The sequence below is a fragment of the Marinobacter fuscus genome (genome assembly GCF_003007675.1).
In the GTDB taxonomy this organism is placed as follows: domain Bacteria; phylum Pseudomonadota; class Gammaproteobacteria; order Pseudomonadales; family Oleiphilaceae; genus Marinobacter; species Marinobacter fuscus.
Window position 1 is genome coordinate 1 of sequence record NZ_PXNP01000083.1, and the last position, 56069, is coordinate 56069.

The window sequence follows — 56069 nt, forward strand, 5'->3', positions numbered from 1 at the left end:
ATAACAGCCAGCATTTCAGCGGTGGAGAGACCGCTGAAATCGGGTGTTTTGGAGGTGTTATCAGGCGTTGTTTTCATGTTGAAATTATAGCAAAAACAACGCCCTGACACACTAAAAAACACCACAAAAACCGCTATCCAACACTCTCATAATACAGGGTTTTATGGCCATGAAGCAGGGTGATGTCGTAGCCGTCCAGCAACCAATTGATCTGCTCGCCGTTCAGCGACATCAGCTCATCCTCTGGGCCCGGCCATTTGAATTTTTCTTCAGCCAAAGACTTGTAGTAGAGCACGAAGCCGTTGTCTTCCCACATCAGGCATTTGATCTTGTTGCGCTGCCGGTTGGTGAAGGCGAAAAGCGCGCCGGAGAACGGGTTATGGCCTAACTCCTGCTCGACAATCAGCGCCAGTCCGTTGGCCTGCTTGCGAAAATCGATGGGTTGTCGATACAGGTAAATCTCCGGCAGATCCCAGGAGGGGCGAAGGTATCGGTGGCGCATTACAGCTGCCTCAGCACGGCACCGAGTATCTCCACATTACCGGCGTGCAGCCCGGTGATCGAGACGCCTCCGGGTAATGACACCGTTAATCCATCTGACAATGCCGTGCCTGGCATCGCTGCCACCTTGGCAAAGCCAGAGAGCCCAGCCGGGCGCTCCGCAATCACGGTCTCCGGCTCAGCCAGCTTTTTGCGCCAGTAAACAAAGCGACAATAGGTCAGTGACTGCTGCTGACAGTAGGCCATGCCGGACAAACCGGACGCCTGCCAGTCTTCGATATGTTGCTGCCAGAGACGCTTGCGTTCGGCGTGTGTCATGCTGATTCCTCCTGATGTTGATGAGGAAATCAGTGTGGGCAATCTTGATAACCGAATGTAGGTGCTGATTAATGGGCGCTTACGGTGCTGATTTATGGGCGCTTACAGTAAAGTTCAGCAAAAAGGCTGAAAAAGCGTATAACAAGCTGCCAAATGAAGTTCGTCGCAGAATCGATGTAAAACTTGATTACTTGAGCCTTACTCCGAGAGGAAGCGATACTAAAAAGCTGCAAGGTTATTCAAGTGCTTATCGCACTAGGGTGGGCACTTATCGCATCGTATTTGAGATCGAAGATGATGAGCTAATAGTTTGGATTCTGGACGTGGGACACCGGGGGCGAATATACAGCTAAAGCATAACAAACAAAGCCCAATGACAGGTGAAGTCACTGATTCAGGTATTAATTTTGAGGTCTTTTTTCGCAAAATACATATAACTCTCAAAAGTCTTACCTGCAGAATCAAACCTCTCAACGTGAACGATACTCACACCATTTTCTCTCAAAATATTAATAACTTTTGATTTTGGAAACGCATGTAACTCCATCACCCCAGATGAGCCATGCTTTAATTTCCTGAACAAATTCAAAACTCCATTTCCCAAAAAAACGTAAGCCCACCCCCGCCAAGACTTTAAATTTAATTTGGATGGAGTCTGAAAGGCAACCACACCATTTTCTGACAAAACTCTACAGAACTCTTTTATGAATCTCTCTTGGAAATTAACTTTCATATGCTGAAGCACAATATTACTATAGATAAAATCTATGCTATTTGAATCTATAAATCCTAAATTATCTTCGCTATTTTTTCTAAACTCAACATTTCCAATATCAGAATTTGCACGCCTTGCCTCTTCCAACATTGAACCAGATATATCAAGCGCCAACACTTTATGAAACCTTTTTGCTAGAGCTCTGGAAAGCCTGCCAACGCCGCAGCCAAAGTCCAACGCCAAATTATTAGACGGCATCATTTCCAGCGAGTTTAATTTTTTGAAAATATTTTCAATCTCAACATATCCTGTTTGAAAAAACTCATCTTTCTTCCACTTCCCACCTTTCATTTTCGGATCTGTTAATACAGCCCAGTAAGGATCCTTGGAGCCTAACTTTTCCCATTGTTTTTCATGCTTCGACTTCATAGTTCATCTCAAAATAAAAAATAAATATAATAAAAATATCCGAAAAATCTGCAAAATAGACCAGAAAAGCGAAAAACATCAAAGTAAAACAAAAATACAATAGCGCACCCCGCCAAGCAATTATCACCATGCGGCAACACGATTTCTTTAATGCGATATCTATTACTCACGTGCATACAAAAATAAACTATTGACTATTCGATTAATCTTAAAACTCCAAGACTATAAAATCGGCGACCGCACGACTATACGAGTACATCCAAATTACTCCATGGAGTCAGCTGCCCCAACTCTGCCACCGAACGCTCCAGAATCTGCTTCACACCCGACATCCCTTCAGCAATCGCGGCTTCAATCTCGGCCATGGTGATCACCCGCTCCGTTTTACCGGCAGCCCAGTTCACCACCAGGCCGAGGCTGGCATAACGCATACCCAGCTCAGCCGCCAGAACGGCTTCGGGCATGCCGGTCATGCCGACAATGTCGCAGCCATCACGCTCCATGCGGGCAATTTCGGCCGCTGTTTCCAACCGGGGCCCCTGGGTTGCGCCGTACACACCGAAATCCGAAAAAGGCACTCCGGCATTGCGAGCCCCGGAGATCAGCACGTCACGGGCAGATGAGTCGTAGGGCCAGGTGAAATCAATGTGGGTGACCTCCTCAAGTTCATCCTCGAAGAAGGTACTGGCACGGCCCCAGGTGTAGTCAATCAGCTGATCCGGAATCACAATATGGGCAGGCCCCATATCAGCGTGAATGCCCCCAACAGCGTTCACGCCCACCACCACCCGAACCCCGGCATCGTACAATGCCTGCAGGTTCGCCCGATAATTCACCTGGTGCGGAGGTATCCGGTGGGGGTTTCCATGGCGGGCAATGAACACCACCGGCTGGCTGCCCAGCCGCCCCTCGACAAGGCTGGACGAGGGCTCTCCCCAACGGGTGGTCACAGACCGCTCACCGGTAATCTCCAAAGTACCGAGACTGGCCAGGCCGGTACCCCCAATAATGCCAACTGGCGCTGCAGGCACTGACATAGTCATTCTCCCTCGCCAGCGGATTCGCCTTCATCACCGGCCCGGGTGTCACGACCCGGCCGCACGGGCACCTTGCGGCCTTTGCTGTCGGCAGCCGGCACCAAGGATTGCTCCGGCGCCTCTTCCACCGCTTCGCTGCTGCTGACACGAACTCCATCCGGCAGGTGCACCGTGTGGGTCGGGAAGGCCACTTCCGCACCGTGGCTTTCGATGATATCACTGATTTTCAACAATACATCTTCCTTGATGCCGTGGTACTTCACCCACTGAGTGGTTTTGGTGAAGGTGTACACCATGATGTCCAGAGTAGATGCATTGAATTTCAGGAAGTTAACGATCAGCGTCTGGTCGGTATCGATTTCGTCGTGCTGCTCCAGCATGGCCCGGACGTCGTCAACAATCCGGCGCATGGAGTGAACATCGGCGTAGCGAATGCCAATGTTTTCGTAGATCCGGCGGTTGCTCATGCGCGACGGATTTTCCACCGCAATCGTGGTAAAGGTCGCGTTCGGCACATACAGAGGGCGCTTGTCGAAAGTCCGGATGGTGGTCAGCCGCCAGCCAATGTGCTCTACCGTGCCCTCGATATCCCGATCCGGTGACCGAATCCAGTCACCCACCTTGAACGGGCGATCCAGGTGGATGATAAAGCCGCCGAAAAAATTGGCCAGCAAGTCTTTCGCAGCAAAACCCACGGCGATGCCGCCAACGCCACCGAAGGCCAGAACACCGGAAATACTGAACCCGAGAGTCTGCAATACCGTCAGTACCGCCGTAATAATAATAGCAGCGCGAAGCAGCTTGCTGATGGCATTAACCGTGGTGTAGTCCATCGGTTTGGCCATCTTGATCGGCGAAGTCAGGTTTTTCTCGACCTCCTTGATCATCCCAAGCAAAGCCCAGACGATCACCCAGATAAAGCCTATCTGGAGCAGGATACCGTTGCCCTGGAAAATCTCGGCATCCGAGAAATGATTGGCGACTTCGGCTGCCCAGTAAACACCGTGCAGCCAGATAAACGCCACCAGAGGCCTGCGGGCAGCATGCAACAAGGCGTCATCCCAGAGGTTCCTGGTGTCTGCAAACTTGCGTTCCAGCATCGCAATAATGTGGCTGGCGATGTACGCAATGACACCGGTCACCATCGCTGTCAGAAAAATCAGAATGGCTGCCCGCCAGCCTTCCGACAGCAGCCCGAAATGCTCAATCCAATCATTCATCACTTGCAAGATCTGACCAATCATCCTTTCCCTCTGAGATATGGGGGTTAAGTAATCTGAACTCTGGTACCGGCCGCTACCCGGTCGAAAAGCTCGATAATGTCTGCATTGCGCATTCGTATGCAGCCGTGCGAACGGGCGACACCCATGGGTTCGGAGTCGGGCGTACCGTGAATGTATACGTAGCGATGAAAAGTATCGACACCCCGGCCCCGGTTTCGACCGGGCTCCAGGCCACACAGCCAGAGAATACGGGAAAGAATCCAGTCGCGCCCGGGATTTTGCGCTGCAAGGGCCTCGCTGTAGATTTCTCCTGTGGGGCGGCGGCCGCGAAAAACCGTATTTTCAGGCTCACCCGAGCCAATTCTGGCCCGAATATAGTGAGCGCCCCGCGGCGTGCAACCGCTGCCGTTCTGCTCCCCCACCCCGTTCAGGCCGGTCGATACCGGATAACGCGCCAACAGAGCGCCGTGGGCGTCCGTCAACGTGAGGGTCTGGCGGGCAGTGTCAATCAGGATCGCCGCATTCTGCGGCAGGAAATCAGACATCAGGAGCAGACTCCTCCGGCGGTTTAACCAGAGGCAAGCCTACCCGAGGGGGGGGAGATCAGGCAACCGAGGCGCCCGAAACTGACGGAAGTGTAAGCATTTTTTCCGGCGCCTCCATACCGGCGGCCAGGAAGGGCACCAACCGCGCGGCAATCTCCTGAACGGTGGTTTCTACGCCAAGTTTATTCTCGAGAATATCGATCAGCGCATCGCTGCTGGACATGGTAAAAGCCGTTGCACCCAACATGAACTGGATACGCCAGTACCGGTCTACCGACGAGAGTTCCGGAGTCGCCTCTTTCAACAGATTCATGAAGCGACCAAACGGTTGACTGTATTCCTGCTCCAGAAACTTGCGCAGGTGCCCCTGGGACTGTGTGTAGGCCAGGCCCAGCAAGCGCATGAATATCGAGATCCCTTTTTCGGTGCGCTGGGGCATACGTACCGCACTCACAGTGAGTGCCCACAGCGTTTGCTCAAGGGTGGCCGGCTGCTTGCCCGTGCGCTCATCCAGTTCATCAAACGCCAGTTCCAGTGTCGCGGAAAAGGGTGTCAGAAAACGTGCAAACACAGCGTGAATCAGCGAATTCTTGGAACCAAAGTGGTAATTGACAGCCGCCAGATTTACTTTAGCCTTGCTGGTGATCATACGAAGCGAGGTTTCCGAGAACCCGCGTTCAGCGAACAACTCCTCGGCGGCATCAAGTATGCGGTCAACGGTATCAGACTGCGCCATTTTTCCTGTCCGGTTTCAAAACATCTGTTTGAAACATACGTTTGAAGGTGGCGCGTGTCAAGCTCGCGAGCCAGGCTCAGCCGCAGCCGCCTGCCAGCCTTGATCTATAGCCCTCTGATTCCCGTCAAAAAACGCCTGCTGAACCTTGCCGTACGCCTTTTCTGCCTCAAGCAGATAGATCAGGTACAAACGCACGTGCTCCCGCCGCACAAGATAACGGGGCAATACCCGCTGCTCGGACAATTGCAGAATGTCGGTGAAACGCGGGTGACGCAAGCCCGGGTTGTAGTCGGCCATCCGTGCGCACTGCCAGATCAAACCTTCCTTACCCTCCAGATGCTCCGCGTGTTTTCGCGCATCTCTGAGCATTCGCTGGCGACGGAGCAGAAGATCCAGGTATGACGGTGCAGAGGCGTAGACCTTGCGGATAGCAGGCACGCCAAGCAGCAGAATAATCACAAACGCACCGAAGCCACCACCGGCAATCCAGGCGGGCACAAACCCGGTCAGCCCGCTGAGGAACATGGTGGCGGCAATCAGCGCGCTAAGAATCCAGAGATCACGGCTTCGGCGCGCAGCGGCCATCTGATAGTTGTCGGGCCAGTCCGACATGGCCAACAAGTCAAAGTCCATCAGTAGTACCCGGTCGCACTGGCGCAGAATCAGCCGGAGTTTCCTCTGGCTCTTTTTGGCTTCAAGCTCTTCGGCAGTATCCGCCTCGCGGCCATCCGTCACATCGTCGGCAGCAATCTCCTCCGCTGGCTCACCGGCCTCTGGTTCCTGCGCCTGTACCAACGCTGCGGTACGCTGCTCCGCATTCAGCGCCAGCTCCGGAGCCGCGGGCACCGGATCTGCCGCTCGGCCCGGGCGCAGCACAGCGCTGGCGGCTTCAGTGTCGGCTTGTCGGGTTGCACTACTCTGAGCCATTGGCTTCTCACGATTTCGTGTCACGATAAAAAGGATAACGGCACTCAACGTTATTTCTTGAGTATACCCCCGGCACACTGGCTTTTCTTGGCAAGATGGAGAGGCACCGGTATGCTTTCGCAGATCATCAGGTTACAGGAGAGCGAGGCATGTTTACCGGTATTGTCCAGGGTATCGCACGGGTTGAGGAAGTGATTTCTGTCCCCGGCCTGAGTACTTTTATTATAGCGCTGCCCGAAGACCAGGTTGACGGCGTCAACATCGGCGCTTCGGTCGCCATTAATGGCACCTGCCTGACCGTCACCCGCCAGGACGGTAACCGGCTATATTTTGATGCCATGCAGGAAACCCTGAGGCTAACAACACTTGGCAACCTGAAACCCGGCAGCGAGGTAAACTTCGAGCGGGCAGCCCGTATCGGCGATGAAATCGGCGGCCACCTGCTTAGCGGTCATATCCACGCCACTGCCAGCATCTGCGATATCGTTCGAACAGAAAACAACGTGACCGTCTGGTTTGAGTTACCGGCGGCCTGGGCAAAGTATGTCTTCCCGAAAGGCTACATCGCCATCAATGGTGCCAGCCTGACTATCGGCGAGGTGCGGGACAACCGGTTCAACATTCACCTGATTCCTGAAACCTTGCGGGCAACCACGTTTGGCACCGCAACGGAGGGACAGAGCGTCAACATCGAGATTGACAGTCAGACCCAGACCATCGTCGACACACTGGCCCGGCTCGGCTACGACCGCCCCACGCTCTGACTTTTCCGCCTGGGCTCTGACGCCTCGAAAACAACGAATTTCGGGGCCGCGCCCTTCTGCTCAACGTGGCCGAAATACCGTTTTAACGTTTGGTGATAGCCCAAATGGCGATTGCCGACCAACAGCAGGCGACCTTCAGGTGTCAGGTGATCTGCGACAGCACGAAATAACCGCACGGCAATGTGGTCGCCAACCACACCCCCCTCGTGAAAGGGCGGGTTGAGCAGAATCAGGTCAAACGCCGGAGCCTCATCGGCAATGCCATCCTGATGCCAGAGCCGCGCTGCCATACCCGAACGCTTCAGGTTGCGGGCCACACTGACCATCGCCTGACTGGACACATCACTGAAGTGCAGGTCCACCCGGGATTGGCAAGATAACGCCAGCAGCCCCAGTATCCCGTTCCCGCAGGCAAGATCCATTACCCGGGCGCCCTCTGGCAACCTGGCCATCGCTGGCGCGATAAACGGCAACAACTCGCGGGTACCAATATCCAGTTTCTCCCGCGCAAACACAGCAGGTAAAGCCTCTATTGTATGGCCAAGCCCGGGCACCGAATAACCTTTCCAGGCCTCTTGCCAGCCATCTGGCATTGCCTCACCCCGGCGACAAACGACCACCCGGGCCTTTTTTTTGGCAGGCAACACCGCTTCGGTAACCACTGCCCCGGAAAACACGTCTACGCTACGCTCCGGCAAATGCTTGATCATGCCTCCAGCCAGAATGCGACCATTCTCAGCCAGTACGGTGTTCAGCCAGCGCAACAGCCAGGCCAGATAGCTGGCCTGGCGCGGGATTCGTAGCACCACCAGGTCAAAGGGACCCGCGGGTGGACATTGCCAGTTATGGAGCCCGGACAACGCTGGTAAACCCGGGTTCAGCCCGGCGTTATGGGATAGCGCACCGGACAGAGCTGCACTGTCAGCGACCAGCACAGGAGCAAAGCCAGCCAACCCCAGGCTCAGGGCACCAAATTGATCATCTACCACCAGTGTTCGGGGCTTGCCCGAAATCCCTGCCTCCTCCAGGCAGGGCTCAACGCTGGCCAGCAACAACTCATCAGCAGCATCCCAGGCCTGCAGGCCCGCCCCACCTCCCGGGCGCTCCAGGCGCAGTTCACCGGCTGGCATCTGCAGCTTGGTCGCGGTCATAACAGGTACTCTCTCACAAGGTTTACACCAATCACGGCTTTTAGGGTGTTTATTCTAGAAAATCGATTTAGATTAAGGACATTCGCTTCAACAAGAAGCCTCTTTGCCCCTTACCCCAGGGGCTTTTTTATGCCCTGCGGTCAGCCACGGCGAGCCTTGAAAGCCTGATACACGGTAAATCTCCGATCCTCCGCCAGCCGGGCTACCGGCCCCAGATAACGGGCGATCAGCGCTTCGTAAGGCAGGAAACTGTTGGCAACCAGGCGCAACTCGCCGCCCGGCTCAAGGTGCGCCGCCACCTGCAGCAGAAATTGCTCGGTCATTGAGGTGTCGGTTTTCACGCCCGTGTGGAACGGCGGATTAGTCACGATGGCAGGCCAGCGGCCTTTAGCAGCTGCCAGACCATCGCTGGCAAAAATCTCTCCGGCAACACCGGCAGCCTGATAGGTTTTCCGTGCACAGAAGATCGCCTGGGCCTGCACATCCACACCATCGATTACAGGGGATCGGTTATGCCTTTTTCCGTCGCCATGCAACCAGGCGCCAATCACTCCGGCACCGCAGGCAAAGTCAAGCAGACGCTGGGCCCGCAGCGGCTGATCCGACAGCGTCTGCAGGAGCATTCGAGTACCATCGTCGAGCTTTGCCTGGCTGAAGATACCCGGCAACCCGGCGACGTCAAGATCGGTTCCCGCACAGGACACTCGATTCCATGACACCCAGTCATCCAGCTTGAAGCTGGTGAGCGGTTGCTCGTTCATGCCCGTCCACAACTGGCAGTGACGCGCGCTGTCAATTTTCACAGCTTCACCGGAAACGCTGGCAAACTGTCTGGCCGCACTGGCGACACCTTCCTTCTTCTCCCCTACCAGGATCAGAGCACCCCCCGGTTTCGCCAGGTACCGGGCCACAGCCAGGCGCAACTCCAACTCTGCGCGAACTTTGGGAACAAACACCACGGCTGAATCCACCTGCCCGGCACCCTGTTCCGGCTCAAGCTGATAACCAAAACAGGCTTGCCAGCCAGCCAGGTTTGTCAGGGTCGTATAGACACCGGCATGCTCGGTGATCGCCACGCCCCCTCCGGAACACTTCGCCAGCAGCCCGGCGTCGGAGACACCGACCAGGGCGAGCCGGCCCGCAAGAAGGTGGGAGTTTCGCAGCAGAACTTCGTGAGTGTTGGGTAGTGCAGACATGAAAGTAAACGCCGTGGTCAGAATCGTAAACGACGTATGCTAACTGGAAAAAAGCCCCGAGTCTGCTTTCATTCAGACCCGGGGCTCTCGATAATCCTGGATAATCTGCGCCAATCGAGGGCGACTATTTATAACGCGCTACCGTACCAATCCTGAGCGCATCTTCGGGAGACATCCCCCAGTCTTCCGGCTGCCGCGCTTCGGCGGGCTTTCCCTCTTCCGTAGCTCTTGCCTGAGCATCCACAGCCTGATCTTTTTTCTGCACCTTCAGTACTTGAAGGGCTTTATCCATGAGCCTTTTCACAGCCAACCTCTATCACCCCATTTGCCACAGACTATACCAGACAAAAATGGTCACTGTAATGAGCCCCACCCTGCCAAAACGTGAGCCACATCAAGAAAATTTGACACAAATTGACAATATAGCGCGACAACTTGTTGGCGGAGCGGGGATGCACTGCCGCCAGGAGTCAAAAACTGACTATTTTTTTAGAACCGGAAAACGGTGCCACCCCGGATTGCTTCGAAGTGGCACTGCCCAGCAGGCCACTAACCTTCAGTACCTCCTTCAGGACTCTGGTGCATCGTGCTCTGTGCAAGATCGAGCAACTCCCTCAAAGCCACAGAGAACATCGCGTATTCCGGCTCCCGGGCACTCTTGAGCTCCGACAGCATCGTATTCCAACGATAGATCATGTGCTGGTGCCGCTCTTCCCAAAGCTCCACACTGCGTGCCACCTGATCTGGCTTGTCTGCCAGCTTCAATACGCCCGTGGTCAGCGAACGCTGCTGCCAGTCCAGGTCTTCCCGGAAACTTTCACGGGCCAGAGCCTGCCAGTGGGAACTCGGCGTCAGCCCGGCAATGGCATCGGCAAACCAGGTCAGATCCAGGCGTTCACCCAGATCATAATACAGGTTGGCCACGGTCTTCAGGGGCATATCCACAGCCTCCCTGGCTTCGATAATCCCCAGCGAGGAATAGAGGTAGCCGGTACCCGAAAGCACCGAGGCCAGCTCCCGGGGCAGCCCTGCCTTGACCAGTTCGCCGTGGCGGCCTTCCCAGGACGCCCGGGCCTGATCTCCCAGATAATCCGGCAAGCTTGAGGTGATGGCCCAGACACTGTCGGCAAAGCGCTCCATATGGCTCTGGATATTGAGCTCGGCCCGGCGATTGCGCAGCAGCCAGCGAACCGTGCGGCGCATCAGCCGCATCAGATCCTGCATCAGCTCCATCTGCAGAGCCGCCGGAATGTGATAGTCCAGAGCTTCAATTTTGTCCCACCAGCTGTCGATACGGTAGACATCCCGGGCAATGATCCAGGCCAGGGCAATGGATGCCGCATCGGCGCCTGTGGACTGGTTCAGCCGCTCCACAAACGTGATGCCCATGTGGTTAACCATATCGTTGGCAATCTGGGTGGCGATGATCTCTCGCCGTAACTGGTGATCACCCAGCTCCGCCGAGAACCGTTTGGTCAGATCCCGCGGGAACACCTTGTACATTTCGCCCGCCAACAGCGGGTCATCGGGCAGGCTACTGTCGATCAGTGTTTGCTTCAGATCGCCTTTAACGTAGGAAATCAACACGGACAATTCCGGGCGGGTCAGCCCTTTTTTCGCCAGTTTTCGCTCCGATAACGTTTCGTCGTCCGGCAGGAACTCCAGCGACCGGTTCAGTTTTCCTTCACTTTCCAGGGTATCCATCAACCGGCGGTACTCTTCCAGACGGCTCGCTGCATCTTCATTGGCAATACTGATGGCCTGGGTTTGCCGATAGTTATTCTTCAACACCAGCGACGCGACATCGTCGGTCATCTCTTCCAGCATGATATTTCGTTGCTTGCCGGTGAGATCCCCCACCGCAACCGCACGGTTAAGCAGGATCTTCATGTTCACTTCATGGTCCGAGCAGTCCACGCCACCGGAATTATCAATAAAATCGGTGTTCAGGCGCCCGCCCTTGAGGGCGTACTCAATGCGGCCAAGCTGGGTGAACCCCAGGTTGCCACCTTCACCGACCACCTTGCAGCGCAGTTCGCCGCCATTGATACGCAGACCATCGTTGGCCTTGTCACCAACATCCGAGTGGGTTTCAGATGCCCCCTTCACATAGGTCCCGATTCCGCCGACCCAGAGCAGGTCAACCCGGGCGGTCAGAATATGATGGATCAGCATGTTGGGTGGCACCCGATCGGCCTTGATACCCAGCAACTGCTTCATCTCCGGCGTTACCGGGATCGACTTGGCACTCCGGCTAAAAACCCCCCCACCTTTGGAGATCAGTTTTGGGTCATAGTCGGTCCAGGCAGACCGGGGCATTTCGAACAGTCTCTTGCGTTCCTTGTAACTTTTAGCGGCATCCGGCTCAGGATCGATAAAGATATGAATGTGGTTGAACGCGGCCACCAGGCGGGCTTTCTCGGAACACAACAAGCCATTGCCGAACACATCCCCGCCCATATCGCCGATACCAATGGCGGTAAATTCGTCCTCAGCCGGATTAATGCCCATTTCACGGAAATGCCGCTCCACCGATACCCAGGCACCGCGAGCGGTGATGCCCATTTTCTTGTGGTCGTAGCCGTTACTGCCGCCAGAGGCAAAGGCATCCCCCATCCAGAAGCCGTACTCCGCCGCCAGGCCGTTGGCAATATCCGAAAAGGTAGCGGTACCCTTGTCTGCAGCAACCACCAGGTAGTGATCATCGTCGTCGTGACGAACCACGCACTCCGGCGGCTGTATGCCCGCTTCAACCAGGTTATCGGTGATATCCAGCAAGCCGCGGATGAAGGTTTTGTAGGCGGCAACCCCTTCCGCCTGGAAAGCCTCCCGATCCGACGGATCCGGCAGCCGCTTGGCAACAAAGCCACCCTTGGCACCCACCGGAACAATCACGGCATTTTTCACCTGTTGCGCTTTCACCAGGCCCAGAATTTCGGTGCGATAATCTTCAAAACGATCGGACCAGCGCAGGCCGCCACGGGCCACTTTGCCGCCGCGCAGGTGCACCCCTTCCACCCTCGAGGAATAGACAAAAATCTCGTACATCGGTAGCGGCAGAGGCATGTCCGGTATCTCACGCGGGTCAAACTTCACGCTGATGTAAGGCTTGGGTCGGCCATCCGCGTCTGGCTGGTAATAGTTGGTGCGCAGAGTTGCCTGCATCAACTCCAGGAACAGCCGCAAAACCCGATCCTCACTGAGATTGTCTACGTCATCAAGACCGGCATTGAACTCAATCTCGAGCTTCTGTTGGGCCGCCTCACACTTGGCTGTACTCTTGTACCGCTCGGGATTGAAACGAACCTCGAAATACTCCAGCAGAAGGCGCGTCAGATTAACGTGATTCACCAGCGTATTGGAGATGAAGGTCTGACTGTTGGAAAAGCGTATCTGGCGCATGTAGCGGGCATAGGTGCGCAACAGCGCAATCTGGCGCCAACTCATGTACGAAGACAATAGCAATCTGTTGAAGGCGTCGTTCTCTGCCTCGCCATGCCAGACCCGGCGGAACAGCTCTTCAAAAATCGGGCGAATTCGATGGATATCCACTATGCTGCCGGCATGGGCCTGCAGAGTGAAATCGTGAATCCAGACGGTTTTGCCGTTGCGGTCGGTTACCTCAAACGGGTGTTCTCCAATCACCCGAAAGCCGAGGTTGTCAAAAATCGGCATAACATCCGAAAGCGGCAGGGGCTCATCCGGATAAAACAGCTTGAAATGCAGCGTGTTCTCGTCTTCCTCAAGCGCCCGGTAAAAACTCATGGCCAGGTCGTCATTGCGGGCCGCCGAGGTAATGTGCTCGAGATCAATAGCAGCACGGCGTGGTGAAAACATATCAACATAGCTGGACGGAAAACCGCTCGCCCAGACCCGATAGAATTCGTTGCCCTGCTCTTCGCCGTAAGCCTCGCTCAGGGCTTCAGACAAGCCATCCCGCCAGGACTGAGCCAGTTCGATCACCTTATCCCGGATCTCCAGCAGCGGCAGTTCCCGGTTTTCCATCTGGGGCACCCGGATGGTGAACTGCACACGGGCCAGCACCGATTCGGAAAAGTGGGTCACGAACTCGATGTCTTCTGCATCAAGGCGATCCAGCAACACCTGCTCCACACGCAGCCGCAACTCGGTGTTGTAGATATCCCGCGGAAAGAACGCCAGACAGGTCACAAACTGGCCGTACACATCTTCCCTCATGAACAGCTCGATCCGGCGGCGCTCCTGGATATACAGAATATTCTTCGCCACCTTCAGCAACTCATCAGAGCCAATCTGGAAAAGCTCATCCCGTGGATAGAGCGTCAGAATCTGCTCAAGCTCCTTGCCGGCGTAATCGTCCGACAGAAAACCGGAGCGCTTCAGCACGCTCTGGAATTTACGGCGCAACAGAGGAATTTCACTGGGGCGCTCGTTGTATACCCTTGCCGTGTAAAGGCCAAGGAACCGGCGCTCGCCAACCACTTCACCCTTGCTGTTGAACTTCTTGACGGCAATGTAGTCCGGGTAGGCCGGCCGGTGCACCCGGGAACGCTGTGCCGATTTGGCAAAAATAAAAATATCGTCGCCGCGCATCATTTCCTGCCGGGTGCGCTGGGGCAGCTCATTCAGGCGAACCCTGTCCGGGCGCTCGTTATTGACGCGCAGAATCCCCAGCTCGGAACTGGCCACCCGCCTGACCGCCATGCCCTGCTTGTCGCTGGCAAAGTCGTATTCATCGTAGCCAAGGAACGTAAAGTGATCGTCCACCAGCCAGTTCAGGAAGGCCCGCGCCTCGCCCTTGTCGTCTTCACTGATGCCCGCTGTGGTGGCATCCAACTCTTTTAAAATCTCGCTGACCTTGCCTTTCACCACCGGGAAGTCTTCCACGGCGATGCGCACCTCGTGGAGCACTTTCTGCAGGGTATCTTCCAGATCCTTCAGATCCGCCGGATCACTATGGCGGTCAATTTCCAGTACGATAAACGCCTCATTGGCACTATCCGAAGCGGCTTTCTTGCTGGTGTGCAACTTTTTAAGCTTGCCGGATTTATCCCGCTCCACACGCAGAATAGAGTGCTGGATGGAATGAGTACCCACTTCTCTCTGGTTGATCGCAATGCGCAGCGAGTCAATCAGGAACGGCATGTTCGGGTGCAGGATAAAGATCACCGTGTGAGTCGACTGCCAGCCATCACTCTCAAGATCCGGATTGAACACGGCCACCGGCGTTTCATCAGTGCTCCGCTTCTGCAAAAACTGCCAGGCGGCCAGAATCGCACCATAGGTGTCTGAAAATCGTCGGCTAACCAACTCTTCAAGTGGAATATGAGCATAATGAACCCGCGCAAAATCGACGATTTTCTTCGCTTCGGTCTTGGCGATCTTCTCCGAGAAGGCAACGGCCAACTGTTCGAAAAACTGATCCTTGCTGGCGATTGTCAGCGCATTCATATCCGACCTCTGGTTTGTGTGAAAGAAACGTAATCACGGCATCGTCACATAAGCATAGTCAAACCCTTGATTTTTGCCGGTTCGGCACCAAAACTGCGGCATCTACTTACTCCGAAACCGGCAACCAAGAGCAGTTATTTCCATGGCGTTACAAACAACATTCGGCGAACTTCGGGCACAACTGGCCACGCGCATTATTGGCCAGGACAAACTGGTGGATCGGTTGTTGATTGCCCTGCTGGCCGACGGCCACCTGCTGGTAGAAGGCGCCCCGGGGCTGGCCAAGACCACCGCGGTGAAAGCTCTGGCTGAACACCTTGTTGGCGATTTCCACCGCATCCAGTTCACTCCGGATCTGCTGCCTTCCGATGTCACCGGCAGCGAAATCTACAGGGCGGAGACCGGCCTGTTCGAATTCCAGCGCGGCCCCATCTTCCATAACCTGGTGCTCGCTGATGAAATCAACCGGGCCCCGGCCAAGGTTCAATCCGCCCTGCTCGAAGCTATGGGCGAACGCCAGATCAGTGTTGGCCTGCAAACCTTCCCGCTGCCGGATCTGTTTATGGTGATGGCCACCCAGAACCCGATTGAGCAGGAAGGCACCTACCCGTTACCGGAAGCCCAGCTGGATCGGTTCCTGATGCACGTGGTGATCGACTACCCGTCTGCCGATGCCGAACGAAAGATTCTGCACCTTGCCCGAAGCGACTACCGTCAGGGAATCCCGAACGTAGACATTCGTCTAACCCAGGAACAGGTGATGCAGGCACGCAAGGCTGTTTCAGATATCCACATGGCAGAGCCGGTTGAGCAATATCTGTTGGCACTGATCCTTGCCACCCGAGATGCGGGAGCCCTGGATCCGGAACTTGCCCGCTGGACGGCCTTTGGCGCCAGCCCCCGGGGCACCATCGCCCTGGATCGCTGCGCACGGGCACTGGCCTGGCTGGATGGCCGGGACTACGTGACCCCAGACGATGTGCGAGCGATGGCCTTCGATGTGCTGCGTCACCGGATTCTGCTGACGTTTGAGGCTGAAGCCGAAGGCATGACCGCCGATTCTGTGCTGCAGCGTTTGATAGACCGGGTACCGGTCACCGCCTGAGGTGTTGCCAGCAGAGAGGTAGCAAGCAAGCTATGGCAAACTCTTTCACCGCCACCCACATCACCCTGCAGGACCTGGTTCGCCTGCAGGCAGACGCCCGCGCACTGAAATTGCCCTCGGCCAGGCCAGCCCGCGCCCGCCAGACCGGGCTTCGTCAATCCCGCCAAAGAGGCCGGGGCATGACCTTTTCCGAAGTTCGCCAGTACCAGCCGGGCGACGACATCCGCAGCATAGATTGGCGGGTAACCGCACGGCGCCAGGCGCCTCACACTAAAATTTATGAGGAGGAGCGAGAACGGCCGGTGCTGCTGATCACAGACCTGGGCCCAACCCTGTTCTTTGCCAGCACCGGCGCCTACAAGCAGGTGCGCAGCGCACAGGTAACGGCACTGCTGGCCTGGCTGGCCCTGTGGGCCGGCGACCAGGTGGGAGGGCTGGTATTCAACGGGCGGCAACTCAACGTTCTGCGCCCGGCCCGCCGGCGAAAATCGGTTTTGCGGTTGCTGGATACGCTGGCCTCACTGCAGCACAAAGGCGCCGCTCCGGCTCCCGGTGAACTGCAGCAGTCCAGCGGGCTCGATAATGCCCTGGCGGAGGCCCGCCGGGTTGCACACACAGGTAGCAGAATCTTTGTAATCAGTGATTTCATGGCGCTGAGCGAGCAGACCACCAGCTTACTGGGGGCTCTGGCCAGGCACAATGCGGTGAGCGCAATCCGAATGCAGGATCCGCTTGAACAAGCGTTACCGGATTCCGGGCGTTTTGCTGTGGCCGGGGCAGACGGGCCGATCTGGTTCGACGCCTCCGATTCCCGGTTTCAGCAGGCCTGGCAACAGAAAGTCAGTCAACACGAACAGAAGCTAGCCAGCTGTTTCCGTACCGCCCGTGTGGCCAATGCCACCCTGAGTACGGCAGACGACCCCACCGCAACCTTGCAGCTATTGCTGGGCCCGGGAGGGCGCATCGGATGACCCCTCAGGATCCCCTATCGCAACTGAAAGACATTCACCTGCCTGCCAGCCAGAGCTGGTGGCCCCCGGCGCCAGGCTGGTGGCTACTCGGCCTGGCTGCACTGATCGCCCTGGCTGCCGCCGTTGCGCTCTGGCGGCGCCGCCGCAAACGCACCCTCTGGCGCCGGGAGGCCCGCAAGGCGCTTGCGGTACTGGAGTCCCGGGCAACAGCATCGGATGACTGGTTCGCAGAACTGAATAGCCTGCTGAAACGGGCAGCACGGCAAAGCTATCCCAGCCGACACCCGGAAACCCTGAGCGGCACCGCCTGGGTTGAGTTTCTTCTGGACACCGGCCCGGGCGATACAGCGGCCAACCGGCCTGTCGTTAATGCTATGGTAGCCAGCACCTGGCAACCCCGAGCCTACGGCAACCCCACACAGGCAATTGCCTTTGCGAGGCGCTGGCTGGAGTCTCTGCCATGATCAGTATGGCCTTCCCCTGGGCGTTTTCGCTGCTGCTCTTACCGCTGCTTCTGCGAGCCGGAAGAAAACGCAACGAGCCAGTGGATGCACCGGTAATTCCTGTTGGCCACTGGCTGTCCGGCATGCCCGGCGTAACCACCCATGGCCAGCGCTCACGCCGTTCGCGTCAGCTTCTTCTGTTACTGACGTGGCTGTGCCTGGTCACTGCTCTGGCCCGCCCGCAAAAAATCGGTGAAGAAATCCATATGCCGGTCAGCGGCCGGGATTTGATGCTGCTGGTCGACATTTCGCCCAGTATGGACGAACGGGACATGGTGCTGCGGGGCCGCAACATCAACCGGTTACAGGCAGTGAAATGGGTACTCGACGATTTCATCGAACAGCGTGAGGGCGACCGTCTGGGGCTGATTCTGTTCGGCACCGAGCCTTATGTGCAAGCCCCGCTGACGTTCGACCGGGCCACGGTGAGAACGCTTCTGTTTGAGGCGGGCTTGGGTATGGCAGGCAGGGCAACCGCCATTGGCGATGCCATCGGCCTTTCGGTCACGCGGCTTCGGCAACGCCCTCAGGAGCAGCGCGTGGTCATCCTGTTAACAGACGGCGCCAACACAGCAGGCGAAGTAACCCCCGAAAAGGCTACTGAAATTGCCGCAGCGGCGGGCGTCCGGCTCTACACCATCGGCATAGGGGCCGAATCCATGGTACAGCGGAACCTGATGGGTTCGCGACGGGTCAATCCCTCCAGAGACCTTGACGAAGCACTGCTGCAACAAATGGCAAATCAGACAGGCGGGCGCTATTTCCGCGCCCGCAGCCTGCCGGAACTGGAGATGATTTACGACAGCATCAACCAGCTTGAGCCCATAGAGCAGGACGGCCAGTTTTATCGCCCGGTAACAGAGCTCTATGTCTGGCCTGCTGGCAGCGCTGCCTTGCTCTGGCTGCTGCTGTTCATGCTACGGGCAGCCAAAAGCCGCCGTCGGGGCCAGCCATTCAAGGGGGAAAACCATGGCTGACTTCCACTTTTTAAGGCCCTTGTGGCTGCTTCTGCTTTTATGCCTGCCGTTGCTATTCATCACCCGCCACTGGATGAGCCGGGGCGACACCGGCTGGAGCCGCTATATCCCGCCAGCGCTTTTACAGCCATTGCTGCAGAACCGCAACCAGGCACCGGGCAGCATGCGCCGCCCCCGACTGCTTACCCTGGGGCTGGGCCTGACGCTGCTGGCCGTTGCCCTGTCAGGACCCAGTTGGCGACAGGCGCCCACCCCACTGAAACAACCACAGGACAGCCTGGTAATACTGTTGGATCTGTCGCTGTCGATGCTGGCAACAGATGTGGAACCCAACCGGCTGACACAGGCCAAGCGGAAAATACGAGACATTCTGCAGTTACGTCGTGGCGGACTCACCGCTCTGGTGGTGTACGCGGGCGACGCCCACACGGTTACCCCCCTGACCGAAGACGGGCAAACCATTGAGGCCATGCTAGATGTGCTCGACCCCACGATCATGCCTGCCACCGGCAATCGTGCCGACCTGGCGGTTGCCAGAGCACGGAAACTGCTGGATCAGGGTGCCCCCGGCCGTGGGCAGATCCTGCTGATGTCGGACAAGGTCGCCAGATCCCAGTATTCCGCCATTGGCGACACACTCGCGAATACGGCTTACAGGCTCAGCACTCTGGTGGTTGGCACCACTGAAGGCGGCCCCATCCCCCTGGCAAAACGCGGTTTCATCCGGGACAACGGCGAGATCGTGATCAGCCGGGCAGAACCGGCAGCCATGGCCGAGCTTGCCCGCAGCCATCAGGGGCAAAGTCATGAACTAACCCTGAACGAACAGGATATCCAGTCGCTGGAACTGGCCCCCCGTGACAGCGATTTGTGGCAATCCGCTGAGGATACCGGGCTATCGGTCAATCGCTGGCAAGACGACGGCTACTGGCTGCTTTGGGCCGCAGCACCACTGCTTTTGCTTGGCTGGCGCCAGGGTTCACTGCTGCTGGTTGCCTTTGTCCTGGTGCCTCTGCTGGCCAGCCCCCGGCCTGCCATGGCACTGGACTGGCCCGGGCTATGGCAGCGGGAAGACCAGCGCGGGCCCGCATTGATTGAAGAGAACCCGGCCTCCGCAACACAATCGCTGACCAGCCCGGTTTGGCGCGGAGCTGCACTCTATCGCAACGGTGAGTATCAGGCAGCGGCACAAGCCTTTGCCCGGCAGGCTGGCCCTCACGGCGACTACAACCGGGGCAATGCTCTTGCGAAGGCCGGGGATCTGGAAGCGGCGCTGGGCGCTTACGATAAGGCGCTTTCTGCCAATCCGGATATGCACGATGCCCGGTTCAACCGGCAACTGGTTGAGGATTTGCTCAGGCAACAACAGGCTCAGCAGCAAGCGCAAAACCAACAGCGGGCACAGGGCGATCGTAATGCTGAGAAACCGCAGCCCGGCCAGCAGTCCGGTGACCCTGGAGACGACGGCAACAGCAACAGCGCATCTACGCCCCCGAACAGCGCCGGTTCGAACGAGGCCAGCGAGGGTCAGAACTCACAACCGCATGACCCGGCGAGCCTGGGCGAAGACTCTGATGGTAAAGAACGAAACGACCAGACCGAAGAAAACACAGAGCCCTCAGAGCAGGCCCGGAGCACTGCGCAGAAACCCGGCGAAGACGACACAGCAGACGCCAGTTCGAGGGTCGGCGATGCCCGGGAACAACCCCTGACCCAGGGCCAGGAACAATGGCTCAGGCGGATACCCGATAACCCTGGCGGCCTTTTACAGCGAAAATTCCTGCAACAGTATCAACAGAGACAGACCCAACCCGATGAGGGCGACACACCATGGTAAATCGCGTTCTGTGCCTTGCCGCGCTGATGCTGGCAATGACTTTTCCGGCCATCGCCAATGCCGGCAAGACTCTGGCAGTCGAGGCTGACCGGAACCAGGTGTATGAGGGCGAGGTGCTGACGGTAACGGTCAGAGGCTCGATGAAAATCGACATTAACCTGAGCAACCTGTTCAGCTTCGACCTGTCGCAACTGCCATCACCGGACATAGAAAAGGCGGAGCCGGATTTTGAAATCCTTGCCAAAAACCAACGCTACAGCGTGCAAACCATCAATGGCGACATGATCGGCGAAATCACCTGGACGTATCAGCTGGCGCCCACCCGAACCGGGACACTGACCATTCCATCCCTGAGCTTCAAAGACTCGACTTCCGAGCCTGTCAGCATCGAAGTCTTGGCTGGCGCGCCACCCGACCAGCCGGCAGCTATCCGGGACAGTTTTATTGAACTCTCCGCCGACAAGGCTGAAGTTTTCGTTCAGGAACAGCTGGTACTAACAGTGCAGCTTTTCTTTTCCGGCAGCCTGATTCGGGGAGAACTGTCACAACCTGAGCATCCTAATGCGATCATCGAGTCGCTGGGTAAGCAGCAGGAATACACCCGTATGCGCGACGGCATTCGTTATCGGGTTGTTGAACGAAAATACGCAATCTTCCCCCAAACGCCCGGCACGCTCACTTTGCCGCCCATTCGCTTTGAGGGCCAGGCCCGCTCCGCAAGCGGCCAACTTCGATTCCTGCGGGACAGCGAACAACTCTTTGACGTCCCGGTCCGGCCCATACCGGCAAGCTACCCGAGCGATCAGCCATGGCTGCCCTCCAGCAACCTGCAATTGACTGAACAGGGCCTGCCGCAGACACAAAGCCTGGAAGCCGGCAGTAACCTGAGCCGTAGAATCACCCTGCGGGCAGAAGGGTTACCCGCAGAGGCCCTTCCGCCCCTGCCCCAGCAATACCCGTCAGGTGTTCGCAGCTATCCGGACAGGGCCCTGAGGAATACCGAAACCACCGCCGCCGGTGTCACGGCCACCCTGCAGCAGGTCACCGCACTGGTGCCGGTACAGAACGGCAGTCTGCGCCTGCCGGAGGTGACCATCCCCTGGTGGAACACCACTACCGATACGCTGGAAACCGCGGTTTTGCCTGCAAGGTCTTTTCAGATTCTGGGCGAGGCAGACCTGGCACCACCCTCACCGGAGACACCGTTACAGGCTGAGACTGAGCCCGGGCAGGCATCCGGCCAGGCAACTGCGGCTGGCGCAAAGGTCTCGCCATTCTGGTTCTGGGGCACACTTGTGTTTGCCGCCCTCTGGCTGACAACCACAATACTCTGGTGGCGAGCACGAAATGCCGTTCCGGTGCCCCAAACGCCAATGGCTGACAGACCCGACAGGAACGAAAACGACGCCTACCGGGCCATGGTGCAAGGGATCCGGTCGTCGTCAGCCAACAGCTCCTCGCTGATGGTGCACTGGGCGCAACTCAGGTTCCCTGAGCACAAAATTCAAACCGTTCGCGACCTGTTAGGCGTTGCCAGCGACAATGGTCTGGCCACGGCCTTCGAACAGTATCAGCGGGCACATTTTGGCGGTTTGGCTGGCAGCAGCCCGGGGCGATATCAGGCAGACCTGGAACAGGGGTTGGCCCGGCTGCGGAACCGGTCAGGCAAGAAAAATACCAGAGGGCTGCCGCCACTTTACCCTGAAACCCTGAACGGAGCCTGAAACCAGAAAGCCCGTCGATACGACGGGCTTTCTGCTCAGCTTAGTTGGTCAGTTCTCGATTGATCACCAGATCCAGAGGCTCACTGGCATCTGCCAACGGGATCACCTCGGCCTCTAACTGTCCTTCAAAGTCCCCTGGCTGGGGGCTGACACTGCCGGAACGGCTGAGGCGAGCCACCACAACCACCTGCTCCTGAGAGGAAATGGCGGTTTCCGGCGACATGGCATAGCGATCATCCAGTCGAATATCGGCCGGCAGATCAGCGGCTGTCAAGCGTGCAACCGCCACCGGAGCTCCACCCCTCGCGCCCGCAGGGCGGGCAAAAATGAACAGAACGGTTGCCGGGTTCACCCGGGACCGAAAGTTCTCTTCAAGCGATACCCGCACTGACACACCCGGCCCTGACGCCAGGGGTGCTGCCGGTTGCGAGGCGCCCGGCGGTGTCTGGCCAAGGCGCCGGTAGGCCTCATCCACCCCCCCCTGGATAGCGGCAATCTGCGGATGATCCGGGGCCACCTGCAGAATTCGCTCCCAGTATTCAATGGCCTGCTGATACCTCTGCTGGCCGAATGCGGAAATGCCCAGCAGGCCCAGCGAGTTCACCTCATCCGGGTTGAGATCACGGGCCGCAGCAATTGCATCGCGCACCTGTGGCGTCAGCTCGCCTTCACTGGCAAAGTAACCGGCCTGAGCCGACAGGCCCAGGGCCACGGCGCTGGATTTCGGGTCATCGGCGACAACCCCGGCCAGGCGGCGATAGACGTCTGCAGCCTCCGGATAACGTTCAAGACGCATGTAAGTCTGCCCAAGCATGGCCCAGCCATCTGCATTATCCGGGCTTTGCTCCAGCCGGGCCCGCAATTCGTCTGCCAGGCCAGACATCCGCTCTCTCTGGTTCTCACCGGTGGCGTTCATTTCCTGCATGGCAATGAACTGCTCCAGCTGATCCATCGCACCCCACTTCTGATAGCCGAAATAGCTACCCACAGGTAAGACTATGAGCCCCAGCAAACCCACCGCCACTGCACTTCGACGCCCGGGCACCCGCTTCTCTGCCACCACCTTCTCGGGCACATCGTCCAGCATGGCCCCGGCCAGTTCTTCCTTCAGTTGCTGATAGCTCTCGTCATCAAGAACACCCGCGTCGTGCTCGCGATCAAGCTCTTCCAGCCGCGTGCGGTAGGCCAGTAAGTTCTGATTTCGGAAGTCCGCCTCAAGCCGGGCTTTGGGCCTGTGAAAAAACACCGGATAAAGCACAAACGTCAGGGCCGCCAGAATAAGAACGGTTCCGGCAATCCAGAATGTATCGGTCATGGGAATATCGTCACTTGGCTGATTGAATGAAAACTATCGCTGGCGATCGCTTTTGCTCTGACTGGCCAGTATCTGCTCCGCCCGGGCTCTGTCTTCGGCACTCAAAGCTGGCTCGCCACCTCTGCGCCGCGCCCGCCAGATCACACCCACCACAACCAACAGCCCACCCAGAGTGGCAATGGCTGGAAACGCCCACAGCACAATGGTGCGTTTATCCAGGGGCGGTTTGTACTGCACAAATTCCCCGAACCGGTCTACCAGCGCACCGACAATATCGTCGTTGCTGGCGCCGTCCTGCATCATCCGGTACACCTCGTCCCGCATATCCTTGGAAATGGGCGCATTGGAATCGGCAATATTCTGGTTTTGGCATTTGGGGCAGCGCAATTCCGAAATCAGTTGCTGATAACGCTGCTCTTCGGCCCGGGTAGCAAAGTCATAAACTTCGGCCACGTCGGCGCTCGCCTGGCCCGCGAACGCCAGAACGACAAACAAGGCAGCATAGAAAACCCTCATCAACCATTCCCCCTTGCATCATTCATGGCTGGCAACAACTTTTGCCGCCAAACCTGTTCGTTAACCACGCCAACGTGGCGATAGCGGACAACTCCCTCGGCATCAATAACGAAAGTCTCCGGGGCACCGTATACGCCCAGGTCAAAGCCCAGCGTGCCCTTGGGGTCGAAGATAATGGTGTCGTAGGGGTTGCCAAGGCGGTTCAGGAAACGGAAGGCCGTCTCGCGCTGATCCTTGTAGTTCAGGCCAACGATTCGAACCCCCTGCTCCTTTGCCAGGTAAGAAAGATACTCGTGCTCATCCCAGCAGGAGGGGCACCATTCCGCCCAGACGTTCAGCAGTGATACCTTCCCTTCAAGTACCGATCTATCCAGGGTGACATCCGGGTCGTCCAGTGACTCCAGGCTGAATTCCGGAACAGGCTTACCCACCAGAACCGACTCCAGCGTGGTGGGATCCTTGCCCAGACCGGCAAACAAAAACACACCAACCACCAGGGCTGCCAACAAGGGAACGAACAGAAAGACCCGTTTCATGGCGTGGCCTCCACAGCCTTGCCGCCCGCCGCAGATGCCGGTTTCGCAGATTGCTCATCACGCACCCGGATGCGGTAACGCTTGTCGGCAATCGCCAGGAATCCGCCAATCGCCATAATCAGCGCACCCAGCCACAACCAGCGCACCAGCGGCTTGTATTGAACCCGGATCGCCCAGGCATCGTCGCTGATACGCTCACCGATGGCCACAAACACATCCCGGAACAAACCGGCATCGATATCAGCTTCCGTCATCACACTCATCCCTACCGGATACTGCCGTTTTTCCGGATGCAGGTCGGTGACAAGATTGCCATCGAGATAAACATCAAAGCTGCCGTACTGAGCGGTGAAGTTGGGCCCACGACGCTCACCAATACCAACGAAGACAATCTCATAATCGCCCACGGTAGCCCGGTCACCCGGCTGCATGCGCACGTCCCGCTCAATTCCGTAGTTGGATACCACAGTCGCACCCGCCATCACCATGGCCAGTCCAAGATGGCCCAGTACCATGCCCCAGTAACTGCGGGACTGGCGCTGCAGACCATGCCAGCGGCCATGACGTGAGGCTGATTTATCCCAGAGATCCCAGAACGTCGCGACCGCCACCCAGACCGCAGCAAACACACCCAGGAATGCCCAGACTGCAAAGCCGCCGTAACTGATCATGACCGCTGCGCTTACCAGAATACTGACCGCCAACGGCCAGAGCAGCTTGCGAGCCAGCCAGCCACCATCGGTTTTCTTCCAGCGGGAGAACACACCGGCACCCAGCAGCAGACCGGTGGCTACCGCCAGCGGGCTGAAGGTGGTGTTAAAGAAGGGCTCGCCGATGGACAACTTGCCCAGGTCGAGATAGTCCAGCACCAGTGGATACAGAGTACCAATGGCCACCAGCAAGGTTGCAGACACCAGAAGCACGTTGTTCAGCAGCAGAAAGATTTCCCGGGACAAAGAACTGTAGCGGGCGCGCACGTGAACCACCGGAGCCCGGAACGCATAGAGCGTCAGGCTGGCAAGAATGGTAAGGCCCAACAAAGCCAGCAGGAAGCTGCCACGCTCGGGGTCCGAGGCGAACGCGTGCACAGAGGTAAGCACGCCCGAGCGCACCAGGAAGGTACCCAGCAAGCTCAGGGAGAAGGTGACAATGGCCAGCAATACGGTCCAGCTCTTGAACACGCCCCGTTTTTCCGTCACCGCCAGTGAATGCATCAGCGCGGTACCGGACAACCAGGGCAACAGGGACGCGTTTTCCACCGGATCCCAGAACCACCAGCCGCCCCAGCCCAGCTCGTAATAGGCCCACCAGCTACCCAGAGCGATACCCAGAGTCAGGAAGGACCAGGCCACGGTAGTCCAGGGTCGGGACCAGCGGGCCCAGGCAGCATCCAGCCGACCATTAATCAACGCAGCAATGGCAAAGGCAAAGGCCACAGAAAAGCCCACATAACCCATATAGAGCATCGGAGGGTGCAGAATCAGGCCAATATCCTGCAGCAGAGGATTAAGATCCTGGCCGTCGGCCGGTACGTTCGGCAGCAGACGATCGAACGGATTGGACGTCACAATAATGAACAGCAGAAAACCCACCGACACCATCCCCAGAACAGACAGAACCTGGGAAATCATCACCGACGGCAACTTTCGGCTGAACACCGCCACCGCCAGAGTCCAGCCCACCAGCATCAGGATCCACATGAGCAAAGATCCCTCATGGCCTCCCCATACCGCACTCACTTTGTAATACCAGGGCAGCATGCTGTTGCTGTTATTGGCCACGTAGGCCACGGAAAAGTCGTCGGTTACGAATGCGTGGGTGAGGATGGCGAACGCCAGCGCAATGAACACAAACATCCCTGACGTCAGCGGTCTGGCAAAGGCCTGCAGACTGTCACGCCCGGTCAGGGCACCGGCGAGCGGCACAACCGAAAGGAGCACTGCCAGCAACAGCGAGAGAATCAGTGCGAGCTGTCCGAGTTCCGGATACATCGGGTTTCTCCAACGTCAGCTATGAATTGAGTAAATCAGTAAGTGGCAGATTCGGCGGCTTTCTCCGCATTCACCGCCTTGTGCTGCCCCTTGGAAGAACGCTCCAGCGCCTCAGCCACTTCCGGCGGCATGTAGTTCTCATCGTGCTTGGCCAGAACCTGGTCGGCCACAAACAAGCCCTGCTCGTTCAGGCGCCCCATGGCCACAACTCCCTGCCCTTCGGCAAACAGGTCGGGCAGAATGCCTTCATACTGCACCGGTACCGAAGCGGCAAAGTCAGTTACCCGAAAGTTCACAATCAGACTTTCGGTATCCCGCACTACACTGCCCGCTTCCACCATACCGCCCGCGCGAATACGGGTATCAACCGGCGCATTGCCAGCGGCAATTTCGGTTGGGTCGTAGAACAGGTTAATGTTCTGGCGCAACGCATAGGTTATAAGACCAACTGCAATAGCGATGCCCACCACAAGAAAGAGCACAATGGTCAAACGCTTTTTTCGGATCGGGTGCATGTGTTACCTGCCGTTTATTCCTGGGAAACTTCAACGCGGGTGAAGGTTGCGGCCGTTTTTGTCTGGCCCTTGTTTGCCCGCTGATCCTGCTGCTGATACCGGCGCCGACATTCTGCCAGCACAGACCGGTGGCGTCGCCGCGACCAGATCATCAGGCCGCCCAGCAGAATCGCAAAAACTCCATAACAGGCCCATACGTAAGGGCCGTGGCCTTCCATGGCAAGAAATGCGGAAAACGAATCAAACGCCATGGTTCAGCCTCTCCCCGCCAGCACAAGTTCTTTCACCCAGCGGGTTTTCTGTTCTCTGATCAAAATTTCGGTTTTCATTCTCAAGCAGGCCAGCCAGCCGAAAAGAAGATAAAGCCCCAGCACCGACAACAGCAAAGGCACCCACATTTCGGCAGGCATCGACGGCTTCTCGGTGAGCTTGAACGTGGACGGCTGATGAAGGGTGTTCCACCACTCAACCGAATACTGAATGATGGGAATATTGACAACGCCCACCAACAACAGCACCGCAACCGCCCTGGCCGCCGATTTTTCGTCGGCAATCGCCCGGTCAAGAGCAATGGCACCGCCATACAGGAACAACAGAATAAGCATGGAGGTCAGGCGGGCATCCCAGACCCACCAGGTGCCCCAGGTTGGCTTGCCCCAGACCGCTCCAGTGAACAGAGACAGAAAGGTAAGCACCAGCCCTACCGGCGCAATAGCCTTGACGAAGACATCGGCCAGTTTCATCCGCCAGACCAGTGTCACCACGGCAGCCGATGCCATCATGATGTAGATCGACTGGGCAATAAAGGCCGTGGGCACGTGAATAAAGATGATCCGGTAACTGTTGCCCTGAAGATAGTCCTTGGGCGCAAAGCCCAACCCCCAGACAATACCGGCAGCCAGCAACAGCAGCCCGGCGGCCAGCAGCCAGGGCATAAACCGGGTTGCAATCCCGAAGAACCATTTGGGAGAACCCAGTTTGTGAAAGAATTGCCACATCAGTTGATCACCGCCTTACTATTGTCAATTGATTGGTCGCCATAATGCCTCTCCGTCAGCTGTTTGACAGGCTGATACGCAATGCCGCCGCTGCGGCAAACGGTGCCAGGGTAACGGCCAGCATCAGAAAGGCCCCCATCAACGCAACATACCCTGCCACCGGAGCACCCTCGGCAGCCGCTGCCACGGTACCGGTACCGAAAATCAGCACGGGAATGTACAGCGGAATGATCAGCAGTGACAAGAGCACACCGGCAGAACGCAAGCCAAGCGTCAGTGCTGCCCCGATAGCACCGACCAAACTCAGCACGGGGGTACCAATCAGCAGCGTTAGACAGAGAATGGCGATAGAGTTCCCGTCGAGATGCACCATCACACCCAGCACCGGTGCCAGCAACACCAGCGGTAAGCCGGTAAGCACCCAGTGGGCAGCGGTTTTGGCCAGGATCAGTAGAAACAACGGCTGCGGCTGCAAAATCAGCTGCTCCAACGTGCCGTCATCGAAATCATGCCGGAACAGATGGTCGAGCGACAGCAGAACAGACAACAGCGCCGCAACCCAGAGAATACCGGCACCGGACTGTTTCAGAAAAGCAACTTCCGGGCTGACCCCCAGAGGGAACAGGGTGACAACCATAATAAAGAAGAGCAACGGATTGAGCAGATCCTGGCGCTGCCGGAAGGCCACCCGGACATCCCGGCTGAACACCGCCAGCATGGCCGCCAGGGTTCCGACAGACGCGGTGGCAGGTTTTATCACGGGCCGGACCTCAGCGTTCATGATTCACCTCCCCCCCGAGGGTAATCCGCTTCATACCGGGCAGATCAAGATCGTGGTGGGTCGTCACCAGTACCGCGCCGCCTTCAGCGGCCCGCTGTTGCAACAGGGCTTCAATCGCCTGCACACCGGCTGCGTCAATCGCGGTGAATACCTCATCGAGCAACCACAGGGGTTCGTCGGCGATCAGCAACCGTGCCAGTGCCACGCGCCGCTGCTGGCCCGCTGAAAGGTTGCGACAGGGCACGTGCTCGTAGCCTGCCAGCCCGGTGCCGGCAAGAGCCTGTAACAGCACCTGGTCTGGCACCGGCTGGCGGGGGGCCATCAGCGCCCGCAAATTTTCCAGCGGTGTCAGCAGAGGCTTTATGCCCGGCCGGTGGCCGATATACAGGGTATTGCGTAAAAACGATTCCCGGTTCTGGTGTCTTGCCTGGCCACACCACAGCAGTTCTCCCGACCAGGCATCGTTCAGGCCGGCGAGTATCCGTAGAAGGGTCGTCTTGCCGGTTCCGTTGGGGCCCTCGACACGGGTAACCGTACCGGGCAGTATGGAAAAGGACAGGTTCTGGAACAGCAGGCGCGCATCTCGTTCACATTCGAGATCGACCGCCTGCAGTAACGGCTCGGACATCAGGGCTCCGCTTCAGAGCGTTGGATGCGCTGCGGGCATCGGGGGTGACTGTTATAAAGCACTCGCAGGTGCCAGCACGAATTCAGGGCATTCTCTGCCAACGCCGCGTATTATAACGAAACCGGCACAGGATTACTCTTGCCCGACATCAAATCGACAACAATGAAACTCAACGGCCCACAACCCCCGATCTCCGCAAGCGAAACAGCACGGCCACAGAAAGACACCGGGCTGTCCGCAAACTCAAAACGCCCGGCAGGGGACTCTCTGCAAATGCTCTCTGCCCGACAGCAACTGGCGGAGCTGAAACTGGCCGAACGGGAATCGGTACTGGCTCGTGTGGCCGAGATTCTGCGGCAGAAAGATGGCAGCTATGAACTCTTGCTGGAGTTACGCGGCAGCAATCTCAAAGTCGCCGCCGGGCAGCAGATGCCCGACCTGGCCACCGGCGACCTGCTGAAACTGATTCGGGCCGGAGATTCTCTGCAGCTGGCTGGCAAACTACTCGCCAGCCCGGAAAGCGCCGTAGCCCGAGCTCTGGCTCAACGCCTGCCCTGGCAACAGAACCTGCAGAATGGGCTGGCGCAACTGCTCAATGCGCTGGAGACCGGCCTTAGGCCGCCACCCAGGCCGGGGCAGCTGCCGTCTTCAGTGCTGGCCCTGCCCTTGCCCACTGCAGCCAGAGACGCTCTGCAAAACCTGATTCAACACCTGCCCACGGCTTCGGCTTTAGAGCCCGGCGTGGGAAAATCCGACATCACAGCGGCCCGGGTTCAGCAATGGCTGAGTCACTCCGGTACATTCGCCGAAGCCAGCCTGCTGCAACACAAGCCTGCTGACCTCACCCGTCTGCCCGATTTGAAACACACACTGGCCCGGGTTGTTTCTGCCCTGCTGGCGAGTGAAAACCTTGGCCCGGAGCAATTCAACCGACTGACGCCACTGGCCAGCCCCGATCTGATGCAAGCCCCTTTGCAGTTCCCCCGCCCGGGGACACAGGCAAGCCCTCAGACCGGGAACGAAACAAGCACCGTGGGCCAGACTCTGAGACTGCTCGCCGGGATGCTGAACAGGATCACCGTAAACCAGCTTCACAGCCAGACACTGAACGCCCGCACCGGCGCCGAACCGGGGGCCCCGGTGAACACCCTGCTGGTTGAACTGCCCTGGCTGACGCCACAGAACGAACCCAGGACGGCCCAACTGCGGCTGGAAGAGTACCGGCAGGAACAGGACAAAACCGGCCAGGCCGCCCGGGCCAACGCCAGCGAATGGCGCTTGTCGTTATCGATGGACCTGGACGAAGCCGGGCCGATACATTTTGATGTCACCTTTCGCCACCCCTCCGTTAGCGCCCTGATCTGGGCCGACCACCAGAGCACCCTGCGAAAGGTGAACGAAGAGCTGCCCCTGCTCAGAAAAAGCCTGCAGGATCTGGGGCTGGACATCGGCGAACTGGATTGCCGCCGGGGACTTCCCAGGCAGAGCGAGACACGGCTGGAACACAGACTGGTGGATACCAAGGCATGACAGACACTCCCAAAGACACCATGCCCGCAGCGGTAGCACTCAAATACGATGGCGAACGGGCACCAATCATATCCGCAACCGGCACCTGGGAACTGGCCGAGGAAATCATCCGTATTGCCCGGGACAGCGGTGTGCCGCTGTATGAGAACGCCGAACTGGCAGGCATACTTGCGCGCCTGTCACTGAACGAAGAAATCCCTGAATCCCTGTACCGGGTGATTGCCGAAATACTGGCATTCGCCTTTCATATCCGGGGGCGAACGCCGCAAGATACACGGCCTCAGGAGCCTCCGTCGTCAACGGATCAATGACTTCAGGGCGTAAACCTGCTGCCATTTCGGGCCCTTGCGCTGGGCAACAATCGTCTCGAAATAGTGCTTCAAACGCCGCCGGTCTTCCGGCTGGTCTTTCAGCGCCGAGCCCACCACATGGTGCATCATATGCTCCACGGTCATTTCGCCACCGCCGTAATACCAGGCATTCAGGCTGGCAGCATGGGCAACGGATACCGCCTCGGCGGTTGACAGGGCTGCCCCGGCCAAGCGGTCGGTACTACGGCCATCCATGGTCTGACCATTACGCAGTTCATGGAACAAGGTAACCAGCAACTCAATAACCGACTCATCAAGGGGCACTTCGATACCCGCCAGCCGGTTGGTTCGTGTGACTTCCCGAAGCACCACCTGAATTTCATCAGCAAGGTGTTGTATCGGCCGTATTTCCTCAAACACCATTCGACGCTTCAGGGCCGCGCTCATACGGTGTACGCCTTCATCGACGCTGTTGGAAGTTGCCACCAGGTTGAAGCCCTGCCGGGCCAAAATCACACCCTCTTCTCCGGGCAGCTCAGGGATCACCACAACCCGGTCTGACAACACTGACAGCAAAGCATCCTGCAAGGCCTGGGGGCAACGGGCAATTTCTTCAAACCGAACCAACCTCCCGTCCATCATGCCCCGTAGAAGCGGAGTGGGCACCAGAGCCCTGCGGGTTGGCCCTTCGGAGTGCAACAAGGCTTCGTTCCAGCTATACAGCAGCTGGCTAACCTGATTGATCGCGCCGCCCTGAAGCGTCAGGGTAGAGTCACCGGAAATCGCCGCAGCCAGGAGCTCCGACAGCCAGGATTTGGCCGTACCCGGCTCGCCCACCAACAAACACCCACGGGATGTGCACAGAGAAATAATGATGCGCACGACCATAGCCCGATCCGCGACAAATTTGCGCTCTATGCCCAGATGCTCGTCACCCAGCAGAAACTTTTCCACACTGCCGGGAGACATCAGCCAGCCGGGTGGAACCGGGCCGGAATCGGTCGACACCAGCTTGTCGAGTTCCCGCCGATAGACAACCTCGGCAGGTTCGCGCTGAGCTGGCTTTGCGGTTAGTGGTTGGCTTTTCATCCGTTACTCCTGCGGCCACCGCGCAACTCCGGCGCCATTCGTTCCCTGGGCAGAATGCGGGGCAGCTCGGACAGCGGAATCACACCTTCAATCACATGATCCAGCGCACTGTCCCGCATGGTAATCAGGCCCGCATCCAATGCCCGCCAGCGCAACTCACCAATCGGGGGCTGGCTGGAAATGGCGTTGCGGACATCTGCGTCCACCTCCATGTATTCCACAATAGCAACCCTGCCCTGAGTGCCCCGGCCACCGCACTTGCTGCAGCCTTTGCCTTCAAAGCAGCGGAAATCCGCTGGCACGCCGTCCGGGAATACCTCGGCAAGAATGTCTGGCGAGGCCGTGGCAGGCTCCCGGCAGTGGTGACAAATCCGCTTTGCCAGGCGCTGGGCAATCACTGCCAGCAACTCACCGGCAATGGAATTAGGATGGATGCCTAAATCGTAAAGACGCTGGAGCGAGTCCACGGCGTCGTTGCAATGCAGCGTAGACAGCACAACGTGGCCGGTCTGAGAAGCTCTGATCGCTTCCAGCGCCGTCTCCTGATCACGGATTTCGCCTACCAGAATCACATCCGGGTCTTCACGAACGAAGGCCCGCATGGCATCGGCGAAACTGAACCCGATATCGGCCCTCACCCGGGTCTGCTGGATGTTGTCGATGGAATATTCAATCGGGTCTTCAACGGTAATGACTTTGCGCCTGCCATCATCCGCGAGAGTCTGTAGCCCCGCATACAGCGTCGTCGATTTGCCAGACCCGGTTGGCCCAACCACAAGCACCAGACCCGCCGGGTTATCCAGCAGGCGCTGGTAGTGGGCACCAATGGCAGGCGACATCCCCAGCTCTTCAATGGTCATGGCGCGGCCGGTTTGCGGCAACAGCCGGATAATCACGTTCTCACCGTGCAGGGAAGGCTGGGTCTGGATGCGCAGATCGTAGGACGTACCGCTCAACTGCAATCGGGAGCGACCACCCTGGGGCAGCCGATGCTCGGCAATATTCAGCTCGGCACGCAATTTGATCACGTTGATTACGCCCCGGATCTCCCGGGGAGACAACTGGTACTGGGGCAGATCCTGCAGATCGCCATCCACCCGCAAGCGCACCCTTACCCGGTCTTCATACTGTTCGATGTGAATATCACTGGCGCGCTCGCTCACCGCATCAAGAAGAATGGCCTCGTAAACCGACACCAGATACGGGCTGACATGTTTATCGTTTTCCTGACCCAGCAAATCCCGCGAGGCTTTATCACCTCTGATCTGCCCGGACGCCTCCCCACCCTGCTCCTCGGCAAAGCGGCTACCTTTGGCGGTCAGATCCAGCGCAGACCAGACCCGGCGAAAATCAGTCGGTGTCACCAACTTGCAGACAATTCCGTAATCCTGGGTCAAGCGTTCCAGCTGATCTGTCCTGGCATCCGGGTCGTCGGTAATCACCGTCAGCATACTGTCCTCCCGGGCCACCGGGATCATACGGGACAAATCCAGAAAGGTTCTGGAAAAATGGCGGAACAGCCCGGTATTCAACTGCGCGAGCACGTCATCACCGACGACAAATTCCATCCCCCGTTGCCGGGCCAGTGAGCGGTAAAGTTCCGTTTCTTCCAGGTTCAGCTTACGCCGCAGAATATCGAGCACCCGTTCATTTCCGGATGAAGCCTCATGGCGGGCCTGCGCCAGGGTGGACTCGTCCACCATCCCCAAATCAATGAGTATCTGTTCGGAATTGCGATTGAAGTCAATCCAGCCCAGAGTTCGAATGCGTTCCAGTCCGTCGTTTTTTCGCTGGAACATGGCCAGGCTGGGCACCGGGCCAGCACGTCCTTCAAGGCAAACCAGCGTGCCACCCGGCCGAAGGTTGTCCAGCAGGCAGGCCGGTGTGTCGATGAACGTTGTACAAATAATCAGATCACAGGGCGTATCGGCCTTAAGGCGCGAATCTGCCACCGCTTCCACAACGTCGATATTATGCAGCCCCTGGCCGGTAAAGCGCTCGCTGGCTTTCCGGGCCAACGCCGGGTTGCGATCCACATAAATGACCCGATGGGCCAGTTGTGCCAGAACCGCCGACAGATAACCTGAACCGCCGCCCACATGCATTACAGTCTGATCCTGTTCTATCTCCGGCATCAACCCGAGCAGGTGGCGAACGGTTTCTTCTCTGGGGATGGAGTGCCCGGTAATGGACGGTGCAAGATCAGCGCTGGTAACAAAATTATGACGAGAAATCACCGATAGGGCTGCAACAGCCCTCGAATACAGTTTTTTCATTCAGCCGCTTCCATAGCAATACGGGCTCAGGCTGCGCGCCGCTTCTTCAGTGCCGACACCAGCTCGGCCTCCGGACGGGAAATTCCACAGGTATTCATAAGATCGTCGATATCGGCGCCAAGATCAACCAGGCGGGCCGCTTCATCGTAGGAGATTCGCAGGGGGTCGTTCTGGCGCATTTCTTCCAGTGTGTGCCGGAGTTCATGCAGCTGCCGTTCGCAATTGACCAGCCGCTGGCCCACGCCAAGACTGCCGCTGGTTGTCGCGTGCAGTTCACGGCCTAGGGTATCGCAACGTTGTTTCAAGGAGGTCTGCAGGGCCCGGATCCGGCGCCCGTGCAATAGCCCCTGTACCAGAACCAGAGCAATCGCACCTGCAGTCAAGGCCCAGGGAAACCAGGAAGGGATAGCAAAGTTCATAGCGGACGTCTCCGTTGTTGGTGCCACGGCAGACGTCCGTCACTGCGCTGGTATACGGCTTACAGCGCTGCGATTTCAGCCCACTCGTGGTCTGACAGCATTTTGTCGAATTCGACGAGAATGATCAGCTCGCCATTTTTGTTGCACACACCCTGGATAAACTTGGCACTTTCCTCGTTCCCCACGTTTGGTGCGGTTTCAATCTCACTGGACTTCAGGTAAACCACCTCGGCCACGGAATCCACCAGAATGCCCATTACCTGGCTTGAAGATTCCATCACCACAATCCGAGTGGCATCGGTCACTTCCGCATCCGCCAGGCCAAAACGCCGACGGGTATCGATGACCGTAACCACGTTGCCCCGCAGGTTGATGATACCCAGAACATAGTCCGGAGCCCCGGGAACCGGCGCTATCTCCGTGTACCGGAGCACCTCCTGGATTTGCATGACATTAATGCCATAGGTTTCATCATCCAGACGGAATGTCACGTACTGCAATACCTGATCATCCTGGGCCTGATTTTGCTGTCCGCTCGGGGATGCCATAGCGCTCTCTCCTTCTCGGCTGCCCGGCGGGCAACCTGATCGTCAAAAATTCATCGTCAGTGCCCAATACTATAGTTAAAGGCACAAAGCGTGCCAGTATGGCACCGTGTCATTGCGTAACGTTTTATTCCAGCGCCAGGTGATGTTCGCGTTCGGCCCGCACCAGAAGCTCAGCCATGGTACGAACATCAATCAGGGCACACATATGCTCCACCACCGTTCCCGCCAACCAGGGCCGCTTGCTTCGGGCCGTGCGCCAGCGCACCTGATCCGGCGCCAACGTGAATGACTGGGCTACGTCATCGCAGGCCAGGCCCCAGCGGCTGTCATCCAGACGAATCACAAAGCGATAGTTATCACGGGCGCCCTCGGGCACCCGGCCAGCCATAATCCACTCAGCGGTATCCACCACTCTCAGATTCTGCTGCTGCCCGCGCAACATGCCCATATACCAGCGCGGGCTGCCGGGAATCGGGCGAATATCCTCTTCAATGCGGTGAATCGCTCCCAGCAATACCAGCGGTACCGCCAACTGCAGCCCTGCCACGGTGAAGATCAGGCATTCAAACGGTTCTTCAGACCAGTCCGGGCGCACCGGTGGCGTCGGGCTCGGGGTATCCGGCACCACCTCAGAGGCGGACTCTGCAACCGATACCGGAGCTGCCGCGCTGGCTGTCCGCGTTGCGGTTTCTAAACGGGGCTCAACCCTGGCTGGCTCTGGCTTTACCCGAACCGGTGCGGGCGCGGATACACCCCGAACCCCACCTTTCACGGTCTCGGCTTTGGTCTGTGTCCTGGTCTGAACATCGACCTGCTGCTGGCTAACGGCCTGTGTGTCCTCCTGCAGCGCCGTGCTCGTGGCTGTATGCAACAGCTCATCCAGATAGCTGGCAATGGCCGCCTCCGGTGCGGCGAGCTGCGTCATTTTTGTGTCAGCCATGGTTCCGCCCTGTCAGGGAACCGTTGCGCCTGAGAATATCATCCAGCAGATGATCGTAAGCCCGGACACCATGGGTCTGTGCATCCAGCGCAGACGGAATCACCCCGGCCTGGCTGGCATCCCGGAATTTGGTATCCACCGGCACGGCAAACCGCCAGAGCGTATCCTGGTAAGTTTTACGCAGAAGATTCAGGCTTTTCACCGACGCCTGTGTTCGCCGGTCGTACAGGGTGGGCACAATCATGTACGGCAGTTCGTTTTTCTGGGAGCGCATGATCATCTGCAGGGTGTGCAGCATTCGCTCAAGCCCCTTTATTGCCAGAAACTCGGTCTGGACCGGAATAACCAGAAACTGGGCCGCCGCCAGCGCATTCACCATCAGCACACCCAGAGACGGTGTGTTGTCGAGGATCACATAATCAAAATCATCCCACAACTGGGCCAGAGCCCGAGAGACTATAAGGCCCATGCCCTCAACACCGACCATACGCCGCTCCAGGGTGGCGAGCGCGGTACTGGCTGGCAGCAGCGACAAACCGGGGCAACTGGTTTCGGTAATCAGTTGTGCCGGTAGCCCTTCCGGAACCTTGCCCTGATGCTGGAACAGGTCAAAAACACTGTGGGCAATGGTATCCGGATCATACCCGAACCAACTGGTGAGTGAGCCATGGGGGTCAAGATCAACCACCAGCACACGCTTACCCCTGCCCGCCAACAGCCCGCCGAGGGCGACCACCGAGGTTGTTTTTCCTACGCCACCTTTCTGATTGGCTACAGCCCAGATTCGCACGCCAGATTCTCCGGTTACAGGTTGGCCCAATGGCCCGGCTTCTTTCCCGTTTAACGGCAGGAAAACCGGTATCTTGAAACGGAACAGACAGTTTGCGGCAAGGATTTGCCGACTCCGCCCATAACAGAGAGTTAATACAGAAAACGTGCCAGATACCGCTGCCAGGGGATCTTTGCGGCAGAAGCAAAAACTAACGCACCGCGCCCCGGATACTGGCATCCCGTGAAATCAGCAAAACCACGCGCCGGTTTCTCCGACGCCCCTGCTCGGTGTCGTTGCGGGCAACCGGCTGGTACTGGCCATAGCCAACCGCCGCCAGACGTTCCGGCTCCACTCCCTCCATCGTAAGCATCCGTGCCACTGCAGCCGCCCTGGCCGTTGATAGCTCCCAGTTTGAGGGGAACCGACTGGTACGAATGGGCTGATTATCGGTGAAGCCCTCAACCTTGACCGCATTATCTTTGCCCCGCAACACACCGGCAATCTTTTCAATCACCTCAAATGAATCGTAGTGAGGCTCGGCATCTCCGCTGCCGAACAACATACTGTTTGGCAGGTTAAGCTCGATCCACTGGTTGCTGGTTTCAAGGCTGACCACACCCTGGCTGATAAGCTGATCAAATTCCAGGGCAAGCTGATTCGCCATACTTTGCAGTGCTTCGGTTCGGGCGGCCGACTCGGCCTCTGCGTCGATATCAGACTGCGTCGGCTGCGGCACCTCGGCCACCGGTGGCGGAATAACGTCTTGCGGGCGTTGCTCTGGGACAACCGGCGGCTGCTCTCCCACCACGACAGGCTGTACCGAGCGTTGAGGCGCATTGAACACACCGGTAAAGGTGTCCGACAGCACCTTGTACTTGCCCTCGTTGACCGACGACACCGAATACATCACCACAAAAAAGGCAAACAACAGAGTGATGAAATCCGCATAGGAGATCAGCCAGCGTTCCTTATTGTGGGTACTTTCAGGGGAGATTTTGCGCCTGCGCATAGTAGGCCCTTGCCTGCATTACTGCAGGAATCCACGCAATTTGAGCTCGATGGATTTCGGGTTTTCGCCCTCGGCAATGGCGATAATGCCATCGATCATCATGTCTTCGTATCTGGTTCGCTCCTGCACGATGCCCCGGAGTTTATTTGCCACCGGAAAGAACAGCAGGTTTGCCAGTGCCACACCGTAGATGGTCGCCACAAAGGCGGTCGCAATACCCCCACCCAGAGACTGGGGATCCTCAAGGTTGGTCATTACCTGAATCAACCCCATAACCGCGCCGATAATGCCGATGGTGGGCGAATACCCGCCCATGGCCTCATACACCCGGGCGGAATCCAGATCCCGCTGTTCGCGGGTTTCCAGATCCACCTCCATGATACTGCGGATGGCTTCCGGCTCGGCACCATCCACCAGCAGCTGTAAGCCCTTGCGGGCAAAGCGCTCCGGCTCCTTTTCAGCCAGGCCTTCAAGCCCCAGCAGCCCCTGCTTGCGGGCCTTGACGCTCCAGTCGATCACTTTACCGATACCATCTTCCAGCGAGATATAGGGCGGCAGGAACACCCAGCGAGCCTGATTGAACGCCCGCTTTAGCATGGGCCATGAGGTCTGAAGGATGGTGGCGGCAAGGGTTCCCCCGATCACAATCAGTGCCGCGGGCCCGTTGAACAGGGAACTCACGGCTCCGCCCTCAAGAAGGTTTCCACCCAGTATGGCGACGAACGCCAGAATGATTCCGAGCAGGCTCAGAATATCCATTAATGGGCGCCCTCGATCAGGCGCGGCCCGACTTCTTCCAGCGGCAGAATCTCGTCACTCAGCCCTGCCCGGGCAACGGCCATGGGCATACCATAGATCACTGAGGTCTTCTCATCCTGGGACCAGACCACCGAGCCAGACTGCTTCATCAGGCGGCAGCCCTCCTTGCCGTCTGCCCCCATGCCGGTGAGGATCACGCCGAGGGTCTTACCGGGAAAGCTGCGGGCCAGAGAGCCGAACGTTACATCAACACAGGGTTTATAGTTGAGCCTGTCGTCTCCGGGCAGAATGCGCACACGGGCCTGGCCGCCGCGGTTTTCCACCATCATCTGTTTGCCTCCCGGCGCAAGCAGTGCCAACCCCGGGCGCAACACGTCGCCGTCCTCAGCCTGCCGAACTTCAATCCGGCACAGTTTGTTCAGGCGCTCGGCAAAAGCCGGTGTGAAACTGGCAGGCATATGCTGAACCAGCACAATGGGCGAGGGAAACGACGCTGGCAAGGTCGTCAGCACTTTTTGCAAGGCCACCGGACCGCCGGTGGACGTGCCTATGCCAACCACACTGTAATGCCTGGCGGCCGTTTTTCTTGACGGTTTACGGACAGGTTCCGCCGCGGGTTCCCGGCGGGCCTCCGGCGCCAACGGCCGTGCCGGGCGGACTGCCGCCCCCCCGGCGGAACCGGGGCGTTCCGGCGGTGACGTTCTTGGCCTGGGCACCGGTGGCGATGTTCGGGTAACCGGCGCAGAAGACCTGGCGCCGGGGCGGCTGCCAGCAACATCCAGAATGCGCTGAATCAGAATTTTCTGAAGTTCGCTGGTATCCCTCGCAATTTCCTCGAAATTCTTCGGCAGAAAATCCACCGCGCCAGCTTCCAGCGCATCCAGCGTCACCCGCGCACCTTCATAAGTCAGCGAGGAAAACATTAACACCGGCGTCGGATTGCTGCGCATGATCTCCCGTACGGCCGAAATCCCGTCCATCACGGGCATTTCATAATCCATGGTGATGACGTCCGGACGAAGCCTGGCGGCCAGTTCAACACCCTCCCGGCCATTCGTGGCCGCACCCACAACCTTGATCTGGCCGGAGGCCGTCAGAATCTCCGTCAACCGTTTGCGAAAGAAACCTGAATCGTCTACGACCAGGACAGATACCGTCATCCATTTCTCCTGAAAATCCCGGCAAGTGCTGCCCAGGAACCTGCGCGCCTGAAAGTCACACCACGATTGGTAACGCGCAGGCGCCTAGCCGTAGTGCTGCAACAGACTGGGCACGTCTATAATCAATGCGATACGTCCGTCGCCGGTAATCGTGGCGCCAGCCATACCCGGCGTTCCCTGCAAAGCCCGCCCTAGCGGTTTGATAACCACTTCTTCCTGACCAACCAGCTGATCCACCACGAAACCAACCTGCTTGGTGCCCATGGCCACAATCACCACATGCGCATTCTCGGGTTCTGCCTGACCGGCAGCACCGTGCACCAGCCAGCGTTTGATGTGGAACAGGGGGAAGACCTTTTCGCGCACGACAACGCATTCCTTGCCATCGACAATGTTGGTTTTGGTGAGGTCAAGGTGGAAGATTTCCACCACGTTGACCAGTGGTAGCGCAAAGGACTGATCGCCCAGCATGATCATCAGCGTTGGCATAATGGCAAGCGTAAGCGGAACCTTGATGATAATGCTGGTGCCCTTGCCCTTCTCGGACACGATGTTGATCTGCCCGTTAAGCTGTCCGATACGGGTCTTCACCACATCCATGCCCACACCCCGGCCGGACACATCAGAAATCTGCTCTTTGGTGGAGAAACCCGCTGCAAAAATGAGGTTATAGCATTCGTTGTCGGTCAGGCGATCGGCCGCATCCTGCTCAAACAACCCCTTCTCGACGGCTTTACGCCGGAGCACATTGGCATCCATACCGGCACCGTCATCGGCAATGGACAGCAGGATATGGTCGCCTTCCTGTTCCGCAGACAGAGTCACCGTGCCCGCCCTTGGCTTACCGGCTTGCTCGCGCACATCCGGCGCTTCAACACCATGGTCAACTGAGTTCCGCACCAGGTGAACCAGCGGATCAGACAGTGCCTCGACCAGGTTCTTGTCCAGGTCGGTGTCCTCACCGTGCATCACCAGATTGACTTCTTTTTTCATGTTGCGTGCGAGATCCCGGACTACCCGGGGGAAGCGGCCGAATACCTTTTTAATTGGCTGCATACGCGTTTGCATAACGGCCGACTGAAGATCGGTGGTCACCACATCCAGGTTGGCCACCGCCTTGTGCATATGCTCGTCTTCGCTTTCGGACCCCAGACGCTGCAGCCGGTTTCGCACCAGCACCAGTTCACCCACCATGTTCATGATGTCGTCCAGGCGCTTGGTATCTACCCGCACCGTTGTTTCGCCAGCCGGTGTAGCCTCACGCGCTGCCGCGGCGGGTTTGGCGGGTTCCCTGGCCGGTACGGGTGCTGGCTTTTTACTTTCCTCAGGCACCGGCTTTTTAGTCTTTTCAGGCTGTTCAACTTTTTTAGCGGGGGCAGCAGGCGCGGCATCTGCTGCTGCCGCGCTGGGGCTACCACCCTTGCCGTGAAGTTCATCGAGCAGGCTTTCAAATTCATCGTCGGAAATCAGGTCGGACGAGCCTCCGGACGGGCTCGCCGGCGCCTGCTCCGGCGTGTCAGTCGCACCGGAAAACTGCCCTTTGCCGTGCAACTGATCCAGCAACGCCTCGAACTCATCGTCAGTGATGTCATCACCACCAGCCGCCGCCACAGCTGCGGTGTCAGGTTCGCCCGCGGGCACCGGTGCTGCTTCAGGCGCACCCTGGCCATCCGCCAGGGCATCAAGCAGGCGCTCGAACTCTTCGTCGGTAATATCGCCCTGGTCTTCCTGGCCCGCATTGCTGGCCGCAGGCTCAGGTTCCGGAGCGGGCTCTGCCGCCGCTGTCTCGCTTTCCGGGCGAGCAAGCTGATCGAGGGCTTCAATCAGGGTATCGGGGGCCGGTGTCGGCTCTTCCCGGTTACGCACCTGATCGAACATGGCATTCACGTTGTCCAGCGCTTCGAGCACCACATCCATCAGCTCCGCAGTCACCTGGCGCTTGTGATTGCGAAGGGTATCGAACACGTTTTCCGCGGAATGGCAGCAATTGACAAGAGCTTCAAGCTGTAAGAAGCCTGCGCCGCCCTTTACCGTGTGGAAACCGCGGAAAATGGCATTCAGAAGATCGCTGTCGTCGGGGTGCTGCTCAAGATCCACCAACTGTTCTGACAATTTTTCCAGAATCTCGCCAGCTTCAATAAGGAAGTCTTGCAGGATCTCTTCGTCGGCATCGAACGCCATGCGTTTTCCTCTTTACGATCAGAATCTCAGAATCCGAGACTGGACAGCAGGTCATCTACGTCGTCCTGCCCCGAAACAACATCTTCCCGCCGATCGGCATTGATCTGGGGGCCTACCCCTTTTTCGGCCGACTCTTCTTTTTCTTCAATCTGATGTACAGTTCCGGTCAGCTGATCGACATTGCCCGCCATCACCACCAGGCTCAGCAGGTTGTCCTCAACTTCGTTCACCAGTGCCGTAACCTTCTGGATTACCTGGCCGGTCAGATCCTGAAAATCCTGGGCAATCAGTATCTCGGACAGGTTCTGGTACAGGCTGTCGGAATCACTGGACAGACTGTTGAAAAAGGTATCGATACGCCCGTACAGCTCGCGAAACTCTGCCGGTTCCATTTCCCGTCGGCGCAGCCGCTGCCATTCGTCCCGCAGCGCCACGGCTTCGTCTCTCATGGCATGGGCCATCGGCATACTCTCTTCCACCAGGTCCATGGTTCGGTTGGCGGCCTGACCGGTCATCTGAACAACGTAAGACAAGCGATCGGAAGCATCGGTCATTTTCGACAGAACTTCTTTCTGTTCCGCACTGGTGGGGTCAATCTGGAAGTTCCGGATCGCTTCGTGCAGGCTACGGGTCAGGCGCCCTACCTCACGATACAGACTCTGATCCCTAACCTCGCTCAATTCATTGATCAGTGTCATCGCCCGAACATAATCACCCGCATTCACACTATCGGCGAGCTCGGAGGTCTGTTGCGCCAGCTTGGCTGTCACCTCCTGATCGAGGCCCTGCTGAATTCTCTCGTTATCACTCATGGCGAGCCATCCGACCTCTGGTTACTGGATTCGTTCGAAAATTTTCTCGATCTTTTCCTTAAGTACCGCGGCGGTAAAAGGCTTGACCACGTAACCGTTAACACCGGCCTGTGCTGCTGCCACAATCTGATCACGCTTGGCCTCTGCAGTCACCATCAGAACCGGCAGATTTTTCAGGTTTTCATCGGCACGGACGGCTTTGAGCAGGTCGAAACCGGACATGCCGGGCATGTTCCAGTCGGTAACGAGGAAGTCGTATTTACCACTTCGAAGCATGGGCAGCGCCGTATTGCCATCGTCGGCTTCGTCGGTATTGGTGAACCCAAGATCCCGCAACAGGTTCTTGATGATTCGTCGCATCGTGGAGAAGTCGTCCACGATCAGAATTCTCATGTTCTTGTCCAATGGGACCTCCAGTCAGTAACACCCGGACTCTAATCGATCTTTTTTGAAAGGTTAGCAGGCCGATACTTTAATGGTTAATTGTGTGACATACGAGTCAGGATTTGTGTGCATCCCGCCAATCCGATAACCGGCCTCTCAACCGCAATGCGGCCTGGCTATGAATCTGGCTAACCCGGCTCTCGCTCACGCCCAGCACAGCGCCAATTTCCTTCAGGTTGAGTTCTTCCTGATAGTACAGGCTGAGCACCAGCTTTTCCCGCTCCGGCAGTGCCTCAATGGCTTCCGCCAGACTGCGCTGGAAGGCGCCCGAGGTAATGCCGTCCAAAGGGTTATCACTGGCCTCTGCTTCCTCTAACGGCAGTTCTCCGGTTTCGTTTAGCTCATCCAGGCTGAACAATCGCCCACTGCTGGCGTCGGCCAGGGAGGCATGGTAGTCCTCCAGTGAAACGCCCAACTCCTCTGCCACTTCCGCATCCTGGGCTTCACGGCCACTGCGGTCTTCAACCTGCTTGATGGCGGCGGCAATCCTGCGGGAATTCCGGTGTACCGAGCGGGGCACCCAGTCGCCCTTACGGATCTCGTCTACCATGGCACCACGAATACGGATGCCTGCGTAGGTTTCAAAGGTCGCGCCTTTGCCCGAGGCATAGCGTTGCGCCGCTTCCAGCAAACCGATCATGCCCGCCTGAATAAGATCCTCAAGCTGAACCGAGGCGGGTAGGCGGGCCATCAGGTGCAGTGCAATTTTCTTGACCAGCGGCGCATGCTCCTCAATGAGCAAGGAAGGGTTGCGGCTACCGGCCTGATGATAGATTCCCAGATTATTCGCCAATGTCATGCATCCGATGTCTTGTAGGGCTGAATCAAGATCAGACTTCGACGAGCCGCTCCACGAAAAACTCCAGGTGGCCCCGGGGAGACGACGGCAGTGGCCAGTTATCCACTTTCTCAGCCAGAGCTTTCAGGGCAAGCGACGCTTTGGCCCTGGGGTAGGCCTCAAGAACGGCTTTCTGGCGCTGTACCGCTTTCTTGACGGCTTCGTCGTAAGGCACACTACCCACGTATTGTAGCGCCACATCAAGAAAACGCTCGGTAACCCGGGTCAACTTTTCAAACAGATGACGGCCTTCCTGCTCGCTGCGCACCTGGTTGGCCAGTATGCGGAAACGGTTGGTGCCATAGTCCCGGTTCATCAGCTTGATGAGGGCATAGGCATCGGTAATGGATGTGGGCTCATCGCAAACCACCAGCAACAACTCCTGGGAGGCCCGCAGAAAGCTCACCACAGCCTCCGAGATACCGGCGGCGGTATCCACAATCAGCACGTCGATCTGGTCACCGATTTCACTGAAAGCATTGATCAGGCCCGCATGCTCCATGGGGCTTAGCTGGGTCATGCGCTGGGTACCCGAGGATGCGGGTACAATGCGGATGCCACCCGGCCCCTGAACCATCACGTCTTTCAGATCGCACTCACCACTGAGGACGTCCTGCAGGTTCCGGTTCGAGGTAATGCCCAGCAGTACGTCGATATTGGCAAGCCCCAGGTCGGCGTCGAGCAGCACCACGCGGCGCCCTTTTTCTGCCAGAGCGATACCCAGGTTGACCGACACGTTACTTTTGCCGACACCGCCCTTGCCGCCGGAAACCGCAATTACCTGAACCGGATGTGGTTTGCTCATACTGTTTTCAGTCTCTTACTTCGTTCTTGTAAGGGCACAAGGCCGGCATTATTGTTCGCTGCGCCCGCTCAGGCACCTTCTGCAACCTGTTGGGGGGCCTGCAGGGCCTTCAGCCGTTCAACACTCAGGCGTACCAGGGGAACCGCCTCTGCCCGGTGCAGGTCTTCCGGGATCTTCTGGCCGTTGGTGTACCAGGCCACCGGCAAACCGGTTTCCATCACAAACCCCAACACTTCGCCCAGTGTCAGCGCCTCATCAATCTTGGTCATGATACAGCCTGACGGCCCCGCCATCTTATAGCAATGCCACACGGATTTCATGATGCGCGGCTGGCTGGTGGCCGACACCACCAGATGTGTCCGGATATCATGATGGCTTCGTGCCAGCTCAGTCAGCTGCTCCTGGTAGCCACGGTCGGCACTGGTAAGGCCCGCAGTATCAATCAGTACCAGATGCCGGTCTGACAGGTCGTCCAGAATATCATCCAGGGAATGGCTCTCGTCCACCACCCGAACCGGCACATTCAGAATCCGGCCAAACACAAACAGCTGTTCGTGGGCCGCTACCCGGTAACGATCGGTTGTCACCAGTGCCAGGGAATCCGGCCCATGCTCCAGTACATAGCGAGCCGCGAGCTTGCCGATGGTGGTGGTTTTTCCCGAACCGGTCGGCCCCACCAATGCGTAGACACCGCCAGCATCCAGCCAGTCCTCCCGGGGTGTACGCACACCGGTCGCCAGCATTTTCAGCGATTGCTTCCAGCCCTCTTCCAGGCGTCCGGCACGGTGCTGGCGCGACAGGGAATTCGCCAGCTCAGCACCCAGCCCCAATTCCTGCAGGCGTTCAGCAAGCCGCTGCTGAACGGCATTCGGGCCATCCGCCTGCACTGCCGCCGCTGGCACCTGCCCTTTCATCAGATCCCGCAGTGAACTGATCTCTGCCCTCATGCTGGCGAGCTCATCGGCGTAACCTGCCCCGGCAGATGGCCCATTCGCGACAACTGCGGGCTCCGGCTGCCAGTCATCCGACGACTGCGCATCGAATGCAGTGAAGGTCGTATCCGACGGGGACTGCGTAGCAACACTTCCCCGACGCTCACGGACTTCGCGGATGCGCGTGCGGGACCGACCCAGTTCGTCTTCCAGCCTGCGGTGCTGCTCCGCCTGCATTTCCGCCAGCCGGGCACCATTGGTTGCCTGTGCCGACTGCTCACCCAGGCGCTGACGCGCCATATTTTCGTCGTAATCGAGAGCAGTTACGATTTCCACACCACCGTCTACCCGACGGTTTGACAGAATAACGGCATCCGGCCCCATTTCATGGCTCACCTGCTTGAGGGCCTCGGCCATGGACTGTGCAAAAAACCGTTTTACTTTCATGATGCTTCATCCTCCAACCGGCAAGCCCTGAAGGGTTTGCCGAATTACTCTGCCGGGCTTACTGGCCGACAGAGGCCACAATCGTAATCTGTTTGTTGTCTGGTACTTCCTGGTAAGACAACACATGCAAACGCTCAACCCCGTAACTGGCAAACTTCGCAAGCACCGGCCGCAAGGGCCCGGACACCAGAAGAATCGCAGGTTTACCAAGCATTTCCTGGCGCTGCACGCTGTCCTGAAGGGATCGTTGCAGCTTCTCGACCATGTTGGGTTCCAGTACCAGGCCGATATCGTCCTGACCGCCAGTTTGTTGACTCTGCTGTACAGACTTAAGCAATAACTGTTCCAGATCCGGATCCAGAGTGATAACCGGAATCTCGGCGTCGTTGCCGCAAATGCTCTGAATAATCATCCGGCGCAACGCCTGGCGGGCCACTGTCGTCAAGGTTTTGGGATCCTGACTGCGCGGATGCAGGTTAACGATCGCCTCGGCAATGGAGCGCATATCCCGAACAGGCACTTCTTCTTTCAGCAGGTTTTGAAGCACTTTCAGCAAGATACTGATGGAAATACTGGTCGGCACCAGCTCTTCTGCCAGCTTCGGCGAGATCTTCTCCAGCTGATCCAGCCACTTCTGGGCTTCCTCGTGACCAATCAGTTCATGGGCATGTTTTTGCAGAATCTGGTTCAGGTGCGTGGCCACCACCGTGCTGGCATCCACTACGGTGTAGCCGAGGGTCTGGGCCTGGTCCTTTTTGTCCGGCTCTATCCAGATGGCATCCAGGCCAAAAGCCGGATCTTTTCCGGCAATGCCCTCCACCTTGCCGAACACCTGGCCCGGATCAATCGCCAGTTCACGCTCCGGATGAATCTCGGCTTCAGCAATGGTCACCCCCATCAGGGTGATGCGGTAAACATTGGGCATCAGATCCAGGTTGTCCCGAATATGAACCGACGGCATCAGAAAACCGAGATCCTGGGACAGCTTCTTGCGAACGCCCTTGATACGGCTCAGCAATTGACCGCCCTGGGACTTGTCCACCAGCGGGATCAGGCGATACCCCACTTCCAGCCCGACAATATCGACCGTGGCAACGTCATCCCACCCCAGCTCCCGGGTCTCGCCCGGTGCTGGCAATGCTTGCCCGTCACCACCAGGGCGATCGGCAGAGATCTCGGCACCCGGGCGGGCACCGGCCCCTGGCGCTGCGCCACGGCTGACAAAACCACCGCCTTCCTCAACGGTTTGCTGCTGCTTTTTCCAGATCAGCCAGGCAGCACCCGCCGCCAGCAGCCCCAGCCCCAGGAAAGCCACGTGCGGCATACCCGGAATCAGCCCCAACAGAATGAGGATCGCCGCCGCAATCCCCAGCGCTTTCGGCGCGCTGAACATCTGCTGGATAATCTGGCCACCCATATCCTGGCTGGAGGTGACCCGGGTGACCATGATGGCCGCCGACGTGGACAGCAATAGCGAGGGAATTTGCGCAACCAGACCATCACCGATGGTCAGCAGAGCATAGCGCTGCATAGCCAGACCAAAGTCCAGACCGTGCTGCAGCATACCGATAGCCACCCCGCCAACAATATTGATGGCGAGAATCAGCAAGCCAGCCACCGCGTCGCCTTTGACAAACTTGGACGCACCGTCCATGGAGCCGTAGAAGTCTGCCTCCTGGGCAATTTCCGAACGCCGGGCCTTGGCCTCATCCTGATTGATCAGCCCGGCGTTGAGATCGGCATCGATTGCCATCTGCTTGCCCGGCATGGCATCAAGGGTAAAGCGGGCGCTAACTTCCGAGACACGGCCCGCACCCTTGGTAACCACCAGAAAGTTGATGATCATCAGAATGGCAAACACCACCAGGCCCACGGCGTAGTTACCACCAATCAACACAGCACCGAAAGACTCGATCACCTTACCGGCAGCGTCACCACCCTCGTGGCCATTGAGCAGCACAATCCGAGTGGACGCCACGTTCAGCCCCAGGCGCAGCAAGGTCGCTACCAGCAACACCGTGGGGAAAGACGCAAACTCCATCGGCCGCAGTGCGTAGACACACACCAGCAGGATGACGATGGACAAGGTAATGTTGAAGGTGAAGAACACGTCCAGCAGGAACGCAGGCATCGGCAGGATCATCATGCCAAGCAATCCCATCAACATTAAGGGAATACCGATACTTCCCCGCGTCAGGGATTTGACATTATTCAGGACCAGCGCTCTGTCCATGCCGGATCTGTCTCCACACATCTGAGGTTTGGAAAGATTCCCGAGTCGGAATTCTGACGCGGAACTTCGCTTGCCATGGTGTGTCGCAAAATCCATACCACCATGCAGAAAATTTGATCCAATCCTGCGCCACCAGCGCCTGACGCAGCGGACAAGATGCGGTATCCTTTCGCCGTTTGTCTAATACATTTATAAGCCCGACTACCCGACCACGCAGGTGAGACCCCATGCCGATCCACGAAGTGAAGCACCCTCTGATCCGCCACAAACTCGGCCTCATGCGTCGATCCGACATCAGCACCAAGAATTTTCGCGAACTGGCCCAGGAGCTTGGCACGCTGCTGACCTATGAGGCCACCAAAGATTTCAACTTGCAGGAAAAAACTATAGAAGGCTGGGCAGGCCCGGTGTCTGTTGAGCAGATCCAGGGCAAGAAAATCACCATTGTTCCGATTCTGCGGGCGGGCCTGGGCATGCTGGATGGCGTGCTCAGCCTGCTTCCGGTGGCCCGGGTGAGCGTTGTCGGCCAGATCCGCAACGAGGATACCCTGGAAGCGGAAACCTACATGGAAAAGCTGGTGGGTGAACTGGATCAGCGTACCGCACTGATCATCGACCCGATGCTGGCCACCGGTGGCTCCATGATCTCCACCATTGATGTACTGAAAAAAGCGGGCAGCACCGAAATCCGTGCGCTGGTGCTGGTGGCCGCTCCAGAAGGCATCGACAAGGTTCTGGAAAAGCACCCGGACGTGTCCATCTACACCGCATCGGTGGATGAGCGTCTGAACGAGAAAGGCTACATTCTGCCCGGGCTTGGCGATGCCGGCGACAAGATTTTCGGCACCAAGCAGAAGGACGCCTGAGTATGCAGGAACACACTAACGAACCGGTCTGGAAGCAGGCCATTGCCGGGTCGCAGATGCTGCTGGTGGCCTTTGGCGCCCTGGTGCTGATGCCCCTGATTACCGGCCTGGATCCCAACGTGGCATTGTTTACGGCTGGCCTGGGCACCCTGATATTTCACATTGTTACCGGCGGCCAGATTCCGATTTTCCTGGCGTCGTCGTTTGCTTTTATCGCTCCGGTACTGGCCGCCAAAGGCCGTTTCGGACTTGAGGAAACCCTGGGCGGGCTGATGGCCGCAGGCATTCTGTACATTCTGCTTTCCGGCGCGGTGCGCCTGCGCGGTACCGGCTTCGTTACCCGCCTGCTGCCACCCGTGGTGATTGCGCCGGTGATTATGACCATCGGCCTGGGGCTTGCCACTACCGCGGTACACATGGCGTCAGGCCGGTCTGGTGATGGTCAGCTAGTGCTGGTACCCCAGGATACCGCCATCCTGATTGCCATGATCTCGTTGGCGGTGACCATTATTACCTCGGTCTGGGCGAAGGGTTTCTTCAAACTGGTGCCGATTCTGTTTGGCGTGCTGGTGGGCTACGCCTGTTCCTGGGTTGCAGGCATTGTCGATACCACCGCTGTTGAGCAGGCCGCCTGGTTTGCCATGCCGAATTTTGTGGCACCTGCGTTCAGCTGGGGGGCCATCCTGTTTATGGTGCCCGTGGCCATCGCTCCGGCCATTGAGCACATTGGCGATATCCTGGCCATCGGCAACGTTACCCGTAAAAACTACCTCGAAAAGCCCGGCCTGCACCGAACGCTCCTGGGCGATGGTCTGGCCACCAGTGCCGCTTCTATGTTGGGCGGCCCCCCTAACACCACCTACTCCGAAGTCACCGGCGCGGTTATGCTGACCAGAAACTTCAATCCAAAGGTGATGTGGTGGGCGGCTTGTGTGGCCATTGTGCTGGCCTTTGTTGGCAAGTTCGGTGCCGCTCTGCAAACCATTCCGGTGCCGGTGATGGGCGGCATTATGTGCCTGCTGTTCGGCTCCATTGCCGTGGTGGGCCTGAACACCCTGATCCGCCACCAGGTAGATCTGTCACAGTCCCGCAACCTGGTCATCGTTGGCGTAACGCTGGTGTTCGGTATCGGCAACATGGTGCTGGGCCAGCTGGAGGGCATTGCCCTGTGTGCTGTGGTCGCCATTATCCTGAACCTGGTGCTGCCCGGCGAGCGCGAAGCCTGGGGCAAGCGTATGCAGGAACACAAGGCCCAGTAACTCAGGACTGAACCATCAGGCGGGCACAGGGAGGCGCCTGCCAGCCAACCCGATCAAATATCCCGGCGCATCTCCGGAGGAATCGGAAAGTCCGGCATACCCGGCTTTTCCCCCCGCCCCTTGCGGAACTGCCGCAACTGGAAGACATACGCCAATACCTGGGCAATGGCCATATACAGGCCGTCCGGAATCTCCTGCCCCAACTCGGTGTTGTGGTAGACCGCACGGGTGAGCGGCGGCGTTCGCAACACCTCCACCTTGTGCTCCCGCGCGATCTCCATAATCTTGAAAGCCACTTCGTCGGCCCCTTTTGCCACCAGCACGGGGGCCCCCATACTGCCCTGGTCGTACTTCAATGCCACCGCATAATGGGTCGGGTTGGTAATGACCACGTCGGCAGTCGGTACATCCTGCATCATGCGGCGCTGGGCCATTTCACGCTGGAGCTGGCGGATTCTGCCTTTCACTTCGGGCTTGCCTTCGGTGTCCTTGAACTCGTCCTTGACCTCCTGTTTGGTCATCCGGAGCTTCTTCTGGTGATCGTAGATCTGGAAAGGCACGTCGATCATGGCAATCAGAATGGTGGCGCAGGACAAAAAGAAGAAGCTCCACCCCAGAGTCCAGAGCACGTGCTCCATAGCCGGGATCGCAGGCTCCTCGGCAATACTGAGCAGGTCTTCGGTGCGAAGGTTCAGAATCAGGATAGCCACCGACATCACCAGCCCGACTTTGGCAATCGCTTTTACCAGCTCAATGAGCGAGCGCATGGAGAACATCCGGCCCAGCCCCTTGATCGGATCCATCCGATTGGCCTTGGGGGCAATCGCTTTGGCACTGAACAACATGCCACCGATACCTATGGAGCCCACCACGGCGGCAATCAACAGCATCACCAGAATCGGTGATAAAGCCCAGGCCGCCTCTTTCGCCGCCAGAATCAGTTGCACGCTCATGTGGCGGGTGTCAAATATGGCCGAGCGTTCGATCACAAATGCATCGCGCATGATCCCTTCCAGAGCGGCACCGAGCGAGGCACCGAAAACCAGCAGGCCGCCAGCCCCGGCCAGCAACACGGCCATGGTGGCCAGTTCACGGGAGCGGGCGGTCTGACCATCCTCCCGGGCTTTTTCCAGGCGTCGGGGGGTGGGTTCTTCGGTTTTTTCCTGACTGTTGTCGTTCTCTTCGGCCATGTCAGAGGTTCCGTTGAGCTACTGCCCCTGCAGCGCGCGCATGAAATCGAAGGTTTGCCGGGTATACTGGTCGAAGTGCGGCAGAAAGTTGGCGTGCAGCACCCATATGGAGAACAATCCAAAAATCAGACCAATCGGAAAGCCCAGGGCAAAAATGTTCATTTGCGGTGCCGCCCGGGTCATCACCCCAAAAGAAATGTTAACGATCAATACCGCCGTGACCGCTGGCAGCGCCAGCAACATGGCCGACACGAACATCCAGCTGATCCGGTGCGCCAGGGCCCAGACCCCCTCCTGCCCCAGGCCTTCCAGCCCGATAGGCAGCACCCGAAAGCTCTCGATAAACACCTCAAAGGCCACCAGGTGCCCGTTCATCACCAGAAACAGCAGGGTAATGGTAATGGTATAGATCTGCGCCAAAACGGGAACGTTCACCCCGTTTGCCGGGTCCACCATAGACGCAAAGCCCAGCCCCATCTGCATGGCGATCATCTGCCCGGCGATTACAAATAATTGCCAGAGCGCGGTGAGCGCAAACCCCAGGCCAACGCCAATCAGAATCTGTTGCAGGGTAATCACCACCGCATCGGCGCTGAAAGCCTCAATAGCAGGCACCGCAGGCAGCATGGGCACAATCAGAACGGTCATCAGCAGCGCCAGGCCCAGACGCACCCGGGCGGGCACCAGCTGGGTGCCGAAAATCGGAATCACCATGAGAAAGCTGGCCAGCCGGAACAGCGGCCACAAATGTTGGCCCACCCACTGGCCAATCAGGTCTGCACTGAACGCTGCCGGTAGCATTCGCTCAGCCGATCAGGTACGGAATGCGGGAAATCAGCCCGTTGGCATGATCCAGCAGGGTGGTCAGCATCCAGGGGCCGGCAGCGATGATGACAATCAGGGTGATCAGCAGCCGGGGCAGAAAGCTCAGGGTTTGCTCGTTAATCTGGGTGGCCGCCTGAAAGGTACTGACCACCAGGCCAATCACCAGGCCCGGCCCGATAATCACCGCAGATAACAGCACAATCAGCCAGAGCGCTTCACGCAGAATGTCGATCACGGTTTCCGGCGTCATAGGTGCCTCCTAGATTCCATAACTGGCCGCCAGGGTGCCCATAATCAGGGCCCAGCCGTCTACCAGTACAAAGAGCATGATCTTGAACGGCAACGAAATGATGATCGGGGATAGCATCATCATCCCCATCGCCATCAACACACTGGCCACCACCATGTCGATGATCAGAAAGGGTATAAACAGTATAAACCCGATCTGGAACGCGGTTTTCAGCTCACTGGTCACGAAGGCTGGCATCAGCACCCAGAACGAGACATCCTCTGGCGTTTCATACTGGACGTCGGCGATCCGCATAAACAGCCCCAGGTCGTCCTCTCGGGTCTGTTCCAGCATAAACTTCCGGAACGGCTGGCTGGCCAGTTCCAGCGCCTCCAGAGAGGTGACTTCTTCCTGCATATACGGCTGCAACCCCACCCGGTTGGCCTCTTCCAGCACCGGTTTCATGATAAAAATACTCAGAAACAACGCCAGCCCGAGCAGAATCTGGTTAGACGGCGTGGCCTGCAGGCCCAGTGCCTGCCGCAAAATGGCAAACACCACAATGATGCGGGTGAACGACGTCATCATCATAAGCATGGCGGGCAGGAAAGTCAGCGCCGTCATCAGCGCCAGTATCTGCAAGGTTACCGAGTATTCCTCGGTGCCGTTTTCGCCCGGCTCAACGGTAAAGGCAGGAATGCCCGGCAGGTCTGCCTGAGCCAGGGCGGGCAGGCACAATCCGGCGATCAACGCCAGCCAGGGAACAAGACGGGACACCAGAACCGAGCGCATCACGTTAATCTTTCCTTTCCGGCGCCGACCAGGACTTGCCGATCATGGCTTGCAGTTTGCGGGCAAAATCACCGCCACCGGCATCGTTTGTATCCACCACCGGTGTCTCGAAAACCTGCAGAGTGCGTATGCCGCTGGGCGTAATGCCCAACAGAATCTGCTGGCCGCCCACTTCAATCAGCGCAATACGCTCGCGGGCGCCGATGGCCAACACCGACACCACGCGAATGGCATGGTTGTTGATGCCGGTCATGCCGTTCATCCGGCGGATCAGCCAGGCGCAGCCATAAATAATGGCAACGACCGCCAGCAAACCTACCCCCAGGCTCAACAGAGTCCCCAGAGTGTCCGGCGCACGGGCCGCTGTTTCTCTGGCTTGCTGCGCGGTTTCCTGAGCCGCCAGTGACAGCGGCAACATGCCGGTGACCACCGCAGCGACAAGCGATCGACCCATGTTATTTCTGCAGCCGTTTGATACGCTCACCCGGGCTGATCACGTCGGTCAGCCGGATGCCGAACTTTTCGTTCACCATCACCACCTCGCCGTGGGCGATCAAAGTGCCGTTTACCAGAACATCCAGCGGCTCGCCCGCCAGGCGATCCAGTTCGATAACCGAGCCCTGGTTCAGTTGTAACAGGTTGCGTATAGGAATCTGGGTGTTCCCCACTTCCATAGAGATGGTCACCGGGATATCGAGAATCACGTCGATGTCTGGCGCTTCACCGCCCAGCCCCGCAGTATCGGCCCCAAACTCTTCCATGGGTGCGGTACGTACACCGGAGTCTTCGCCAGCCCCTTCAGCTTCCGCCATGGCGGCCGCCCAGTCATCCTCGGTGGTGCTGTCAGAGTCACTGTCGCCCGACTCTTCCATGGCCGCCTCCCACTCAGCGGCGAGTTTTTCGTCTTCGCTGAGTTCCTGGTCGTCTTTTTTGTCGTCTTCAGCCATTGCGTCCCACCTTCAGTTGTTTCTTCACTTTGGGCAATGTCGCCCGCTCATGAATTCGTAATGCCAGTTTGCCGTCACGGGTGCCCATGGTGGCCTTGTAGATTGGAATGCCGTTAGCGGTAACCGTCAGATGTTCGGGGATTTCCACCGGAATCACATCACCCGCTTTCAATTTGGCAATATCCCGCAATGAAATTCTGCGGCGGCAGACCGTGGTCGTGATCGGAACATTTACATCCTTGATGTCTTCCTGCAAAGCATTGACCCAACGCTCGTCCACGTCGTCGATATCACTCTGCACACCCGCATCCAGCACATCCCGGATCGGCTCGATCATCGAATACGGCAAGGCAAAATGAAGCTCGCCACCACCGCCGTCCAGTTCAATGTGGAAGGTGCTGACGACCACCACTTCGCTCGGGCTGACGATGTTGGCCATGGCCGGGTTCACTTCCGAGCTGAGGTAGTCGAAGTCCACCTTCAATACCGCGTGCCAGGCCTCTTTCATGTCGTTGAAAACCTGATTGAGCACCATCTGGACAATGCGGGTTTCCGTGGGAGTGAATTCCCGGCCTTCAATCTTGGCGTGGCGGCCTTCGCCGCCGAAAAAGTTGTCCACCAGCTTGAACACCAGCTTGGCATCCAGCACAAACAGAGACGTGCCCCGCAACGGGCGCACCTTGCACAGGTTGAGGCTGGTGGGGACATACAGGGTGTGAATGTATTCGCCGAACTTCATGATCTGCACACCGCCGGTGGATACGTCGGCATTTCGGCGCAGAAGGTTGAACAGGCTTATCCGGGTGTAGCGGGCAAAGCGCTCGTTGATCATTTCCAGCGTGGGCATCCGGCCACGGACGATCCGGTCCTGACTGGCCAGGTCGTAAGACTTTACGCCTGTGTCGTCGGTTTCCTCGTAGGTATCAATGTCGCCGTCGTCCACGCCGTGGAGTAGCGCATCAATCTCGTCCTGTGACAGTAAATCCTGCATACGGGTTCAACCCCTGAGTGTGTATTCCCGCCCGGCATAATTGGCCGGGTACCACCAATCACGCCTGCCTACTGAACCACAAAATTGCGGAACAGC

57 protein-coding genes (1 of these 57 running past the window's edge) are annotated in these 56069 nt (G+C 57.9%); 12 read left to right on the forward strand and 45 right to left on the reverse strand.

Annotation, left to right across the window (positions count from 1 at the left end):
• Positions 1 to 133 precede the first annotated feature (133 nt).
• Positions 134 to 502, reverse strand: coding sequence for an IS66 family insertion sequence element accessory protein TnpB (gene tnpB / locus C7H09_RS10855; protein WP_106762500.1), 369 nt, complete (start codon positions 500 to 502; stop codon positions 134 to 136).
• Positions 502 to 819: an IS66 family insertion sequence element accessory protein TnpA gene (tnpA, locus tag C7H09_RS10860; protein WP_106762499.1), complete on the reverse strand. Its 318-nt coding sequence runs from the start codon at positions 817 to 819 to the stop codon at positions 502 to 504. Before tnpA ends, tnpB begins: the two co-directional genes overlap by 1 nt.
• 71 nt (positions 820 to 890) lie before the next feature.
• Between tnpA and C7H09_RS10865 the strand changes: the two genes are divergently transcribed.
• The gene (locus C7H09_RS10865) at positions 891 to 1172 is read left to right on the forward strand and encodes a type II toxin-antitoxin system RelE family toxin (RefSeq protein ID WP_106762528.1); all 282 of its coding nucleotides are present in this window, start codon (positions 891 to 893) and stop codon (positions 1170 to 1172) included.
• Positions 1173 to 1213: 41 nt separating this feature from the next.
• On the opposite strand, the gene C7H09_RS10870 is transcribed toward C7H09_RS10865, so the two are convergent.
• The 6 genes from C7H09_RS10870 to C7H09_RS10895 all read right to left on the reverse strand — a co-directional run bounded on the left by C7H09_RS10870 (position 1214) and on the right by C7H09_RS10895 (position 6431).
• The gene (locus C7H09_RS10870; RefSeq protein WP_106762529.1) at positions 1214 to 1963 is read right to left on the reverse strand and encodes a class I SAM-dependent methyltransferase; all 750 of its coding nucleotides are present in this window, start codon (positions 1961 to 1963) and stop codon (positions 1214 to 1216) included.
• A 245-nt stretch (positions 1964 to 2208) separates the two neighbouring features.
• Positions 2209 to 3006 (reverse strand): S-methyl-5'-thioinosine phosphorylase, encoded by a 798-nt coding sequence (locus C7H09_RS10875; RefSeq protein ID WP_106762530.1) that lies wholly within the window; start codon positions 3004 to 3006, stop codon positions 2209 to 2211.
• Positions 3003 to 4244: a mechanosensitive ion channel family protein gene (locus tag C7H09_RS10880; RefSeq protein ID WP_106762531.1), complete on the reverse strand. Its 1242-nt coding sequence runs from the start codon at positions 4242 to 4244 to the stop codon at positions 3003 to 3005. Before C7H09_RS10880 ends, C7H09_RS10875 begins: the two co-directional genes overlap by 4 nt.
• A gap of 23 nt (positions 4245 to 4267) precedes the next feature.
• Positions 4268 to 4768: a L,D-transpeptidase gene (locus C7H09_RS10885; protein WP_106762532.1), complete on the reverse strand. Its 501-nt coding sequence runs from the start codon at positions 4766 to 4768 to the stop codon at positions 4268 to 4270.
• 58 nt (positions 4769 to 4826) lie between these two features.
• Complete coding sequence (locus C7H09_RS10890; RefSeq protein WP_106762533.1) at positions 4827 to 5504, reverse strand: TetR/AcrR family transcriptional regulator; 678 nt, start codon at positions 5502 to 5504, stop codon at positions 4827 to 4829.
• Between the two features lie 57 nt (positions 5505 to 5561).
• Positions 5562 to 6431, reverse strand: a complete 870-nt coding sequence (locus C7H09_RS10895; RefSeq protein WP_106762534.1) for a hypothetical protein — start codon at positions 6429 to 6431, stop codon at positions 5562 to 5564.
• 149 nt (positions 6432 to 6580) lie between these two features.
• Here C7H09_RS10895 and C7H09_RS10900 point away from each other — a divergent pair, with 149 nt between their 5' ends.
• Entirely contained in the window at positions 6581 to 7195 is a 615-nt protein-coding gene (locus C7H09_RS10900; protein WP_106762535.1) for a riboflavin synthase subunit alpha, read from the forward strand.
• Here C7H09_RS10900 and C7H09_RS10905 read toward each other — a convergent pair.
• The 4 genes from C7H09_RS10905 to C7H09_RS10920 form a co-directional block, all read right to left on the reverse strand.
• Positions 7174 to 8346, reverse strand: coding sequence for a class I SAM-dependent methyltransferase (locus C7H09_RS10905; RefSeq protein WP_106762536.1), 1173 nt, complete (start codon positions 8344 to 8346; stop codon positions 7174 to 7176). The genes C7H09_RS10900 and C7H09_RS10905 overlap by 22 nt on opposite strands.
• Positions 8347 to 8486: 140 nt before the next feature.
• Positions 8487 to 9542, reverse strand: coding sequence for a class I SAM-dependent methyltransferase (locus C7H09_RS10910; RefSeq protein WP_106762537.1), 1056 nt, complete (start codon positions 9540 to 9542; stop codon positions 8487 to 8489).
• A gap of 124 nt (positions 9543 to 9666) precedes the next feature.
• The gene (locus tag C7H09_RS10915) at positions 9667 to 9834 is read right to left on the reverse strand and encodes a hypothetical protein (protein WP_240616565.1); all 168 of its coding nucleotides are present in this window, start codon (positions 9832 to 9834) and stop codon (positions 9667 to 9669) included.
• A gap of 257 nt (positions 9835 to 10091) precedes the next feature.
• Positions 10092 to 14972, reverse strand: a complete 4881-nt coding sequence (locus C7H09_RS10920) for an NAD-glutamate dehydrogenase (protein WP_106762539.1) — start codon at positions 14970 to 14972, stop codon at positions 10092 to 10094.
• A gap of 142 nt (positions 14973 to 15114) precedes the next feature.
• On the opposite strand from C7H09_RS10920, the gene C7H09_RS10925 reads away from it, so the two are divergent.
• The 6 genes from C7H09_RS10925 to C7H09_RS10950 are packed head-to-tail and all read left to right on the forward strand — an operon-like array spanning position 15115 to position 22089.
• The gene (locus C7H09_RS10925) at positions 15115 to 16077 is read left to right on the forward strand and encodes an AAA family ATPase (protein WP_106762540.1); all 963 of its coding nucleotides are present in this window, start codon (positions 15115 to 15117) and stop codon (positions 16075 to 16077) included.
• A gap of 32 nt (positions 16078 to 16109) precedes the next feature.
• The gene (locus tag C7H09_RS10930) at positions 16110 to 17048 is read left to right on the forward strand and encodes a DUF58 domain-containing protein (RefSeq protein ID WP_106762541.1); all 939 of its coding nucleotides are present in this window, start codon (positions 16110 to 16112) and stop codon (positions 17046 to 17048) included.
• Entirely contained in the window at positions 17045 to 17512 is a 468-nt protein-coding gene (locus tag C7H09_RS10935) for a DUF4381 domain-containing protein (protein WP_106762542.1), read from the forward strand. The genes C7H09_RS10930 and C7H09_RS10935 overlap by 4 nt, the downstream gene beginning before the upstream one ends.
• Positions 17509 to 18528, forward strand: a complete 1020-nt coding sequence (locus C7H09_RS10940) for a vWA domain-containing protein (protein ID WP_106762543.1) — start codon at positions 17509 to 17511, stop codon at positions 18526 to 18528. Before C7H09_RS10935 ends, C7H09_RS10940 begins: the two co-directional genes overlap by 4 nt.
• The gene (locus tag C7H09_RS10945; RefSeq protein ID WP_106762544.1) at positions 18521 to 20365 is read left to right on the forward strand and encodes a VWA domain-containing protein; all 1845 of its coding nucleotides are present in this window, start codon (positions 18521 to 18523) and stop codon (positions 20363 to 20365) included. Before C7H09_RS10940 ends, C7H09_RS10945 begins: the two co-directional genes overlap by 8 nt.
• Positions 20359 to 22089 (forward strand): BatD family protein, encoded by a 1731-nt coding sequence (locus C7H09_RS10950; protein WP_106762545.1) that lies wholly within the window; start codon positions 20359 to 20361, stop codon positions 22087 to 22089. The genes C7H09_RS10945 and C7H09_RS10950 overlap by 7 nt, the downstream gene beginning before the upstream one ends.
• Positions 22090 to 22129: 40 nt before the next feature.
• Here C7H09_RS10950 and ccmI read toward each other — a convergent pair whose 3' ends face one another.
• The 9 genes from ccmI to ccmA are packed head-to-tail and all read right to left on the reverse strand — an operon-like array spanning position 22130 to position 29369.
• Complete coding sequence (gene ccmI / locus C7H09_RS10955) at positions 22130 to 23404, reverse strand: c-type cytochrome biogenesis protein CcmI (protein WP_106762546.1); 1275 nt, start codon at positions 23402 to 23404, stop codon at positions 22130 to 22132.
• A 33-nt stretch (positions 23405 to 23437) separates the two neighbouring features.
• Positions 23438 to 23920 (reverse strand): cytochrome c-type biogenesis protein, encoded by a 483-nt coding sequence (locus C7H09_RS10960; RefSeq protein ID WP_106762547.1) that lies wholly within the window; start codon positions 23918 to 23920, stop codon positions 23438 to 23440.
• Positions 23920 to 24456, reverse strand: coding sequence for a DsbE family thiol:disulfide interchange protein (locus tag C7H09_RS10965; RefSeq protein WP_106762548.1), 537 nt, complete (start codon positions 24454 to 24456; stop codon positions 23920 to 23922). The genes C7H09_RS10960 and C7H09_RS10965 overlap by 1 nt, the downstream gene beginning before the upstream one ends.
• Positions 24453 to 26447 carry a heme lyase CcmF/NrfE family subunit gene (locus C7H09_RS10970; protein WP_106762549.1) on the reverse strand — a complete coding sequence of 665 codons (1995 nt, stop codon included), beginning with the start codon at positions 26445 to 26447 and terminating at the stop codon, positions 24453 to 24455. The genes C7H09_RS10965 and C7H09_RS10970 overlap by 4 nt, the downstream gene beginning before the upstream one ends.
• 35 nt (positions 26448 to 26482) lie before the next feature.
• Entirely contained in the window at positions 26483 to 26962 is a 480-nt protein-coding gene (gene ccmE / locus C7H09_RS10975; RefSeq protein ID WP_106762550.1) for a cytochrome c maturation protein CcmE, read from the reverse strand.
• A gap of 14 nt (positions 26963 to 26976) precedes the next feature.
• Positions 26977 to 27213: a heme exporter protein CcmD gene (ccmD, locus tag C7H09_RS10980; RefSeq protein WP_106762551.1), complete on the reverse strand. Its 237-nt coding sequence runs from the start codon at positions 27211 to 27213 to the stop codon at positions 26977 to 26979.
• A 3-nt stretch (positions 27214 to 27216) separates the two neighbouring features.
• Positions 27217 to 27960, reverse strand: a complete 744-nt coding sequence (ccmC, locus tag C7H09_RS10985) for a heme ABC transporter permease CcmC (protein WP_106762552.1) — start codon at positions 27958 to 27960, stop codon at positions 27217 to 27219.
• Between the two features lie 55 nt (positions 27961 to 28015).
• Positions 28016 to 28741 (reverse strand): heme exporter protein CcmB, encoded by a 726-nt coding sequence (gene ccmB / locus C7H09_RS10990; protein ID WP_106762553.1) that lies wholly within the window; start codon positions 28739 to 28741, stop codon positions 28016 to 28018.
• Positions 28731 to 29369: a cytochrome c biogenesis heme-transporting ATPase CcmA gene (gene ccmA, locus C7H09_RS10995; protein WP_106762554.1), complete on the reverse strand. Its 639-nt coding sequence runs from the start codon at positions 29367 to 29369 to the stop codon at positions 28731 to 28733. The genes ccmB and ccmA overlap by 11 nt, the downstream gene beginning before the upstream one ends.
• 273 nt (positions 29370 to 29642) lie before the next feature.
• On the opposite strand from ccmA, the gene fliK reads away from it, so the two are divergent.
• Positions 29643 to 30899, forward strand: coding sequence for a flagellar hook-length control protein FliK (gene fliK, locus C7H09_RS11000; protein WP_240616566.1), 1257 nt, complete (start codon positions 29643 to 29645; stop codon positions 30897 to 30899).
• A complete protein-coding gene (locus tag C7H09_RS11005; RefSeq protein WP_106762556.1) occupies positions 30896 to 31210 on the forward strand; it encodes an EscU/YscU/HrcU family type III secretion system export apparatus switch protein in 315 nt (104 codons plus the stop codon). Before fliK ends, C7H09_RS11005 begins: the two co-directional genes overlap by 4 nt.
• Here C7H09_RS11005 and C7H09_RS11010 read toward each other — a convergent pair.
• The 16 genes from C7H09_RS11010 to flhA form a co-directional block, all read right to left on the reverse strand.
• A complete protein-coding gene (locus tag C7H09_RS11010; RefSeq protein ID WP_106762557.1) occupies positions 31196 to 32299 on the reverse strand; it encodes an ATP-binding protein in 1104 nt (367 codons plus the stop codon). The two genes, C7H09_RS11005 and C7H09_RS11010, sit on opposite strands and share 15 nt — an antisense overlap.
• On the reverse strand, positions 32296 to 34575 hold the full coding sequence (locus C7H09_RS11015; RefSeq protein ID WP_106762558.1) for an ATPase, T2SS/T4P/T4SS family: 2280 nt from the start codon (positions 34573 to 34575) through the stop codon (positions 32296 to 32298). The genes C7H09_RS11010 and C7H09_RS11015 overlap by 4 nt, the downstream gene beginning before the upstream one ends.
• Positions 34576 to 34601: 26 nt before the next feature.
• Positions 34602 to 34994 carry a DUF2802 domain-containing protein gene (locus tag C7H09_RS11020; RefSeq protein ID WP_106762559.1) on the reverse strand — a complete coding sequence of 131 codons (393 nt, stop codon included), beginning with the start codon at positions 34992 to 34994 and terminating at the stop codon, positions 34602 to 34604.
• Between the two features lie 59 nt (positions 34995 to 35053).
• Positions 35054 to 35542: a chemotaxis protein CheW gene (locus tag C7H09_RS11025; protein ID WP_106762560.1), complete on the reverse strand. Its 489-nt coding sequence runs from the start codon at positions 35540 to 35542 to the stop codon at positions 35054 to 35056.
• A gap of 124 nt (positions 35543 to 35666) precedes the next feature.
• Positions 35667 to 36482, reverse strand: a complete 816-nt coding sequence (locus tag C7H09_RS11030) for a chemotaxis protein CheW (protein ID WP_106762561.1) — start codon at positions 36480 to 36482, stop codon at positions 35667 to 35669.
• The gene (locus tag C7H09_RS11035) at positions 36475 to 37272 is read right to left on the reverse strand and encodes a ParA family protein (protein WP_106762562.1); all 798 of its coding nucleotides are present in this window, start codon (positions 37270 to 37272) and stop codon (positions 36475 to 36477) included. The genes C7H09_RS11030 and C7H09_RS11035 overlap by 8 nt, the downstream gene beginning before the upstream one ends.
• A 190-nt stretch (positions 37273 to 37462) precedes the next feature.
• A complete protein-coding gene (motD, locus tag C7H09_RS11040; RefSeq protein WP_106762563.1) occupies positions 37463 to 38263 on the reverse strand; it encodes a flagellar motor protein MotD in 801 nt (266 codons plus the stop codon).
• An 18-nt stretch (positions 38264 to 38281) separates the two neighbouring features.
• Positions 38282 to 39022 (reverse strand): flagellar motor protein, encoded by a 741-nt coding sequence (locus C7H09_RS11045; protein WP_106762564.1) that lies wholly within the window; start codon positions 39020 to 39022, stop codon positions 38282 to 38284.
• Complete coding sequence (locus tag C7H09_RS11050; protein ID WP_106762565.1) at positions 39022 to 40182, reverse strand: protein-glutamate methylesterase/protein-glutamine glutaminase; 1161 nt, start codon at positions 40180 to 40182, stop codon at positions 39022 to 39024. Before C7H09_RS11050 ends, C7H09_RS11045 begins: the two co-directional genes overlap by 1 nt.
• Before the next feature lie 84 nt (positions 40183 to 40266).
• A complete protein-coding gene (locus tag C7H09_RS11055; protein WP_106762566.1) occupies positions 40267 to 42363 on the reverse strand; it encodes a chemotaxis protein CheA in 2097 nt (698 codons plus the stop codon).
• 26 nt (positions 42364 to 42389) lie between these two features.
• Complete coding sequence (locus C7H09_RS11060) at positions 42390 to 43175, reverse strand: protein phosphatase CheZ (protein ID WP_106762567.1); 786 nt, start codon at positions 43173 to 43175, stop codon at positions 42390 to 42392.
• 21 nt (positions 43176 to 43196) lie between these two features.
• On the reverse strand, positions 43197 to 43580 hold the full coding sequence (gene cheY / locus C7H09_RS11065) for a chemotaxis response regulator CheY (protein ID WP_106762568.1): 384 nt from the start codon (positions 43578 to 43580) through the stop codon (positions 43197 to 43199).
• Positions 43581 to 43674: 94 nt separating this feature from the next.
• Positions 43675 to 44418: an RNA polymerase sigma factor FliA gene (locus C7H09_RS11070; RefSeq protein ID WP_106762569.1), complete on the reverse strand. Its 744-nt coding sequence runs from the start codon at positions 44416 to 44418 to the stop codon at positions 43675 to 43677.
• A gap of 31 nt (positions 44419 to 44449) precedes the next feature.
• Positions 44450 to 45262: a MinD/ParA family protein gene (locus C7H09_RS11075; RefSeq protein ID WP_106762570.1), complete on the reverse strand. Its 813-nt coding sequence runs from the start codon at positions 45260 to 45262 to the stop codon at positions 44450 to 44452.
• Positions 45263 to 45330: 68 nt separating this feature from the next.
• Complete coding sequence (flhF, locus tag C7H09_RS11080; protein WP_106762571.1) at positions 45331 to 46641, reverse strand: flagellar biosynthesis GTPase FlhF; 1311 nt, start codon at positions 46639 to 46641, stop codon at positions 45331 to 45333.
• 58 nt (positions 46642 to 46699) lie between these two features.
• Positions 46700 to 48874: a flagellar biosynthesis protein FlhA gene (gene flhA / locus C7H09_RS11085; protein WP_106762572.1), complete on the reverse strand. Its 2175-nt coding sequence runs from the start codon at positions 48872 to 48874 to the stop codon at positions 46700 to 46702.
• A 227-nt stretch (positions 48875 to 49101) separates the two neighbouring features.
• Here flhA and upp point away from each other — a divergent pair, with 227 nt between their 5' ends.
• Both upp and C7H09_RS11095 read left to right on the forward strand, forming a co-directional pair.
• The gene (gene upp, locus C7H09_RS11090; protein ID WP_106762573.1) at positions 49102 to 49740 is read left to right on the forward strand and encodes a uracil phosphoribosyltransferase; all 639 of its coding nucleotides are present in this window, start codon (positions 49102 to 49104) and stop codon (positions 49738 to 49740) included.
• Between the two features lie 2 nt (positions 49741 to 49742).
• Positions 49743 to 50999, forward strand: coding sequence for a uracil-xanthine permease family protein (locus C7H09_RS11095; RefSeq protein ID WP_106762574.1), 1257 nt, complete (start codon positions 49743 to 49745; stop codon positions 50997 to 50999).
• A gap of 53 nt (positions 51000 to 51052) precedes the next feature.
• Here the strand turns inward: C7H09_RS11095 and flhB are convergent, their stop codons facing one another.
• The 8 genes from flhB to C7H09_RS11135 all read right to left on the reverse strand — a co-directional run.
• The gene (gene flhB / locus C7H09_RS11100; RefSeq protein ID WP_106762575.1) at positions 51053 to 52189 is read right to left on the reverse strand and encodes a flagellar biosynthesis protein FlhB; all 1137 of its coding nucleotides are present in this window, start codon (positions 52187 to 52189) and stop codon (positions 51053 to 51055) included.
• An 18-nt stretch (positions 52190 to 52207) separates the two neighbouring features.
• The gene (gene fliR, locus C7H09_RS11105; protein WP_106762576.1) at positions 52208 to 52990 is read right to left on the reverse strand and encodes a flagellar biosynthetic protein FliR; all 783 of its coding nucleotides are present in this window, start codon (positions 52988 to 52990) and stop codon (positions 52208 to 52210) included.
• Between the two features lie 4 nt (positions 52991 to 52994).
• The gene (gene fliQ / locus C7H09_RS11110) at positions 52995 to 53264 is read right to left on the reverse strand and encodes a flagellar biosynthesis protein FliQ (protein ID WP_011785457.1); all 270 of its coding nucleotides are present in this window, start codon (positions 53262 to 53264) and stop codon (positions 52995 to 52997) included.
• A 9-nt stretch (positions 53265 to 53273) separates the two neighbouring features.
• Positions 53274 to 54035, reverse strand: coding sequence for a flagellar type III secretion system pore protein FliP (fliP, locus tag C7H09_RS11115; RefSeq protein ID WP_106762633.1), 762 nt, complete (start codon positions 54033 to 54035; stop codon positions 53274 to 53276).
• A 4-nt stretch (positions 54036 to 54039) separates the two neighbouring features.
• A complete protein-coding gene (gene fliO, locus C7H09_RS11120) occupies positions 54040 to 54489 on the reverse strand; it encodes a flagellar biosynthetic protein FliO (RefSeq protein WP_240616567.1) in 450 nt (149 codons plus the stop codon).
• 1 nt (position 54490) lies between these two features.
• Positions 54491 to 54982: a flagellar motor switch protein FliN gene (gene fliN / locus C7H09_RS11125; protein WP_106762577.1), complete on the reverse strand. Its 492-nt coding sequence runs from the start codon at positions 54980 to 54982 to the stop codon at positions 54491 to 54493.
• Entirely contained in the window at positions 54975 to 55973 is a 999-nt protein-coding gene (gene fliM / locus C7H09_RS11130; protein ID WP_106762578.1) for a flagellar motor switch protein FliM, read from the reverse strand. Before fliM ends, fliN begins: the two co-directional genes overlap by 8 nt.
• Positions 55974 to 56041: 68 nt before the next feature.
• Positions 56042 to 56069, reverse strand: partial view of a flagellar basal body-associated FliL family protein gene (locus tag C7H09_RS11135; RefSeq protein WP_106762579.1) — the end only. The gene runs 479 nt beyond the window's last position; the window shows 28 of its 507 coding nt (coding positions 480-507); its start codon lies beyond the right edge, outside the window — the gene reads right to left on this strand; the stop codon is at positions 56042 to 56044.

What these genes read in the sequence shown, in the direction of transcription:
- tnpB (WP_106762500.1), bottom strand. Translation starts at nt 502, where the DNA reads ATGCGCCACCGATACCTTCGCCCCTCCTGGGATCTGCCGGAGATTTAC.
- tnpA (WP_106762499.1), bottom strand. Translation starts at nt 819, where the DNA reads ATGACACACGCCGAACGCAAGCGTCTCTGGCAGCAACATATCGAAGAC.
- C7H09_RS10865 (WP_106762528.1), top strand. Translation starts at nt 891, where the DNA reads ATGGGCGCTTACGGTGCTGATTTATGGGCGCTTACAGTAAAGTTCAGC.
- C7H09_RS10870 (WP_106762529.1), bottom strand. Translation starts at nt 1,963, where the DNA reads ATGAAGTCGAAGCATGAAAAACAATGGGAAAAGTTAGGCTCCAAGGAT.
- C7H09_RS10875 (WP_106762530.1), bottom strand. Translation starts at nt 3,006, where the DNA reads ATGACTATGTCAGTGCCTGCAGCGCCAGTTGGCATTATTGGGGGTACC.
- C7H09_RS10880 (WP_106762531.1), bottom strand. Translation starts at nt 4,244, where the DNA reads ATGATTGGTCAGATCTTGCAAGTGATGAATGATTGGATTGAGCATTTC.
- C7H09_RS10885 (WP_106762532.1), bottom strand. Translation starts at nt 4,768, where the DNA reads ATGTCTGATTTCCTGCCGCAGAATGCGGCGATCCTGATTGACACTGCC.
- C7H09_RS10890 (WP_106762533.1), bottom strand. Translation starts at nt 5,504, where the DNA reads ATGGCGCAGTCTGATACCGTTGACCGCATACTTGATGCCGCCGAGGAG.
- C7H09_RS10895 (WP_106762534.1), bottom strand. Translation starts at nt 6,431, where the DNA reads ATGGCTCAGAGTAGTGCAACCCGACAAGCCGACACTGAAGCCGCCAGC.
- C7H09_RS10900 (WP_106762535.1), top strand. Translation starts at nt 6,581, where the DNA reads ATGTTTACCGGTATTGTCCAGGGTATCGCACGGGTTGAGGAAGTGATT.
- C7H09_RS10905 (WP_106762536.1), bottom strand. Translation starts at nt 8,346, where the DNA reads ATGACCGCGACCAAGCTGCAGATGCCAGCCGGTGAACTGCGCCTGGAG.
- C7H09_RS10910 (WP_106762537.1), bottom strand. Translation starts at nt 9,542, where the DNA reads ATGTCTGCACTACCCAACACTCACGAAGTTCTGCTGCGAAACTCCCAC.
- C7H09_RS10915 (WP_240616565.1), bottom strand. Translation starts at nt 9,834, where the DNA reads ATGGATAAAGCCCTTCAAGTACTGAAGGTGCAGAAAAAAGATCAGGCT.
- C7H09_RS10920 (WP_106762539.1), bottom strand. Translation starts at nt 14,972, where the DNA reads ATGAATGCGCTGACAATCGCCAGCAAGGATCAGTTTTTCGAACAGTTG.
- C7H09_RS10925 (WP_106762540.1), top strand. Translation starts at nt 15,115, where the DNA reads ATGGCGTTACAAACAACATTCGGCGAACTTCGGGCACAACTGGCCACG.
- C7H09_RS10930 (WP_106762541.1), top strand. Translation starts at nt 16,110, where the DNA reads ATGGCAAACTCTTTCACCGCCACCCACATCACCCTGCAGGACCTGGTT.
- C7H09_RS10935 (WP_106762542.1), top strand. Translation starts at nt 17,045, where the DNA reads ATGACCCCTCAGGATCCCCTATCGCAACTGAAAGACATTCACCTGCCT.
- C7H09_RS10940 (WP_106762543.1), top strand. Translation starts at nt 17,509, where the DNA reads ATGATCAGTATGGCCTTCCCCTGGGCGTTTTCGCTGCTGCTCTTACCG.
- C7H09_RS10945 (WP_106762544.1), top strand. Translation starts at nt 18,521, where the DNA reads ATGGCTGACTTCCACTTTTTAAGGCCCTTGTGGCTGCTTCTGCTTTTA.
- C7H09_RS10950 (WP_106762545.1), top strand. Translation starts at nt 20,359, where the DNA reads ATGGTAAATCGCGTTCTGTGCCTTGCCGCGCTGATGCTGGCAATGACT.
- ccmI (WP_106762546.1), bottom strand. Translation starts at nt 23,404, where the DNA reads ATGACCGATACATTCTGGATTGCCGGAACCGTTCTTATTCTGGCGGCC.
- C7H09_RS10960 (WP_106762547.1), bottom strand. Translation starts at nt 23,920, where the DNA reads ATGAGGGTTTTCTATGCTGCCTTGTTTGTCGTTCTGGCGTTCGCGGGC.
- C7H09_RS10965 (WP_106762548.1), bottom strand. Translation starts at nt 24,456, where the DNA reads ATGAAACGGGTCTTTCTGTTCGTTCCCTTGTTGGCAGCCCTGGTGGTT.
- C7H09_RS10970 (WP_106762549.1), bottom strand. Translation starts at nt 26,447, where the DNA reads ATGTATCCGGAACTCGGACAGCTCGCACTGATTCTCTCGCTGTTGCTG.
- ccmE (WP_106762550.1), bottom strand. Translation starts at nt 26,962, where the DNA reads ATGCACCCGATCCGAAAAAAGCGTTTGACCATTGTGCTCTTTCTTGTG.
- ccmD (WP_106762551.1), bottom strand. Translation starts at nt 27,213, where the DNA reads ATGGCGTTTGATTCGTTTTCCGCATTTCTTGCCATGGAAGGCCACGGC.
- ccmC (WP_106762552.1), bottom strand. Translation starts at nt 27,960, where the DNA reads ATGTGGCAATTCTTTCACAAACTGGGTTCTCCCAAATGGTTCTTCGGG.
- ccmB (WP_106762553.1), bottom strand. Translation starts at nt 28,741, where the DNA reads ATGAACGCTGAGGTCCGGCCCGTGATAAAACCTGCCACCGCGTCTGTC.
- ccmA (WP_106762554.1), bottom strand. Translation starts at nt 29,369, where the DNA reads ATGTCCGAGCCGTTACTGCAGGCGGTCGATCTCGAATGTGAACGAGAT.
- fliK (WP_240616566.1), top strand. Translation starts at nt 29,643, where the DNA reads ATGCTCTCTGCCCGACAGCAACTGGCGGAGCTGAAACTGGCCGAACGG.
- C7H09_RS11005 (WP_106762556.1), top strand. Translation starts at nt 30,896, where the DNA reads ATGACAGACACTCCCAAAGACACCATGCCCGCAGCGGTAGCACTCAAA.
- C7H09_RS11010 (WP_106762557.1), bottom strand. Translation starts at nt 32,299, where the DNA reads ATGAAAAGCCAACCACTAACCGCAAAGCCAGCTCAGCGCGAACCTGCC.
- C7H09_RS11015 (WP_106762558.1), bottom strand. Translation starts at nt 34,575, where the DNA reads ATGAAAAAACTGTATTCGAGGGCTGTTGCAGCCCTATCGGTGATTTCT.
- C7H09_RS11020 (WP_106762559.1), bottom strand. Translation starts at nt 34,994, where the DNA reads ATGAACTTTGCTATCCCTTCCTGGTTTCCCTGGGCCTTGACTGCAGGT.
- C7H09_RS11025 (WP_106762560.1), bottom strand. Translation starts at nt 35,542, where the DNA reads ATGGCATCCCCGAGCGGACAGCAAAATCAGGCCCAGGATGATCAGGTA.
- C7H09_RS11030 (WP_106762561.1), bottom strand. Translation starts at nt 36,482, where the DNA reads ATGGCTGACACAAAAATGACGCAGCTCGCCGCACCGGAGGCGGCCATT.
- motD (WP_106762563.1), bottom strand. Translation starts at nt 38,263, where the DNA reads ATGCGCAGGCGCAAAATCTCCCCTGAAAGTACCCACAATAAGGAACGC.
- C7H09_RS11045 (WP_106762564.1), bottom strand. Translation starts at nt 39,022, where the DNA reads ATGGATATTCTGAGCCTGCTCGGAATCATTCTGGCGTTCGTCGCCATA.
- C7H09_RS11050 (WP_106762565.1), bottom strand. Translation starts at nt 40,182, where the DNA reads ATGACGGTATCTGTCCTGGTCGTAGACGATTCAGGTTTCTTTCGCAAA.
- C7H09_RS11055 (WP_106762566.1), bottom strand. Translation starts at nt 42,363, where the DNA reads ATGGCGTTCGATGCCGACGAAGAGATCCTGCAAGACTTCCTTATTGAA.
- C7H09_RS11060 (WP_106762567.1), bottom strand. Translation starts at nt 43,175, where the DNA reads ATGAGTGATAACGAGAGAATTCAGCAGGGCCTCGATCAGGAGGTGACA.
- C7H09_RS11070 (WP_106762569.1), bottom strand. Translation starts at nt 44,418, where the DNA reads ATGACATTGGCGAATAATCTGGGAATCTATCATCAGGCCGGTAGCCGC.
- C7H09_RS11075 (WP_106762570.1), bottom strand. Translation starts at nt 45,262, where the DNA reads ATGAGCAAACCACATCCGGTTCAGGTAATTGCGGTTTCCGGCGGCAAG.
- flhF (WP_106762571.1), bottom strand. Translation starts at nt 46,641, where the DNA reads ATGAAAGTAAAACGGTTTTTTGCACAGTCCATGGCCGAGGCCCTCAAG.
- flhA (WP_106762572.1), bottom strand. Translation starts at nt 48,874, where the DNA reads ATGGACAGAGCGCTGGTCCTGAATAATGTCAAATCCCTGACGCGGGGA.
- upp (WP_106762573.1), top strand. Translation starts at nt 49,102, where the DNA reads ATGCCGATCCACGAAGTGAAGCACCCTCTGATCCGCCACAAACTCGGC.
- C7H09_RS11095 (WP_106762574.1), top strand. Translation starts at nt 49,743, where the DNA reads ATGCAGGAACACACTAACGAACCGGTCTGGAAGCAGGCCATTGCCGGG.
- flhB (WP_106762575.1), bottom strand. Translation starts at nt 52,189, where the DNA reads ATGGCCGAAGAGAACGACAACAGTCAGGAAAAAACCGAAGAACCCACC.
- fliR (WP_106762576.1), bottom strand. Translation starts at nt 52,990, where the DNA reads ATGCTACCGGCAGCGTTCAGTGCAGACCTGATTGGCCAGTGGGTGGGC.
- fliQ (WP_011785457.1), bottom strand. Translation starts at nt 53,264, where the DNA reads ATGACGCCGGAAACCGTGATCGACATTCTGCGTGAAGCGCTCTGGCTG.
- fliP (WP_106762633.1), bottom strand. Translation starts at nt 54,035, where the DNA reads ATGCGCTCGGTTCTGGTGTCCCGTCTTGTTCCCTGGCTGGCGTTGATC.
- fliO (WP_240616567.1), bottom strand. Translation starts at nt 54,489, where the DNA reads ATGGGTCGATCGCTTGTCGCTGCGGTGGTCACCGGCATGTTGCCGCTG.
- fliN (WP_106762577.1), bottom strand. Translation starts at nt 54,982, where the DNA reads ATGGCTGAAGACGACAAAAAAGACGACCAGGAACTCAGCGAAGACGAA.
- fliM (WP_106762578.1), bottom strand. Translation starts at nt 55,973, where the DNA reads ATGCAGGATTTACTGTCACAGGACGAGATTGATGCGCTACTCCACGGC.